The organism is Streptomyces sp. NPDC031340 (genome assembly GCF_055569945.1).
This window is the reverse complement of record NZ_JBVIIE010000018.1, coordinates 56254-113403: the sequence shown is the minus strand read 5'-3', so window position 1 is coordinate 113403 and position 57150 is coordinate 56254. Positions and strand designations below refer to the sequence as shown.

Annotated in this window: 46 protein-coding genes and 3 pseudogenes (2 of these 49 cut by a window edge); 28 read left to right on the top strand and 21 right to left on the bottom strand. The window is 73.3% G+C overall.

Going from position 1 to position 57150, the window contains the following annotated elements; all coding sequences use genetic code 11:
- Positions 1-1012, bottom strand: partial view of a rhamnogalacturonan lyase B N-terminal domain-containing protein gene (locus tag ACZ5GT_RS16640; protein ID WP_469023039.1) — the 5' portion only. 668 nt of this gene lie to the left of the window's left edge; the window shows 1012 of its 1680 coding nt (coding positions 1-1012); the start codon lies at positions 1010-1012; its stop codon lies beyond the left edge, outside the window.
- Between the two features lie 192 nt (positions 1013-1204).
- Here ACZ5GT_RS16640 and ACZ5GT_RS16635 point away from each other — a divergent pair, with 192 nt between their 5' ends.
- The 5 genes from ACZ5GT_RS16635 to ACZ5GT_RS16615 all read left to right on the top strand — a co-directional run bounded on the left by ACZ5GT_RS16635 (position 1205) and on the right by ACZ5GT_RS16615 (position 6397).
- Positions 1205-2251, top strand: a complete 1047-nt coding sequence (locus ACZ5GT_RS16635) for a rhamnogalacturonan acetylesterase (protein WP_469023033.1) — start codon at positions 1205-1207, stop codon at positions 2249-2251.
- Positions 2252-2333: 82 nt separating this feature from the next.
- The gene (locus ACZ5GT_RS16630) at positions 2334-4031 is read left to right on the top strand and encodes a DUF2264 domain-containing protein (protein ID WP_469023027.1); all 1698 of its coding nucleotides are present in this window, start codon (positions 2334-2336) and stop codon (positions 4029-4031) included.
- A 617-nt stretch (positions 4032-4648) separates the two neighbouring features.
- On the top strand, positions 4649-5107 hold the full coding sequence (locus tag ACZ5GT_RS16625) for a hypothetical protein (RefSeq protein WP_469023023.1): 459 nt from the start codon (positions 4649-4651) through the stop codon (positions 5105-5107).
- Positions 5104-5898, top strand: coding sequence for an isocitrate lyase/PEP mutase family protein (locus ACZ5GT_RS16620; protein ID WP_469023020.1), 795 nt, complete (start codon positions 5104-5106; stop codon positions 5896-5898). Before ACZ5GT_RS16625 ends, ACZ5GT_RS16620 begins: the two co-directional genes overlap by 4 nt.
- 73 nt (positions 5899-5971) lie before the next feature.
- A complete protein-coding gene (locus ACZ5GT_RS16615) occupies positions 5972-6397 on the top strand; it encodes an NUDIX hydrolase (protein WP_469023017.1) in 426 nt (141 codons plus the stop codon).
- Here ACZ5GT_RS16615 and ACZ5GT_RS16610 read toward each other — a convergent pair.
- The 4 genes from ACZ5GT_RS16610 to ACZ5GT_RS16595 are packed head-to-tail and all read right to left on the bottom strand — an operon-like array spanning position 6384 to position 9978.
- Positions 6384-7121, bottom strand: coding sequence for a hypothetical protein (locus ACZ5GT_RS16610; RefSeq protein WP_469023218.1), 738 nt, complete (start codon positions 7119-7121; stop codon positions 6384-6386). The two genes, ACZ5GT_RS16615 and ACZ5GT_RS16610, sit on opposite strands and share 14 nt — an antisense overlap.
- Before the next feature lie 46 nt (positions 7122-7167).
- Positions 7168-8544: a hypothetical protein gene (locus ACZ5GT_RS16605; RefSeq protein WP_469023012.1), complete on the bottom strand. Its 1377-nt coding sequence runs from the start codon at positions 8542-8544 to the stop codon at positions 7168-7170.
- A gap of 41 nt (positions 8545-8585) precedes the next feature.
- The gene (locus tag ACZ5GT_RS16600) at positions 8586-9401 is read right to left on the bottom strand and encodes an alpha/beta fold hydrolase (RefSeq protein WP_469023007.1); all 816 of its coding nucleotides are present in this window, start codon (positions 9399-9401) and stop codon (positions 8586-8588) included.
- Positions 9394-9978, bottom strand: coding sequence for a TetR/AcrR family transcriptional regulator (locus ACZ5GT_RS16595; protein WP_469023004.1), 585 nt, complete (start codon positions 9976-9978; stop codon positions 9394-9396). Before ACZ5GT_RS16595 ends, ACZ5GT_RS16600 begins: the two co-directional genes overlap by 8 nt.
- A 178-nt stretch (positions 9979-10156) precedes the next feature.
- Between ACZ5GT_RS16595 and ACZ5GT_RS16590 the strand changes: the two genes are divergently transcribed.
- Complete coding sequence (locus tag ACZ5GT_RS16590) at positions 10157-11143, top strand: alpha/beta fold hydrolase (RefSeq protein ID WP_469023001.1); 987 nt, start codon at positions 10157-10159, stop codon at positions 11141-11143.
- Positions 11144-11214: 71 nt separating this feature from the next.
- Here ACZ5GT_RS16590 and ACZ5GT_RS16585 read toward each other — a convergent pair whose 3' ends face one another.
- From ACZ5GT_RS16585 to ACZ5GT_RS16560, 6 genes are all read right to left on the bottom strand, one after another.
- Positions 11215-14082 carry a glycoside hydrolase family 2 TIM barrel-domain containing protein gene (locus tag ACZ5GT_RS16585; RefSeq protein WP_469022998.1) on the bottom strand — a complete coding sequence of 956 codons (2868 nt, stop codon included), beginning with the start codon at positions 14080-14082 and terminating at the stop codon, positions 11215-11217.
- Between the two features lie 28 nt (positions 14083-14110).
- A complete protein-coding gene (locus tag ACZ5GT_RS16580; protein WP_469022992.1) occupies positions 14111-15028 on the bottom strand; it encodes a carbohydrate ABC transporter permease in 918 nt (305 codons plus the stop codon).
- The gene (locus tag ACZ5GT_RS16575) at positions 15025-15990 is read right to left on the bottom strand and encodes a carbohydrate ABC transporter permease (protein WP_469022988.1); all 966 of its coding nucleotides are present in this window, start codon (positions 15988-15990) and stop codon (positions 15025-15027) included. Before ACZ5GT_RS16575 ends, ACZ5GT_RS16580 begins: the two co-directional genes overlap by 4 nt.
- Before the next feature lie 20 nt (positions 15991-16010).
- Complete coding sequence (locus ACZ5GT_RS16570) at positions 16011-17276, bottom strand: ABC transporter substrate-binding protein (RefSeq protein ID WP_469022984.1); 1266 nt, start codon at positions 17274-17276, stop codon at positions 16011-16013.
- Positions 17277-17485: 209 nt separating this feature from the next.
- Positions 17486-18739, bottom strand: coding sequence for an ROK family transcriptional regulator (locus ACZ5GT_RS16565; RefSeq protein ID WP_469022979.1), 1254 nt, complete (start codon positions 18737-18739; stop codon positions 17486-17488).
- A gap of 661 nt (positions 18740-19400) precedes the next feature.
- Positions 19401-20645, bottom strand: a complete 1245-nt coding sequence (locus tag ACZ5GT_RS16560) for a D-arabinono-1,4-lactone oxidase (protein ID WP_469022973.1) — start codon at positions 20643-20645, stop codon at positions 19401-19403.
- Positions 20646-20741: 96 nt separating this feature from the next.
- Between ACZ5GT_RS16560 and ACZ5GT_RS16555 the strand changes: the two genes are divergently transcribed.
- The 3 genes from ACZ5GT_RS16555 (at position 20742) to ACZ5GT_RS16545 (ending at position 24918) form a co-directional block, all read left to right on the top strand.
- Complete coding sequence (locus tag ACZ5GT_RS16555) at positions 20742-21749, top strand: hydroxyacid dehydrogenase (RefSeq protein ID WP_469022967.1); 1008 nt, start codon at positions 20742-20744, stop codon at positions 21747-21749.
- Positions 21750-21873: 124 nt separating this feature from the next.
- Positions 21874-23241 carry a radical SAM protein gene (locus ACZ5GT_RS16550; protein WP_469022962.1) on the top strand — a complete coding sequence of 456 codons (1368 nt, stop codon included), beginning with the start codon at positions 21874-21876 and terminating at the stop codon, positions 23239-23241.
- A gap of 180 nt (positions 23242-23421) precedes the next feature.
- On the top strand, positions 23422-24918 hold the full coding sequence (locus ACZ5GT_RS16545) for a cellulose binding domain-containing protein (protein ID WP_469022957.1): 1497 nt from the start codon (positions 23422-23424) through the stop codon (positions 24916-24918).
- Positions 24919-24927: 9 nt separating this feature from the next.
- Here ACZ5GT_RS16545 and ACZ5GT_RS16540 read toward each other — a convergent pair.
- Positions 24928-25176 (bottom strand): annotated as a pseudogene (locus ACZ5GT_RS16540) (pectinesterase family protein); the annotation flags it as partial.
- Between the two features lie 220 nt (positions 25177-25396).
- Here ACZ5GT_RS16540 and ACZ5GT_RS16535 point away from each other — a divergent pair.
- Positions 25397-27592 carry a sigma-70 family RNA polymerase sigma factor gene (locus ACZ5GT_RS16535; protein WP_469022951.1) on the top strand — a complete coding sequence of 732 codons (2196 nt, stop codon included), beginning with the start codon at positions 25397-25399 and terminating at the stop codon, positions 27590-27592.
- A 257-nt stretch (positions 27593-27849) separates the two neighbouring features.
- Complete coding sequence (rsgA, locus tag ACZ5GT_RS16530) at positions 27850-28959, top strand: ribosome small subunit-dependent GTPase A (RefSeq protein WP_469022943.1); 1110 nt, start codon at positions 27850-27852, stop codon at positions 28957-28959.
- A 21-nt stretch (positions 28960-28980) separates the two neighbouring features.
- On the opposite strand, the pseudogene ACZ5GT_RS16525 reads toward rsgA, so the two are convergent.
- Positions 28981-29372, bottom strand: a pseudogene (locus ACZ5GT_RS16525) (endonuclease/exonuclease/phosphatase family protein); the annotation flags it as partial.
- A 152-nt stretch (positions 29373-29524) separates the two neighbouring features.
- Here ACZ5GT_RS16525 and ACZ5GT_RS16520 point away from each other — a divergent pair.
- The 4 genes from ACZ5GT_RS16520 to ACZ5GT_RS16505 all read left to right on the top strand — a co-directional run bounded on the left by ACZ5GT_RS16520 (position 29525) and on the right by ACZ5GT_RS16505 (position 35356).
- Positions 29525-30925, top strand: coding sequence for a DNA-3-methyladenine glycosylase 2 family protein (locus ACZ5GT_RS16520; protein WP_469023215.1), 1401 nt, complete (start codon positions 29525-29527; stop codon positions 30923-30925).
- A gap of 841 nt (positions 30926-31766) precedes the next feature.
- The gene (locus ACZ5GT_RS16515; RefSeq protein ID WP_469022936.1) at positions 31767-32717 is read left to right on the top strand and encodes a protein phosphatase 2C domain-containing protein; all 951 of its coding nucleotides are present in this window, start codon (positions 31767-31769) and stop codon (positions 32715-32717) included.
- 63 nt (positions 32718-32780) lie between these two features.
- The gene (locus tag ACZ5GT_RS16510) at positions 32781-34523 is read left to right on the top strand and encodes a pyruvate dehydrogenase (RefSeq protein WP_469022929.1); all 1743 of its coding nucleotides are present in this window, start codon (positions 32781-32783) and stop codon (positions 34521-34523) included.
- 380 nt (positions 34524-34903) lie between these two features.
- Complete coding sequence (locus ACZ5GT_RS16505) at positions 34904-35356, top strand: ATP-binding protein (RefSeq protein WP_469022922.1); 453 nt, start codon at positions 34904-34906, stop codon at positions 35354-35356.
- Between the two features lie 124 nt (positions 35357-35480).
- On the opposite strand, the gene ACZ5GT_RS16500 is transcribed toward ACZ5GT_RS16505, so the two are convergent.
- Both ACZ5GT_RS16500 and ACZ5GT_RS16495 read right to left on the bottom strand, forming a co-directional pair.
- A complete protein-coding gene (locus ACZ5GT_RS16500; protein ID WP_469022919.1) occupies positions 35481-36509 on the bottom strand; it encodes a DUF2637 domain-containing protein in 1029 nt (342 codons plus the stop codon).
- Between the two features lie 301 nt (positions 36510-36810).
- Entirely contained in the window at positions 36811-37656 is an 846-nt protein-coding gene (locus ACZ5GT_RS16495; RefSeq protein WP_469022916.1) for a (2Fe-2S)-binding protein, read from the bottom strand.
- A 157-nt stretch (positions 37657-37813) separates the two neighbouring features.
- Here ACZ5GT_RS16495 and ACZ5GT_RS16490 point away from each other — a divergent pair, with 157 nt between their 5' ends.
- Complete coding sequence (locus ACZ5GT_RS16490; RefSeq protein WP_469022914.1) at positions 37814-38722, top strand: GntR family transcriptional regulator; 909 nt, start codon at positions 37814-37816, stop codon at positions 38720-38722.
- Between the two features lie 143 nt (positions 38723-38865).
- Here the strand turns inward: ACZ5GT_RS16490 and ACZ5GT_RS16485 are convergent, their stop codons facing one another.
- The 3 genes from ACZ5GT_RS16485 to ACZ5GT_RS16475 form a co-directional block, all read right to left on the bottom strand.
- Entirely contained in the window at positions 38866-39369 is a 504-nt protein-coding gene (locus ACZ5GT_RS16485; protein WP_469022909.1) for a DUF2231 domain-containing protein, read from the bottom strand.
- A 94-nt stretch (positions 39370-39463) separates the two neighbouring features.
- The gene (locus ACZ5GT_RS16480) at positions 39464-40237 is read right to left on the bottom strand and encodes a hypothetical protein (RefSeq protein ID WP_469022904.1); all 774 of its coding nucleotides are present in this window, start codon (positions 40235-40237) and stop codon (positions 39464-39466) included.
- Between the two features lie 153 nt (positions 40238-40390).
- On the bottom strand, positions 40391-42184 hold the full coding sequence (locus tag ACZ5GT_RS16475) for a PucR family transcriptional regulator (protein ID WP_469022899.1): 1794 nt from the start codon (positions 42182-42184) through the stop codon (positions 40391-40393).
- Between the two features lie 338 nt (positions 42185-42522).
- Here ACZ5GT_RS16475 and ACZ5GT_RS16470 point away from each other — a divergent pair, with 338 nt between their 5' ends.
- The 4 genes from ACZ5GT_RS16470 to ACZ5GT_RS16455 all read left to right on the top strand — a co-directional run bounded on the left by ACZ5GT_RS16470 (position 42523) and on the right by ACZ5GT_RS16455 (position 47610).
- The gene (locus ACZ5GT_RS16470; RefSeq protein WP_469022895.1) at positions 42523-43413 is read left to right on the top strand and encodes an FAD binding domain-containing protein; all 891 of its coding nucleotides are present in this window, start codon (positions 42523-42525) and stop codon (positions 43411-43413) included.
- On the top strand, positions 43413-43970 hold the full coding sequence (locus ACZ5GT_RS16465) for a (2Fe-2S)-binding protein (RefSeq protein WP_469022889.1): 558 nt from the start codon (positions 43413-43415) through the stop codon (positions 43968-43970). The genes ACZ5GT_RS16470 and ACZ5GT_RS16465 overlap by 1 nt, the downstream gene beginning before the upstream one ends.
- Before the next feature lie 132 nt (positions 43971-44102).
- Entirely contained in the window at positions 44103-46430 is a 2328-nt protein-coding gene (gene pucD / locus ACZ5GT_RS16460) for a xanthine dehydrogenase subunit D (RefSeq protein WP_469023211.1), read from the top strand.
- A gap of 19 nt (positions 46431-46449) precedes the next feature.
- A complete protein-coding gene (locus ACZ5GT_RS16455; RefSeq protein WP_469022884.1) occupies positions 46450-47610 on the top strand; it encodes an XdhC family protein in 1161 nt (386 codons plus the stop codon).
- 149 nt (positions 47611-47759) lie between these two features.
- Here the strand turns inward: ACZ5GT_RS16455 and ACZ5GT_RS16450 are convergent, their stop codons facing one another.
- Positions 47760-48584, bottom strand: a complete 825-nt coding sequence (locus ACZ5GT_RS16450; RefSeq protein ID WP_469022879.1) for a helix-turn-helix transcriptional regulator — start codon at positions 48582-48584, stop codon at positions 47760-47762.
- 98 nt (positions 48585-48682) lie between these two features.
- Between ACZ5GT_RS16450 and ACZ5GT_RS16445 the strand changes: the two genes are divergently transcribed.
- The 3 genes and pseudogenes from ACZ5GT_RS16445 to ACZ5GT_RS16435 all read left to right on the top strand — a co-directional run bounded on the left by ACZ5GT_RS16445 (position 48683) and on the right by ACZ5GT_RS16435 (position 50813).
- Positions 48683-50140 carry an aldehyde dehydrogenase family protein gene (locus ACZ5GT_RS16445; protein WP_469022874.1) on the top strand — a complete coding sequence of 486 codons (1458 nt, stop codon included), beginning with the start codon at positions 48683-48685 and terminating at the stop codon, positions 50138-50140.
- A 29-nt stretch (positions 50141-50169) separates the two neighbouring features.
- Positions 50170-50403 (top strand): annotated as a pseudogene (locus tag ACZ5GT_RS16440) (alpha/beta fold hydrolase); the annotation flags it as partial.
- Positions 50404-50489: 86 nt separating this feature from the next.
- Positions 50490-50813, top strand: a complete 324-nt coding sequence (locus tag ACZ5GT_RS16435) for a putative quinol monooxygenase (RefSeq protein WP_469022869.1) — start codon at positions 50490-50492, stop codon at positions 50811-50813.
- 76 nt (positions 50814-50889) lie between these two features.
- On the opposite strand, the gene ACZ5GT_RS16430 is transcribed toward ACZ5GT_RS16435, so the two are convergent.
- Together ACZ5GT_RS16430 and ACZ5GT_RS16425 are read right to left on the bottom strand one after the other, a co-directional pair.
- Positions 50890-52800: a WD40 repeat domain-containing protein gene (locus tag ACZ5GT_RS16430; protein WP_469022864.1), complete on the bottom strand. Its 1911-nt coding sequence runs from the start codon at positions 52798-52800 to the stop codon at positions 50890-50892.
- Positions 52801-53047: 247 nt separating this feature from the next.
- Positions 53048-53488 (bottom strand): SRPBCC family protein, encoded by a 441-nt coding sequence (locus tag ACZ5GT_RS16425; RefSeq protein WP_469022861.1) that lies wholly within the window; start codon positions 53486-53488, stop codon positions 53048-53050.
- Between the two features lie 276 nt (positions 53489-53764).
- Between ACZ5GT_RS16425 and ACZ5GT_RS16420 the strand changes: the two genes are divergently transcribed.
- The 5 genes from ACZ5GT_RS16420 to ACZ5GT_RS16400 all read left to right on the top strand — a co-directional run.
- Positions 53765-54622, top strand: coding sequence for a carbamoyltransferase C-terminal domain-containing protein (locus tag ACZ5GT_RS16420; protein ID WP_469022858.1), 858 nt, complete (start codon positions 53765-53767; stop codon positions 54620-54622).
- Complete coding sequence (locus tag ACZ5GT_RS16415) at positions 54619-55623, top strand: glycosyltransferase family 2 protein (RefSeq protein WP_469022851.1); 1005 nt, start codon at positions 54619-54621, stop codon at positions 55621-55623. Before ACZ5GT_RS16420 ends, ACZ5GT_RS16415 begins: the two co-directional genes overlap by 4 nt.
- Positions 55624-55721: 98 nt before the next feature.
- Positions 55722-56357, top strand: a complete 636-nt coding sequence (locus ACZ5GT_RS16410) for a D-glycero-alpha-D-manno-heptose-1,7-bisphosphate 7-phosphatase (protein WP_469023207.1) — start codon at positions 55722-55724, stop codon at positions 56355-56357.
- A complete protein-coding gene (locus tag ACZ5GT_RS16405; RefSeq protein WP_351888920.1) occupies positions 56354-56590 on the top strand; it encodes a hypothetical protein in 237 nt (78 codons plus the stop codon). The genes ACZ5GT_RS16410 and ACZ5GT_RS16405 overlap by 4 nt, the downstream gene beginning before the upstream one ends.
- A gap of 495 nt (positions 56591-57085) precedes the next feature.
- Positions 57086-57150, top strand: partial view of an MFS transporter gene (locus tag ACZ5GT_RS16400; RefSeq protein ID WP_469022849.1) — the 5' portion only. 1198 nt of this gene lie beyond the right edge of the window; only the first 65 of its 1263 coding nucleotides appear in the window; its start codon is at positions 57086-57088; its stop codon lies off the right edge, out of view.

Below are 57150 nucleotides of genomic sequence, written 5' to 3'. Positions count from 1 at the left end.
CGATCGAGAAGTATCCGTCCGAGGAACGGGCCGAACCCCAGTACTGGGCGGCCGAGTTGGCGAGCCCGACCGTGTACGGGTACGCCGTGTTCCGGCCGCTGATGCCTACCCCCGCGACCCGGCCGCGCCCGCTCGCGGGCACGTACCCGGAGATGCCGAGCGAGTCGGCCCACGAGGTGTCGATGTTGGCGTGGTACAGCGAGGACGAGGGCGCGCCGCCGTCCGTGAAGGCGATGACGTAGGGGCCCTGGAGGCCGAAGCGCTGGGCCTCCGTCTGGTTCTCGCCGTAGTACAGGATCTCGTACAGGCCGCCGCCGTCCGCGCTCTGGTGGCGCAGCAGCGAGCGGTAGAACGGGCCGCCGGACGCCTTCTCGTGGTTGGAGCGCACGACCCACAGGCCCACGCCGCCCGAACTCCAGCCGATGTAGTCGTAGTCGATGACCCTGAGCTTCGAGTAGTGCTTCGAGCGGGTCTGGCCGTCGGACTTCGCGAACACGTCCGCGGCCTCGATGGTGGTGGGCGCGTAGGTGTAGGAGTCGGGGGCGTCGTTGAGGAACATGCCCGCCTTGACGCGCACGATGTAGCGGGTGGCGGAGACCGAGGCATCCGCCTTGTTCGTCCACAGGTAGACGTTGTTCTCGCCGCTGCGGGCCGCGTAGTAGTGCTTCAGCGTGCCGTACGCGACGGAGATCAGGATCGTCGCACCGGACTGCCTGATCGTCACGGTGGAGGCGCCGAGGCCGGACTCCACGTGCGAGTTCTTGCCGCCGTAGCCCTGGTACTCGGTGCCCTTGTAGACGAGCGAGGTCAGGTCGCCGTTGGTCTTGCTGACCTTGAGGACGAGGCCGGCGCCGGTGTCGACGACGTAGTTCGAGCCGTCGTCGGTGTAGCCGAAGCCCGCGGCGGACGCCGCAGCCGCGAGCGGGCCGGCGAGGGCGGCCGAACCGGCGACGGCCGCGCCGCCGAGTACGAAGGTCCGGCGGCCGACCGCTGTGTTCGCGGTGTCGGACATGGGGGTGCCTCCTTCGGAGCGGTGGGAGTGCGGGTGACTGCGAGGGTGACAGTTGAAACGATTTTGCGAAAGGGCTTTCGCGCGTTGGAAGTTGGCAATGATGTGAATGTTGCCCGAGGTCTAGAAAGCGCTTGCTCCTGGCGGTACCGTCCAGCCGCCAGGCCTTGCCGACCTGCTTCCTAGGAGCCGTCAATGAGACGTTTCAACCTCGCCGTGCTGGCCGCGCTCACCCTGGGCGCCGGGCTGACGGCCGTACCGGCCGCCCAGGCCCACGACGCCGGCCGGCCGCTCGGCATCGAGAACTGCACTGCCACCGCATGCCACTTCGACGTCCCGCCCGGCACCTACGACGTGCGGGTGCTGCTCGGCGGCGACGCCGCGTCGAGCACCGCCGTCAGCGGCGAGACCCGGCGCTCCCTGCTCCCCGAGACGTCCGTCCCGGCCGGTGAGCGGGTGACTCGCAGCTTCACCGTGAACGTCCGCACCCCGGAAGGTGAGCCCACGGGCGCGGAGGGCACCCCCGGCCTCGACCTCACCCTCGGCGGCTCGGCCCCCGCCCTCGCCGGCATCCGCGTCACCCCGGCCGCCCGCGCCCGCCAGATCCTGCTCGTCGGCGACTCCACGGTCTGCGACCAGCCGGGCGAGCCCTACTCCGGCTGGGGTCAGCAGCTGCCCCAGTACCTGCGCCGGGGGCTGTCCGTCGCCAATTACGCGGATTCCGGTGAGAGTACGGTCAGCTACCTGGGGAACCCACAACTGTGGGGTACGGTACAGCCGTTGATCCGCCCCGGCGATCTGGTCCTGATCCAGCTCGCCCACAACGACAAGACGACCGACGAGGCGACCTACCGCGCCAACCTGGAGACGCTGGTGGCGGGCGTGCGGGAGAAGGGCGGTGAACCGGTGCTGGTGACGCCCATCGTGCGGCGCTGGTTCAACTCCGACGGCACCCTGAACAACAACACCGCGCTGCTGGTCAACGGGCTCGGCGTGGACCATCCCGCCGTCATCCGGTCCGTGGCGGCCGCGGAGGGCGTACCGTTGATCGACCTCACGGCAAGGACCAAGGCGCTGGTGGAGTCCCTCGGCGTCGAAGGCTCCAAGGCGATCTACCTCTACAACGAGAAGAAGGACAACACCCACACCTCCGTGCACGGCGCGACCGTGTACGCGGGCCTGGTGCGCGACGAACTCGTCGCCCAGCACCTGGTGCCCGAGCATCTGGTGCGGGTGGACTGAGACCCTGGGGCGTCCCGACCGGAACCGGGGCGCCCCAGGCCCCAACCCCGTTGGAAGAGAGCCGACGCCGAAGAGAGAGTCCATGCACCTGCCGCCCGACGACCGTGCCCTCAGCCCGCACACCGGCTTCACCCGCGCCCACTGGGAGGCCGCCGCCGACGCCCTGCTCGCGGCGGTCGAGCCGTACGCCGCCGAGGGCGGCGCGCTCTACCACCTGCCCGGCGACCGCACGAGCTGGTCCGGGCACCTCTCCGACGGGCTGGAGGGCTACGCCCGCACACTGCTGCTGGCGGCCTTCCGCCGCGACGAGACCGGCCTCCAGCGGTACGCCGACGGACTCGCGGCCGGCGTCGCGGGCGTCTGGCCCCGGATCGAGGACCGCGGGCAGCCGCTCGTCGAGGCCGCCTCCATCGCCCTCGCGCTGCGCCTGACCCGCCCGCTGCTGTGGGACAAGCTGGACGACACGGTGCGGCAGCGGGCGGCGGCCTGGCTGGGCGACGCCCTGACCGCCGAAGCCTGGCCCTGCAACTGGGAGTTGTTCCCGGTCACGGTGGGCGGCTTCCTCGCCGAGATCGGCCACGAGGCGCAGGCGTCCCGCGAGGCCGTCGACCGCGGCCTGGAACGCATCGAGAAGTGGTACGTCGGCGACGGCTGGTACACCGACGGCGACGGCCGCAAGTTCGACTACTACAACGGCTGGGCCATGCACCTCTACCCGGTGCTGCACGCCTGGCTGGCCGGCGACGCCCGGCTGCTGGACCTGTACGGGGGCCGCCTGGAACGCCATCTGGTCGACTACGCACGCCTGTTCGGCGGTGACGGCGCCCCGATGCACCAGGGCCGCTCGCTCACCTACCGGTTCGCCACGACGGCCCCGCTGTGGCTGGGCGCGCTGTGCGGCCGTACGCCACTGGCGCCGGGGGAGACCCGGCGGCTGGCGTCCGGGGCACTGCGGTACTTCCTGGAGCGGGGCGCCGCCGACTCGCGCGGCCTGCTGACCCTGGGCTGGCACGGCCCCGACCCGTCGGTGCTCCAGGGTTACTCGGGGCCGGCGTCCCCGTACTGGGCGAGCAAGGGCTTCCTCGGCCTGCTCCTCCCGCCCGGCCACCAGGTCTGGACGGCCGCCGAGGAGCCGGGCCCGGCCGAGCGCACCGACGCGGTCACGCCCGTCGCGCCGCCCAACTGGCTCCTGCAGTCGACCCGTTCGGACGGCCTGGTGCGCCTGCACAACCACGGCAGCGAGGACGTCCGCTACGACCCGTACTACACGCGCCTCGCCTATTCGACCGCGACCCGCCCCTCGGCGTCGTACGACAACAGCGTCCTCGTCGGCGACGACCCCGCCCGCACCGGCATCGAGCCGCTGGGCGTGGGCGACGGCTGGGCGGCGTCCCGGCACACGGCGGGCGGCGGCGCGCAGGTGACCGCCGTGGTGCTCGCCCGCGGGGCGGTGGAGGTACGCGCCTTCCGGGTGACCGGCGCGAGGCCGGGCACGCCGGTACGGGTGACCGGCTGGACGGCGCCGGAGGGCATGCGCGCCGAACTCGCCCCCGCCGTCGGCCTGTCCGACACGCTCACCGGCACCACCGGCGACGGCCCCACCCTGTTCGTGGCCCTGGCCCGCCTGACCGGAGCCCCGGACCCGCTCCCGCTCCCGGAGACGGTGAGCGTACGGGCCGCAGGTGAGGGCGAGTTGGCGGTCCGGTGGACCGGCGAGGAGACAGACATCCGGATCCGGCTGGACGACAACGGGGTCCACGTCACCACCCCCCAGACCTGAGCCCCGCGAACCCCTCTCCGGAGGCCGGCGCCCGGCCTTCTCCGGCGGCGGGCGCCCGGCCCTATTCCGGCGGCCGAGGCCCGGCCCTGGGGTAGCCGATGCCTGGGTTTTCCGGTGGCTGTGCCCGGCTCCGGCGGCCGGTTCCCGGCCTTCTCCGGCGGCGGGTGCTCGGCCTTATTCCGGCGGCGGAGGCCTGGCCCTGGGGCGGCCGATGGCCGGGTTTTCCGGTGGCTGTGCCCGGCTGCGGTGGCCGGTGCCCGGCCTTCTCCGGCGGCGGGTGCTCGGCCTTATTCCGGCGGCGGAGGTCTGGCCCTGGGGCGGCCGATGGCCGGGTTTTCCGGTGGCTGTGCCCGGCTGCGGTGGCCGGTGCCCGGCGCCTTCCGGTGGGCGGGGCCTGGCCTTCTCCGGTGGCCTGTGCCTGGCCCTCGGGCGGCTGATGCGCAGCTATTTCCGGTGGCGGGTGCTGCCTGGCCTTTTCCGGTGGGCGGGAGCGGGTTCTTCCGGCGGCGGGCGCCCGGCCTTTCCGGAGGTCGGCCCCCGGACCCTTCCGGCGTCCGGCCCCGCCCCGCGCCGACGTTTCGGCCGGGGCCGAAACGGTCGGCGCCTAGCGTGGCGGTATGAGTGACAGCACGCAGGAAACGCCCGCGCAGGCGGTCGTCGGGATGGTCGAGCACGTTCTGGCCCTCGCCGCGACCTGGACGCACTGGGACGGCAGACCGGTACCGGCCGGCGATCGTGTGTACACCCCGCACAAGGCGATCCGCCGGGTCGCCGATCACCTCGTCGACCATCTGGCCGAGATGGAGGCCCGCCTGGCGGGCGAGGAGCCGCAGCCGGACCACTGGCACGCGTCCGCGGTGACCGGCGAGGCGGACCTCGCCCCCTTCACCCGGCAGGACCTCGACGAGGCCCGCAGCCGGCTCACCCGGCTCGCCCGCGTCTGGGCGAACCGCCTCGACGCGCTCAGCGACGACCAGCTCGACCACTCGCCCGGCCAGGGCTGGAGCTTCCGGGAACTCGCCCAGCACCTCGCGGGATCCGTGTACTACGCCGACGCGCTCGGAGACCTGTCGTGACCGCGTTCGCCGACCTGCACCACGCCGACCAGCCGCTGCTGCTGCCCAACGCCTGGGACCACGCCTCGGCCGTCGCGCTGGCCGCCCAAGGCTTCCCGGCCGTCGCGACGACCAGCCTCGGTGTCGCCGCTGCCGCCGGACTGCCCGACGGCGCGTCGGCGACCCGCGACGAGACCCTCCGGCTCGCCCTGGTCCTCGGCAGCGAGCCGTTCCTGCTGTCGGTCGACGCGGAGGGCGGCTTCAGCGACGACCCCGACGAAGTGGGCGAGTTCGCGCGACAGCTGGCGGTCGTCGGCGCCGTCGGCATCAACCTGGAGGACGGCCTCGGGCCCGTCCGACGGCATGCCGCGAAGATCACCGCGGTGAAGGCCGCCGCGCCGGGCCTCTTCGTCAACGCCCGCACCGACACCCACTGGCTCGGCGCGGGGGACGGCACGGACACCCTGCGCCGCACCCTGCGCCGCCTGGACGCCTACCAGGAAGCGGGCGCCGACGGCGTGTTCGTGCCCGGACTGACCGACCCCCGGCGGATCGCCGCCCTGGTGAGTCACCTGGACGTGCCCCTCAACGTCCTCTACTCGCCCGCCGGCCCCGCCCTCCCGCACCTCGCCGACCTCGGTGTGCGCCGCGTCAGCCTCGGCTCCCTGCTCTACCGGCGGGCGCTGGGCGCCGCCCTGGAGGCGGTGGAGGACGTCCGCGCAGGCAGGATCCCGCGGGGCCGGACACCGTCGTACGCGGACCTCGGGCCGGTCGGCCGCCGTGGCGGCGCGACTCACGACGCCGTACCGTGAAGCTTGGTAGAGTCGACGTTTTCGTGGGTATCAGGTCAGTTGGGAATCGTCACCGGCGAGGGACCGAGGAACCATGGACATGGACATCCCCGGCGACAGGCGCCTCGCGGCGGCCGTCGTGATGGACGACCGGGAGCGGGTGCTCCTGGTGCGCCGGAGTGAGAAGGAACGGTTCCTGCCCCGCGTGTGGGGTGTCCCCTGCGGAAAGCTCGAGCCGGGGGAGTGTCCGGAGGACGGTGTCCTGCGGGAGTTGAAGGAGGAGACCGGCCTGCGCGGCGTCGTCGTCCGCAAGGTCGGCGAGTCTTCCTTCCTCAGCGAGTACCGGGGCCACGAGATCAAGAACTGGCAGGACAACTTCCTGGTCAGCCCGCTCCCCGGACGGATCGTGCTGCCCGAGCCGGACCAGGACAGCAGGTGGCTGCACCGCACACAACTGACCGACGTCGACATCGACGAGTACAACCTCGACGTCGTGCTGCAGGCCTTCACGCACTCCTGAGCAGCTCCGCCAGCCCGCTCAGCGCCCGCAGGTAGTCGGCCACATCCATCGGCTCCTTCGCCACCGCGCCCGGATGCGGCCCCGCCGCCGTGAACACGTCGGTGTGGAGCCGCCGCTCCCGCCCCGTCTCCAGGAACAGCGTCACCGTCGGCGCGTCCGTGTCGCACCACGCCCGGTGCAGCGTGCGCGCGGGCAGGGCGTATGTGCTGCCCGCCGCGTACTGCCCCACGTGCGTCAGACGCAGCCTCGCCGGGCCGACCGGCTCCAGCAGCCAGTCCGCCGACCCCTCTCGCAGGGTCTCCCGGTACCGGGTCGCCGCGACACCGCCGTCGCCGCCGGCCTCGTACACCTCCTCGTACAGCTCCATGGCGAGCCGTCCCCGTACGACGCGGGAGGCCAGCGTCGAACGGTGGTTGTGGATGTCCTCCGCGCCGATCGCGCCCGCGCCCGGATGCCACAGATGCGCGCGCAGCATGTGCCGGGAGCCCACGTCGATCAGCAGCAGCTTGTCGAAGCCGAGGACGTGCCGGTAGGACAGCCGGGCGTACCGCACCGGATCCCCCTCGCCGGAGGCGAGTTCGTCGATCAGCTCCAACAGCTGCTCCTCAGCGCCGAGTTCGGCGACGACGAAGCGGGCGGCCGCGGTCGGTCCGGGCTCGGGCGGTGCGCCGTCCAGCGTCGCGGCCATCAGCCGTCGTGCCGCCAGGATCTGCCGTCCGCCCATGCACTCCTCCTCGGACTCCCCGTACGACCGGCCGTCCGCGCCGGGTTCAGTCAAGCGGCTGGTACATCCATACGGCATGGGCGCGCAGCGCGGACAGCCCCTGATAGGTCATCCACATCGGATGCCTCAGGCCGTTGCTCTCGGCGCGCCCCCAGGACCACAGGCCGTCGGCCTGCCCGGCCCACACCGCGGCCGCCGCACCGTCCAGTCGCTCCCGCCACGCCTGCTCCAGCCCGTCGCGGGCCGCGATCTCCCGGGCGCCCGGCGACATCAGGGCGCGCACCAGCCAGGCGGCGGTGAAGTGCCGTACGTTGAGCACCTCGTGGCGCGAGGGATCGTCGGTGCGCGGCCGGCGCACCTCCTCCCGCAGGTTCTTCAGGTCCCGGCAGCGGTGGTGGGCGGTGTCCGGGCAGGCCAGCAGCCAGCGGACGCCGTCCTCCCGGGCGGCTCGCGCCGCCGCGGTCTCGCCCAGCACCCGGGCGGCCCGGCCGAGGGCCACCACGGCCTGCGCGGTGTGCACCGAGGACGGCAGCCCGTACGGCATGTCGAGCCGGTAGCCCCAGCAGCGCAGGTGCTCGCGGCGGGGATCGCTGACGGCGCCGCCGACCAGCGCCTCCCGCAGCCGCGGCAGGATGTCGCAGCGGGGCGCGGCGCGCAGCAGCCCGCGCAGCACGGTCGTCACGACGTGCGTCGAGTCCCGTCCGGCGCGGTCGAGTTCGCGGGTGAACCGGGCCGTGCAGTGCTCCACCTCGGCGGCCAGCCGGGAGCCCGACGCCCCCGCCCGGGCCAGCGCGCCGAGCACCAGCGCGGTGATCTCGGGCCGGGCCTGCGCGCCCTGCGACCGCGCCGACCAGCCGCCGTCCGGCAGCCGCAGCCGCCACAACGTGTCCACCAGGTCGCCGGTGCCGAGCCGGCCGTCGGTGACCCCGAGGTCGAGCATGATGTGCAGGCCGTACGCGGTGCCGAGGGGCGTGGGGCGGGACGGCGGGTTCTCGCCGAGGGCGTGCGGCCAGCCGACGAGCCGCCCGTGGGCCGGGTCGTCGACCACCGACACCTGTTCCACCAAGGCGTCGTGCGCGGCGGCGAACACCTGGGGGAGCGGGCCGGGGACGGGAGACGTCGAGCGGTCCGGGGCGGGCGGCAGGGCCGGGGCGGTGGCCCGGGCGCGGACCAGGGCCGCCGCCAGCCAGGCTGCCGCCGCCGTGCCGACCCCGCTCACGCCGGAGATCAGGTACCGGGCCGCCTCCCCGCCGAGGGAGCCGGGGAGCACGCCGAACAGGAACTGGAACACCGCGTAGCCGGCGACCGCGCAGCTGAGGCTTCCCAGCCAGCCGACGAACCGTGCGGTCTCGTTCGTCCCGGGCGGGCCCGGCGGAGTGCCGCCGGATCCCAAGTGACCGCGTCCCAGCTGCTGTTGCGACAAGGCGCGTCCCTCCCCCGGCGAAGATTCCAGTCTAGGAGACCTCAGGTGGTCCGCGGGACGCCCGGGGCGGCGGGCGGGGGCAGCGTCGCGGCGATCCGCTCGGCGAACGCGACGGGGTGCTGGAGGGCGCCGAGATGACCGCCGGGGAACTCGGCGAACCCGCTGCCGGTCCGCTCGGCGACGAACTCGGCCGTACGGTGCAGCAGTTGGCCCCGGGAGTCGGAACCGGCGGCCAGGGTGAGACGCCCGGCCGCGGCGGCGAGGGCGTCCAGGTCCGGCTCGTGGGCGGTGAACCGGCGCAGGACATGGACGACGAAGAGGGCCATGGGGTCGGTCAACTCCTGCTCCCGGGTGAGGGGTCGTGCCGGCTCGGCGTCGGGCGGCGCCGCTCCGGTCAGCCCGGCCGTCAGCCGGGCGGCGGCGGCCGCGAGCCCGGCGGCCCGGTAGGTGTCGTACACCTCCCGGAACAAGGACAGTCGCCCGTCCCCGTCCGGAAGCACGCCCACGCACGGCGGCTCGTGCGCGATCACGTGGCGCAGCCGGTGCGGATGCCGGGCCAGCAGGTCGAGCGCCGCGACGGCGCCCGAGCTCATGCCGAGGACGTATCCCGGCTCGCCCTCGGTGAGCGTCTCCTCCAGGACCCGGTGCGCCCCGTCGCTCCAGTCCTCGACCCGCTGGTCGGCGACCGGCTGCCCGAGCCGGCCGTGCGCGAGGCCGAGGGGGTCGTAGGTGACGACCGTGAAGCGGCCGGCGAGCGCGTCGGCCAGCGGGCCGAGCCCCATGGGGTGCCCGGCGCCGCCGGGCACGATCAGCAGGACGGGGCCGTGGCCGCGTATGTCGTAGTGGAGTTCAGTCATGGTCCGCGCCCTCTCGTGGCCAGTTCTCCAGCAGTACGTGCAGTGCGTCGACGGCCCTGTCCCACGACCTGCGCACGTCGCGCGGGGCGCCGAAGCCGCCGGAGGCCTCCAGGGCGCAGTAGCCGTGGAAGGTGCTGCGCAGCAGGCGGACGGCGTCGGTGAGGTCGGGCTCCTCCAGCCCGTAGGCGCGGAGCATGCCGTAGGTGATCTCGGCGGTGCGGGCGAGGACCGGGGAGGCGGCGACGAGGGCCTGGTCGATCCGTGTCTGGGTGGCGGCGTAACGGCCCGGCCGCTCCAGGGCGTACGCGCGGTAGGCGCCCGCGAAGGCCGCCAGCGCGTCCTTGCCGGCCCGGCCCGCGACGGCCGCGGCGATCCGGTCCACCATCTCGGCGCCGGCGAAGAACGCCAGGCGGGTGCGCAGGTCCTGGATGTTCCTGACGTGCGAGTACAGGCTGGCGTCCTTGACCCCGAAGTGCCGGGCCAGCGCGGACAGGGTCACGCTCTCGAATCCGGCCTCGTCCGCGAGGTCGGCGGCCGCGGCGACCAGACGGTCGGCGGTCAGTCCAGCGCGGGCCATGGGGCGACCTCCGAAAGTGAACCTAGGGCTCCTAGGTGGAAGGCTAGTACACCCAGGCAGCGCCCCGCCTCCGGGATTTTGCCGAACCGGCAACAGCCCTCGCGGCGGCCCGCGTTCCTGCCGAAGGATCGTCGTGCGCGCCCGACGCGCGCAGCCGGATCGACAGCACGGAGGAGCCATGCCACAGCCCGCCCAGCTCACGGGCCTCACCCATCGTCTGGTCCCCTCGCCCGCCGGCCGGATCCACCTGGTGGAGCAGGGCACCGGACCGCTGGTGCTGCTGGTCCACGGGTTCCCGGAGTCCTGGTACTCCTGGCGCCACCAGTTGCCGGCGCTGGCCGCGGCCGGCTACCGCGCGGTCGCCGTCGACGTCCGCGGCTACGGGCGTTCCTCCAGGCCGGAGGAGGTGACCGCGTACCGGATGCTCGACCTGGTCGAGGACAGCGTCGCCGTGGTGCGGGCGCTCGGCGAGGAGACCGCAGTGATCGTCGGACACGACTGGGGCGCGGGCATCGCCGCGCACTCCGCCCTCCTCAGGCCGGACGTCTTCCACGCGGTCGCACTGCTCAGCGTCCCCTACACGCCGCCCGGCGGCCCCCGGCCCAGCGACGTCTTCGCGGGGATGGGCGGGGACGAGGAGCTCTACGTCTCCTACTTCCAGGAGCCCGGCCGGGCCGAGGCCGAGATCGAACCCGACGTCCGCGGCTGGCTGACCGGCTTCTACGCCGCCTTCTCCGGCGACACCATGCCCGTGCCCGGCGCCCCGGACCCGCACTTCGTCAGCCCCGGCGGCACGCTGCGCGACCGGTTCCCCGCCGGCCGGATGCCCGCCTGGCTCGACGAGCGCGACCTCGACTTCTACGCCGCCGAGTTCGAGCGGACCGGCCTGCGCGGCGCGCTCAACCGCTACCGCAACATGGACCGGGACTGGGAGGACCTCACCGACTTCCACGGCCAGCCCCTCACCCAGCCGTCCCTCTTCATCGGCGGAGCACGGGACGCCTCCACCACCTGGCTGGCCGAGGCGATCGACGCCTACCCCACCACCCTGCCCGGCCTGGTCTCCGCACACATCCTCGACGACTGCGGCCACTGGCTCCAACAGGAACGCCCCGAACAGGTCACCGACCTCCTGACCACCTGGCTGACGACCCTGCGCGCCTGAGCGGCGCGGCACACCGCCGCGGCCGGATGGCTGGGGAGCCGGTCGGACGCGGCGGTGCTGAGGGGGGCAGGTCAGTCGGTCTGTGAGAAGACGAACGAGAACTCCGTCGGCTCGGGGTGCAGGAAGTACTGCGGCAGCGGGCCGGGGCCGCAGGACTGGGAGCCGATGCCGTGCTGGCCGTGGTCGAGGTTGACCCAGACCGTGTCGCCCGGGGTGAGGTCGCTCAGGTGCGTGGCCGCGTCGAGCTGCTCGGTCGTCCAGCGCCGGGCGGTGAAGGAGAACTCCGGGTCGCCGTCGACGCGCAGGCCGCCGAGCTGGGCCCAGCGGACGTCGGCGCGGGCGCCGTTCTCCTGCGGGCGGACGTACGGCGTCTGCAGGGCGTCCACGGTGGACGTCCAACGGCCCAGGCGGGAAGCCGACCTGGTGTCGGGGTACGCCTCGCCGGGGCCGCCGCCGTGCCAGGTCACCGAGTCCGCGTGGGCCAGCCCGAAGCGGATGCCCAGCCGCGGCAGCGGAACCGTCCAGTCGCCGTCGGGGGTCACCGACACCGTCAGCCGCAGCCGGCTGCCGTCGGACGTCCAGCGGTACACGGTGTTCAGGCCCACCTCCCAGGCGGCCGGCGCCACCCGGGTCCGCACGGTGAGCGCGTCGTCGCCCGGCTCCACGGCGTCCAGCCGGTGCCGCATGCGGTGCAGGCCGAACTTGCGCCACAGCAGCCCGAACCGGACGTCGCTCTGCCAGGGGGCGCCGTCGTCGTTGTCGGTGGGCGCCCGCCACACGTCGAGCCGCAGGCCGGTGACCTCGACGTCGCCGACGGACCGCAGCGCGCCGGTGCGGGCGTCGAAGACGGCCGGGCCGAGGGTGACGGTCCGCTCGGCGAGGTCGACGGCGGGGCGGGCGGTGGCCGCGACGGACGGCACCGGGCGGGCGGTCACCGGCAGCTGTCCCCAGGCCACCTCGTGGCCCCGGGGCGCCCACGCGGTGTCGGCGGCCAGCAGCGCCCGCACCGTCCACCGCGTCTCCGCGCCGCCGTCCGGGGTTGCGGGCGGCTCGGGCAGCTTGACCTCGGCCGACTCGCCGGGCGTCAGCGCGGGCACCGGCAGCGGGCCCGACTTCACCGTCTCGCCGTCCACCTGATACGACCACTCGAACGCCAGCGCCGACAGGTCGGCGAAGTCGTGGCGGTTGGTCACCCGTACGGTCCCGTCACCGCCGTCACCCTCGATGCGGACCGGCTCGATCACCTTCTTGTACTCCAGCAGGCCGGGGGAGGGCCGCCGGTCGGGGAACAGCAGCCCGTCGCAGACGAAGTTGCCGTCGTGCAGCTCCTCGCCGAAGTCGCCGCCGTAGGCGAAGCCCAGCTCGGGGTGGGCGATGCCGTGGTCGATCCACTCCCAGACGAAGGCGCCCTGCAGCCGGTCGTGGGACTCGAACAGCTTCTGGTAGTCGGCCAGTCCGCCGGGGCCGTTGCCCATGGCGTGGGCGTACTCGCACAGGATGAAGGGGAGGCCCCGCCGCTTGTGGGTGCCGCCGTCCAGGCCCCGGCCGATGCGCTCGACCTCGTCGTGGGAGGCGTACATCCGCGAGTACACGTCCGTGTCGCGGCAGGTGATGTCGCCCTCGTAGTGCACCAGGCGTGAGGCGTCGCGGCCGCGGATCCACTCCGCCATGGCGGTCAGCCCGCGTCCGGTGCCGGCCTCGTTGCCCAGGGACCAGACGACGACCGACGGGTGGTTCTTGTCGCGCTCGACCATGCGGGCGGCGCGGTCCAGGAGCGCCGGGGTCCAGCGGTCGTCGTCGACCGGGTTGTCGCGCCAGTCCTGCTCGACGAAGCCGTGCGTCTCCAGGTCGCACTCGTCGATCACCCACAGGCCCAGCTCGTCGCACAGGTCCAGGAACGCGGGGTGCGGCGGGTAGTGCGAGGTGCGTACGGCGTTGACGTTGTGCCGCTTCATCAGCAGCACGTCCTCGCGCATCGTCTCCAGGTCGAGCGCGCGGCCCCGCTCCGGATGCCACTCGTGCCGGTTGACGCCCTTGAACAGGACCGCCTTCCCGTTCACCTTGATCAGGCCGTCGTCGAGGGCGACCGTACGGAAGCCGACGCGCAGCGGCACCCGCTCGCCCCCGGTCGCCAGCACCCCGTCGTACAGCCGCGGGACCTCCGCCGACCACGGCTCGACGGGGACCGTCACCGACTCCCCGGTGGCGATGTCGATGTCCAGCTCCGGGACGGTCACCCGGCCGTCGACGCCGGAGTCGACGCGCAGCGTGCCCGCGCCGGTGACGTGGTCGTAGGAGGCGTGCACGAAGAAGTCCGCGGCGGCGCCGGCCGGGCGGTGCAGCAGCGTCACGTCACGGAAGATGCCGGGCAGCCACCACTGGTCCTGGTCCTCCAGGTACGAGCCCGCCGACCACTGGTGGACCCGGACCGCGAGCACGTTGCCGGACCGCTTCAGCAGCCGGCCGACCGCGAACTCGTGCGGCAGCCGGGACCCCTTGAAGTCGCCGATCTCCGTGCCGTTGAGCCAGACGCGGGCACAGGACTCCACGCCGTCGAAGCGCAGCACCGCGTCGCCGTCCGCCGGCCAGTCCGCCGGCAGGTCGAAGACGCGCAGATGGTCCCCGGTCGGGTTCTCGGTAGGCACCCGCGGCGGGTCGACCGGGAAGGGGTAGAGGTGGTTGGTGTAGATGGGGGAGCCGTGTCCCTGGAGCACCCAGTGACCGGGGACGGTGACCTCCGCCCAGTCCCCGGCGTCGTGTCCGGGTACGGCGAAGGAGTCGTCCTCGGCGTCGGCGGTCGGCGACAGACGGAACCGCCAACGGCCGTTCAGGGAGAGGGACGCCGCGTCCGAGGAGGCGTACCAGGCGCGGGGCGGCAGGGTCCCGCTGCCCGGGGAGACGTCCTCTACGTGGTCGGCGGCGGTGGTGCGGAAAGACATCGGTCTCCAGGTCGTGAGTGTGGGAGCGTCAGCCCTTGATGCCGGTCTGGGCGATCCCCTGCACCAGCCAGCGCTGGAGGAAGAGGAAGACGAGCAGCAGGGGCAGGATCGACAGGGCGGTCGCCATGAAGATCAGGTGGTAGTTGACGGTCTGGTTGGTCATGTACGACGACAGCGCGACCTGCACCGTCCAGGCGCTGGGGTCCTGGCCGATGACCAGCGGCCACAGGAACGAGTTCCAGCCGTTGATGAAGGTGATGGTCGCGATCGCGGCGAAGAAGTTCAGCGAGTTGGGCACCACGACGCGCCAGTACGCGCCCCAGTAGCCCAGTCCGTCCACGCGCGCCGCCTCCTCCAGCTCCTTCGGGAACCCCAGGAAGTACTGCCGGAAGAGGAAGCAGGTGAAACCGCTGAACAGGCCCGGGACGATCAGGCCGCGGTAGCTGTCCACCCAGCCGAGGGACGACACCAGCACGAAGCTGGGCACGAAGGTGACGGCGGTCGGCACCATCAGGGTGAACAGGACGCCGTAGAAGACCTTGTTCGCGTGCCGGTAGGGGATGCGGGCCAGGCCGTAGCCGGCCAGCGAGCACACGAACAGGGTGCCGACGGTGTGCAGGACGCCCACGATCATCGAGTTCACCAACGACTGGCCGAAGTCGACCGTCGTGTCGTGGAACGGCTCGGTGATGTTGCCCCACTGGATGTCGGTGGGGAAGAACTTCCAGTTCTCGCCGGTGATCTCCGGGTCGGTGGACAGGGCGTTGCGGATCAGCAGGTAGAAGGGGACGAGGAAGAGCAGCGCGGCGACGCCGGCGGCGACGTAGAGGCCGGTGGAGCTCATCACCGAGCCGCCCAGCGCGGGCCGCCGGGCCCGCCGGGGCTTCCGGGTCCCCGTGGCCCCGGGTGCGCGCGTCCTGCCCGTCTCGGGTGCGGTGGTGGTCACTTGGACTCGTCACCCCTTCCGAAGCCCATGAACTTGCCCTGGAACAGGGTCACGACGCAGATCAGCGCCGTGAGGATCACCGCGCCGGCGCTGCCCTTGCCGTAGTTCTGGTCCTGGCCGAGCGCGGTGTAGTACAGCTCGACGAGCGGGGGACGGCCCCATGTCGTCTTGGCCAGCAGGTTGAAGAACTCGTCGAACGCCTGGTAGGCGGCCACCAGCAGCAGCAGGATCACCGCCGTGGAGGTGGCGCGCAGCTGCGGCAGCGTGATGTGCCGGAAGGTCTGCCAGCCCCGCTTGGCGCCGTCGATGGCGGCGGCCTCGTACAGCTCCTGCGGGATGTTCTGCAGCGCGGCCAGGAACAGGATCATGTAGAAGCCGGACTGCAGCCACAGCCGCGCGGTGACGATGACCAGCCAATACCAGGGCGGGTCGGGGTTGGCGAGCCAGGCGATGTTCTCCACGCCGAACCAGCCCAGGACGGTGTTCGCCAGACCGAAGCGCACCCCGCTGAACAGGGACATCTTCCAGATCAGCGAGGCGGCGACGTAGGAGCACGCCGTCGGCAGGAAGAACACCGAGCGGTAGAACGCCCGCATGAACGTGAGCCGGTTCACCAGCAGCGCCAGGCCCAGCGACAGCGCCCAGGTGGTGGGCACGATGAACGCGGCGAAGACGGTGAAGGTGACGAGGGAGCCGGTGAACCCTCCGCTCGTCAGGATGTCCCGGTAGTTGCCCAGCCCCACGAAGTCGCTGGGCGTGACGGTGAAGCGGGCCTCGAAGAAGCTGAGGTAGACGCTCCAGCCGATGGGGACGTAGACGAAGACGATCAGCCCGATCAGGAACGGGCTCGTGAACAGCCAGAAGTTGAGCGTGCGGTTGCCCCGCCAGGCCCCCCGCGGCCGGGCCTGCCGGGCCCCGGCCGGGGAGGCGCTCGCGGCGCCGCGCGTCGTGGTCGTCGACATGTCGTGGTCCGTCCGGCGGTCTATCCGAACAGCTTCTTCAGCTCGGCGCCGACCGTCTTGTCGCACCTGTCGAGCGCGGCCTCCGGGTCACCGCCCTTGCGGACGCAGTCGGCGAAGAGGTCCTCGGTGGCGGTGATCATGGCCTGGGTCCAGCCGATGTTGTCGAAGTGGCCGTAGTCGTTGAAGAGCTTGACGCCCTCGGCCGGCAGTCCCGACTTCAGCTTGGCGGCGGACCGGGCGAGGGAGGTGCGCGGCGGGATGTGGAAGCCGTACGACAGCGCCCAGTCCTCCTGGTACTTCTTCTGTTCGATCCACAGCCACTTCACGTACTCCTTGGCCGCCTCGACGTTCTTGCCCTTGGCGTTGACGAACATCGACCAGCCGCCGTTGTACACCGACGGCTTGCCCGCGTCGGTGACCTTCGGGAACGGCATGATGCCGAGGTCGTCGCCGAGGGTCTGCTGGAACTGCGGCATGGCCCACATGCCGCAGAACTGGATCGCGCACAGGCCCTGGTTGAGCGCGGAGGGGTCCCAGAAGTCGGCCGGGGCGTCCAGCAGCAGGTGGCCGCTGGTGAACAGCTTGCGCATCTTCTTCAGGCCCTCGACGACGCCGTCCGTGTGGTAGGCGATCTGGTTCTTGTCGTCGAGCGTGTCCGCGCCGGCCGACCAGATCAGCGGGTTGATCACCGCGTGCAGGTCGTTGCCCAGGAAGACGCCCTTGACCTTGCTGGTGGTCAGCTTGGCGGCGGCTTCCAGCAGTTCGTCCAGCGTGGTCGGCGGTTCGATGCCCGCCTTCTCCAGCAGCGACTTGCGGTAGAAGAAGAACTGCGGGTCGTCGATCATCCGGACGCCGTATATCTTGCCGTCCACCGTGTGCGACTGGATGTCGGCCTGGTTGAAGTCGTCCTTCACCGGCTCGATGATGTCGGTCAGGTCCGCCACCTGCCCGCTCCTGACGAGCTGGATCTGCGGGTGGAACTCGAACAGGTCCGGGGCCTGCGCGGTGAGCAGCGAGGCGAACAGCTTGCTCTCGAAGTTCGAGCCGGTGATCCACTGCGTGGTCACGTTCGCGCCGTCGTACGCCTTCGCGTACCGCTTGATCGCCTGCTCCGTCCCCGCCTCGCCGTAGGCGTGGAAGTACTGGACGAGCTGCTTGCCCGAACCGGAGCCGCCGCCCCGCCCGTTGTTGCTGCCGCACGCGGCCAGCGTGCCCGCGGCGGCCATGCCCGCGGCGGCCCTGAAGAGCGATCGGCGGGACCAGTTGCTGTTGCTCGTTGCCGACATGCTGACGTCCTTGTCTCGAGTACGGCTGCGGCTCCACGGCTTCGGTGCGACGCCGGCTCGCAAGACCGGCGCCGGCTCGAAATTGCCGTGCGGTGCGGGACGTTAACCTTCGGCTAACACTTCGGCAAGGGGTTGGACGAAGCCTGCGCGAAACGTTGCGCCCGGTTCGGGATGACGAACGGCCGGGGGGCAGGGTCGGGGCCCCGCCGTCAGGAAGGCGGGGCGGTACGGCTGCGCGCGGAGCCGGCTCCGGCGCGTTTGGCGGCGGTCCGCTGCCCGACCGACTGGAGCGCGCCCTCGAGCGCGAACGTCGCGGCGCCCAGGCACACCGGGTCGGTCGGGATGGGGGACAGGACGATCCGGGTGGCGGCCAGCGGACGCCTGAGCGCGTGCCGGGCGACGGCCTCGCGCACCTCGTCCAGCAGCGGCTCGCCGAGCCGGGCGGCGACCCAGCTGCTGAGCACGACCACCTCGGGGTTGAGCAGGTTGACCAGGTCGGCGATGGCGGCGCCGAGGTAACGGGCGGTGTCCCGGACGACCTTGACCGCCACCGGATCGTTCGCGGCGACCCCGCGGGCCAGCGCGTCGACGGTGGCCGTCTGGTCCTCCGGGTGCAGCAGCGGGCTGCGCGGGCTCAGTTCGCGCAGGTTCAGCATGATGCCGGGGGCGCCGACGTACGTCTCCACGCAGCCGTGGTTGCCGCAGTGGCACAATCGCCCGTCCAGCACGAGCGTGGTGTGCCCCCACTCGCCGGCGCTGTTGCTCACCCCCCGGTGCAGTCCGCCGCCCAGCACCAGGCCGGCGCCGACGCCGGTGCCGAGGTTGACCACCACGGCGTCCCCGCGCCCCCGCGCGGCGCCGAACCACAGCTCGGCGACCGCGCAGGCGCGCAGCGGGTTGTCCAGGTACAGGGGATAGGCGATGTGCTCGGCGAGCAGGTCGAGCAGGGGCACGTCGTGCCAGTCCCAGTTGGCCGCGTACTCGGCGACGCCGGTGTCGCGGTCGACCTGCCCCGGCACGCTCACGCCGACGCCGAGCACCCGCGCGCCCTCCACACCGGCCTGCGCGACCACCGCGCCGACGGCCGCCGCGACATGGGCGACCACCTGCTCGGGGCGGCGCTCGCCGGGGCGCAGGTCCTCGTCGGCGCGGGACAGGACGTTCAGCGCCAGGTCGAACAGCTCGACCCGGACGTACGTCTCCGCGATGTCGACGCCGATCAGCGCGCCGCCGGACGCGTTGACGGCCACCAGGCCGCGGGGGCGGCCGCCGGCCGAGTCCTCGAACCCGACCTCCGTGATCATGCGGAGGTCCAGCAGTTCGCCGACCAGGGTGGCGACGGTGGCGAGGCTGAGCCCGGTGGCCGCCGCCAGTTCCTGCCGGGAAGTGGGGGACTCGGCGATGATCTGGCGCAACACCTCGTAGCGGTTCGCGGTGCGGATGTCACGTGATGTGCGCTTCACCGGATCGGCCCCCCGTCCCTTCGTCCGTGCCGCCGGGCACGTCGACACCGGCGCCCGCAAATCTATGGGCTGCGGGGACTTTCGACAAGGGGTTAGGAAAGGGGCTGAACAAAGTCGGCCTTCCGGCCTGGCGGCCCGGCCTGGCGGCCTTCCGGTCCGGTCGGGCGGCATGGACCGGTGGTCCGGCCCAATGGTCCGGCCCCGGCGGCCTGGATTGGCCTTCCGGACCGGTGGTCCGGCCCGCGCGGCCTGGCCCGGCTCGGTCGGTGCCGGGCCGGGGGACCTCACAGGTTCAGCACATCCTGCACGAAGGCGCTGGTGAACTTGCCGTCGGGGTCGGGGATGGTCGCCAGGTCCCGGAAGTCGGGCAGCCGGTCGGTGGAGCCTGGCCTGGTGGCCCTGACCGGCCTGGCCCGGTGGTCCGGCCTGGCGGCCTGAACCCGATGGTCCGGCCTGGCAGTGCGGCCCGGACCGGTGGCCGGGACCGGTGGCCCGGAACCGTTGGTCCGGCCTGGCGGCTCTGGTGGGCGCGACTCGGGCCGGCGCGACTCCGGCCCGCGCGCCCCGGGACCCGGGACCCGGGACCCGCGCCCCGCGCGACTCGGGTCCGCCCGGCCCGGCCCGGTCGGTGCCGCGCCGGGCCGGGCCGGGCCGCAGGGCCTTACAGGTCCAGCGCATCGCGCACGAAGGCGTTGGCGAACTTGCCGTCGGGGTCGAGGGTGGTCGCCAGGTCCCGGAAGTCGGGCAGCCGGGGGTACCTCGCCCGCAGGGTGGGCGCCGGGACGGTGAACACCTTGCCCCAGTGCGGCCGTGCGTCGAAGGCGTCCAGCGCCTCCTCCACCCGCCGCACGGCCGGCAGCACCGCCGCCGTGTCCGCCACCCAGGTGAAGTGCAGCGCGACCGAGTCACGGCCGTACGCCGGGCTGAGCCACTGCGCGTCGGCGGCCACCGTGCGCACCTCGCACGTCTGCAGGACGGGCGCGACGTGCGCCCGGACGGCGTCGAGCGCGTGCAGCGCGTCGAGGGCGTCCGGCAGCGGCAGCAGGTACTCGGACTGCAGCTCGTCCCCGCTGCTCGGGGTGAACTCGGCCCGGAAGTGCGGCAGTCGTTCGTGCCACGGCCCCGGCACCCCGAACTGCTCGGTGCAGTTGGCCGCGGGCATGCCGGGCACCGGGTGCATCGGCTCGGTGGCGGGCGTGGCCCGGGGGAAGTCGGGCGCGGGCCGGTCGGTGCGCCGCTTCAGCCACACCTGGCGGAACCCGGGCTCCCGCCAGTCGGTGAACAGGCTCACGCTGTACGCCGACCCCGCGACCGCCCCGAAGTCCAGCCCCGCCAGCGGCAGTTCGGTGAAGACGTACTGCTCGACCCGGTACGCCGGCTCCAGGTCGAGGGTGAGGGCGGTGACGACGCCGAGGGCGCCGAGGGAGGTGACGGCGCCGTCGAAGCGGGCGTCGCCGCGGGCGATCCGCACGGTCGAACCGTCCGCCGTGATCAGCTCCACCTCGCGCACCGGCGCCGCCAGCGAGCCGTTGGCGATGCCCGAGCCGTGCGTGCCGGTGGCGACCGACCCGGCCACCGAGATGTGCGGCAGCGACGCCATGTTGGGCAGCGCCAGCCCGTGGGCGTGCACCGTGCGCGCCAGTTCGGCGTACCGGACGCCGCCCGAGACCCGTACCGTACGGGCCGCCCGGTCCACGTCGATCTCGGGCGGCAGCCCGGCGGCCGAGAGCAGGACGCCCCCGTCGCCCGGCTCGGCGATCAGGTTGAACGAGTGCCCGCTGCCGAGCACCCGCACCTTCGGGCTGCCGGCCACCAGGGCCCTGAGCGCGGCCGGTGAGCGTGGTCGGTGCAACTCCCCGACCGTGTAGGTGATGTTGCCCGCCCAGTTGGTGACCTTCTCCGACATCCCTGCCGTCCCTCCCGCGTAGTGCGTCTGCGTTGACCCTCTCATCCGCCGCCGCCTACCGTAGGAAGCGGTTTCCCCACCGGAAGGTCACTTTCCTTGCCCGAGCGTCCGCAGGCCCTGTTCGCCATGACCGCCGCGAACGTTCCCCAGGTCTTCCCCGCCGAGGTGCTGGCGCGGCTGCGGGCGAGCGTCGACATCGACCCCGGCGTGGTGGCCGAGGACTTCACCGCACCGGGCGTCCGCGAGGCACTCGCCCGCGCCGAGATCCTCGTCACCGGGTGGGGCTGCCCCCGGCTGGACGCGGCCGTCCTCGACGCCGCCCCGAGGCTGCGCGCGGTGCTGCACTCGGCCGGCTCGGTCAAGGGGTTCCTGACCCCCGAGGTCTGGCGGCGCGGCATCGCGGTCTCCTCGGCGGCCGAGGCCAACGCCGTGCCGGTCGCCGAGTACACCCTCGCCATGATCCTGCTCGCGGGCAAGGACGTCTTCGCCCGGCGTGAACGCCTGCGCGCCGAGCGCGTCTCGCCGGGCTGGGACCTCGTCCCCGGCATCGGCAACCACGGCCGGCGCGTCGGCGTCGTCGGCGCCTCCCGGACCGGCCGTCGGGTCATCGAGCTGCTGCGCCCCTTCGACCTGCGGGTGAGCCTCACCGACCCCTACGTCGACGAGGCCGGCGCCGCCGCGCTCGGCGTACCGCTGCTGCCGCTCGACGACCTGCTGCGCACCTCGCGGACCGTCACCCTGCACGCCCCCGCCACACCCGAGACGCACCGGATGATCGGCCGCCGCGAGCTGGCCCTGATGCCGGACGGGGCGGTGCTGATCAACACCGCGCGCGGAGCCCTCGTCGACCACGATGCCCTCGCCGACGAACTGCGCACCGGCCGCCTCACCGCGATCCTCGACGTCACCGACCCCGAACCGCTGCCCGCGGCCTCCCCTCTGCTCGACCTGCCGGGCGCCTTCGTCACCCCGCACCTCGCGGGTTCCCAGGGCAACGAGCTGGCCCGCCTCGGCGCGTCGGTGGCCGCGGAGGCCGAGCGCCTGGCGGCGGGCCGGGAACCGGCGCACGCGGTCGACCCGGCGGCGCTGGAGCGGATGGCGTGAGAGACGGGATACTCGCCGGGGTACTCCGCCGGGGCGGTCGCCACGCGGGGGACCCGGCACGGCCGGCCCGGAGGCGGGGGCATACCGTGAGGAGTCGTACGTCCGAGCCATGAGGAGAGTCGGGATGGGCAGCCGTACCGCGCTGGTCGAGGATCTGATGGAGCGGTTCCCGCACGTGCCGCGGGAAGCCGTCTTCAAGGAGGACCTGCTGCGCGGCGGTGTCGCCTTCGACCCGTCCGCGCTCAGCGACAACGAAGGCGGCGAGGTCAAGCCGAAGTCGTACTTCATCTTCTCCTTCGACCACGGCACCCTGCCCGAACTCGGCGAGGCCGCGCTGCGCCGCCCGCCGGAGGAGATCATCCTCACCGGCGGCCCGTACGACCTGCGCCGCACCGTCGTCTCCGTGCGCGTCAACCCGTCCTCGCCGTACCGCGTCGCCGCCGACCAGGAGGGCGTGCTCGGGCTCTACCTCGACGGCAGGCGGATCTCCGACGTGGGCGTGCCGCCCATGCCCGAGTACTACCGGCACACCCTCGCGAGCGGGAAGTCGGTGATGGAGGTCGCCCCCACCATCCAGTGGGGCTACCTGATCTATCTGACCGTCTTCCGCGTCTGCCAGTACTTCGGCGCCAAGGAGGAGTGCCAGTACTGCGACATCAACCACAACTGGCGCCAGCACAAGGCGGCCGGGCGCCCGTACACCGGCGTCAAGGACGTGGAGGAGGTACTGGAGGCGCTGGAGATCATCGACCGCTACGACACCCAGAAGGCCTCCACCGCCTACACGCTCACCGGCGGCGCGATCACCAAGACCGTCGCCGGGCGCGACGAGGCCGACTTCTACGGCCACTACGCCAAGGCCATCGAGGAGCGCTTCCCGGGCCGCTGGATCGGCAAGGTCGTCGCGCAGGCGCTGCCGAAGCCGGACGTGCAGCGGTTCAAGGACTACGGCGTGCAGATCTACCACCCCAACTTCGAGGTGTGGGACCGCCGCCTGTTCGAGCTGTACTGCCCCGGCAAGGAGCGCTACGTCGGCCGCGACGAGTGGCACCGCAGGATCCTCGACTCCGCCGATGTCTTCGGCGCGCGCAACGTCATCCCCAACTTCGTGGCGGGCGTGGAGATGGCCGAGCCCTTCGGCTTCACCACGGTCGACGAGGCCATCGCGTCCACGACCGAGGGCCTGCGCTTCTTCATGTCGCACGGCATCACACCCCGCTTCACCACCTGGTGCCCGGAGCCCACGACCCCGCTCGGCAAGGCCAACCCGCAGGGCGCCCCGCTGGAGTACCACATCCGGCTGCTGGAGGCGTACCGCGCCACCATGGACGACTTCGGCCTGTCCTCCCCGCCCGGATACGGCCCGCCCGGACCCGGCCGTGCCGTCTTCTCCGTCAGCTCCTTCATGGACAGCCTCCCGGCGGACGAACCGGGCGACGGATCGGCCGACGGATCGGCGGGCGCACCGGCGGGCGCACCGGCGGAGGCGTGACCCGCCGCGGCGGACGGCGGGAACCCCTTGACGGGTAACCGCCGTTAACCGGTAACCGGATCCGAAGCAACCGCTTGTCAGTTGTGTCGAAAACGTGAAAGGCTCTTGCTCTGCCCCGAGGTTCCCCCCAACTCCCAGGCCAGTATGGTGAGTTGCCTCGCTTGTGGATGCAGGAGACCCATGCTCGACCTGCCGAACCCGAAGGGCGCCGCCGAGGCCGCGCTCTTCTCGGAGTGCTGGGACGCGGTGCTTTCCTACGCCGATCTGTGCACCTCCGGATCCGCCGCTGCCACGCAGCTGGCCAGGGAGGCGTTCGCACTCGGTATAGGTGAGGCCCGCGCCGCCGAAGCCGGCGCCGCCCGAGGCGTCGGCCGCCGCCCGTCCCGGCTGCCCGCCATCCCGCAGATGCTGACCGCCGTACGCACCACGGCGGCGGCCTGGGAGGCCGCCGGACGAGGCCACGACCTCGACCCCGACCTGCGCCTGTGGCTCAACTCCGACAAGGCCGCCCGCTACAACGGCCCCCCGTTGCAGCGCCCGCTCGCCCTGCGCGGCCTGCGCGACCTCCAGGAGGCGGACGCCACGCTGCTGTGGCTGGCCGAGGTGGAGGCGCTTCCCCGGTCCGTGGTGGCCCGTCGGCTCGGCCTCGACCCGGCCGCCGTCGGCGGTGAACTCGACCAGGTGCGCGGCCTGTTCCGCGACCGCTGCCACCGCAACCACCTCGACACGCCGATGGACGCGAGCTGCCGCAGCTACGCCCGCCTCCTCGACGCCGTCACCCGGTCGCCCGCCGCCGACATCCCCACCGACCTCTCGCGCCACCTCGCCACCTGCGTGGAGTGCGCCGAGGCCGCCGCCTGCCTGCGCCCGCACGGCGGGCAACTGCCCACCGCCCTCGCCGGCGGCGTGATCGGCTGGGGCGGTCTCGCCTACCTGGAGCGCCGCCGCCGTGCCGCCGAGGTGCGCCTGGGCGCCGGGCGGCCGGAACAGGCCGACGGCGAGGACCGGGAACCGCGGTCCGCGGCGCAGCGGGCCCGTCTCGTGCGGCACGGGCTCCTCGCCGCCGCGGTCCTGGTGTCGTTCGTGGCGCTGGCGGTGTCGATGATGCCGTTCGGCGGCGCGGAGGACGACATCGCTTCCGCCTCCGGCGACACGTCCGGCCGTCTGCCGGTCGCGGTCCCGCACTCGTCACTGCCGTCCGGCGCCGGGTCGTCCGCGTCGACCACCGCGCCCACCCTGGCGCCCGCGACCGCGACGTCGACGGGCGGCCACCAGAACCCGGACCCGGAACCCCAGGGCACGTCCTCCTCCACGGCCGACTCCACCGCCGACGGCGGCGGCGCGCGGTCCGGCGGGGACACCACCTGCGAGGTCGCCTACGACCTCGTCAACTCCTGGCCCGACGGCTTCCAGGCCACCGTCTCGGTGACCACCGACGACGCCGTCGACGGCTGGCGCGTGGCCTGGTCCTTCCGGGACGGCCAGCAGGTCGGCCAGATGTGGGACGCGAGCTTCACCCAGAGCGGCTCCCGCGTCACCGCCACCGCCGCCGACTACAACAAGTCCGTCCCCGCCGGGGGGACCCTGACCTTCGGCTTCCTCGCCTCCTGGCAGAGCAAGAACTCCCCGCCGTACCACTTCGAGCTCAACGGACACGCCTGCGCGAAGGCCGGCTGACGTACGGGTTCAGCCGACCGGGTTCCAGCCGTCCGCGCCGGCCAGGTACTTCTGCGGTGTGTACTGCGCGGCCTGAGCGTCGGTCAGCTGCGGGCGGTTGCCGTTGACGCCGGCGCCCGCGCCGGTGTTGCGGTACTCGAAGAAGCGGGCGTTTCGCCACGTGCTGGTGGACATATCCGTCCACGGCTGCGTGGTGGCGATCGTCGCCGACAGTGCGGACTCGCGGTACACGACCTGCGCGTTCTGCCGCCACGGACGGCCGAGCCGGGATGATGTTACCTATGCCACTGGAGTCACTCGCGTGTCGCTGATTGGCCGACACCGTCGCTTTACAGGCACCCTCCTGCGTGCCAGGATCACGGCGCTGCGGAGGAGGCCGGCGACGTCAGGGCGGCCCTTCGGGCGCGGCCCGCACGCACGGCGCCGCCGGTCGAGTGCGCCACCGCGGCGGTGGCGCGGGGCGGAGGAACCCCCTCCTATGGATCACCACTCCTTACGCGGAGCAGACGAGCGCGGAGCAGACGAGCGCGTCCCCGGGGCCGAAGCCGCGGTGAGCGGAGCCGTGCTGCACGACACCGCCTTGATCCGGGCGGCCCGCGCGGGCGACCGAACGGCACTCGAAGCCGTCCTCACCGCCTGCCTGCCGTTGCTCCACCGCATCGTCGGCCGGGCACTCGACGGCCACGCCGACACCGACGATGTGGTGCAGGAGACCATGGTCAGTATCGTGCGGGGGCTGCCCGGGCTGCGCGAACCGGAACGCTTCCGCTCCTGGGCCGTGGCCATCGCCTACCGGCAGATCCAGCAGCATCGGCGGCGCGGCTCCGGCGACCCCCCGCCTCAGCCGGAGATCGAGGAACTGGCCGAGCCGGCCACCGACTTCAGTGAGCGGACCGTCGCCGAGCTGGAGCTGAGCGGACAGCGCCGCGAGGTCGTGCACGCCGTGCGCTGGCTGGAGCCCGACGACCGGCGCCTGCTCGCCCTGTGGTGGGAGGAGACCGCCGGGGTCCTGCAGCGTGCCGAACTCGCCGCCGTCCTGAAGATCTCGCGCGGTCATGTCGCGGTCCGTGTGCAGCGCATGAAGGAGCAGCTGCACACGGCCCGCACCCTCGTAAGGGCGCTCGCCACGGTGCCCCGGTGCCAGGGCCTGGTGGCCGCCGCGCGCGGCTGGGACGGCACCCCGGGCCCGCTGTGGCGCAAGCGGCTGAGCCGGCACGTCCGCGACTGCCCGGCCTGCGGGACCCTGCGCGAGGGCCTGGTGCCACCGGAACGCCTGCTGCCCGGCATCGCCGTACCGGTGATCCCCGCCGCCGTGCTGGGCGGTGTCGGACACCTGCTGGACTCCGCCACCGCGGTGTCCTCCAAGACCGGGATCGCAGCGCTGTTCCACCGGGTCGCCGATGCCGTCCGGACACCCAGGCCCAGGACCGCCCTGGCCGCGGCGGCCGGTGGGGCGGTGCTGCTCGCCGGCGTCGTCCCCCTCGTCCGGCAGGCTCCCGCACCGGGGGGCACCCCGCGCGCCGTACCGAGGACGACGGCCACCGCGTCCGCCGTACCGGGCACGACGGGCACCGCGTCCGCCGTACCGGGCACGACGGCCACCGGCGCCGGAAACGCCGGGACCACGGCCTCCCTCTACGTCGCGCCCGACGGCTCGGACGAGAGCGGCGACGGCACTCTCGCCCACCCCTACGCCAGCCTCGGCAAAGCGGCCGACCTGGTCCGTCCGGGCGGGACCATCGCCCTGCGCGGCGGCACCTACCGGCCGGCCGAACCGGTCACCCTCGACACCGACGGCACCGCCGCGCGTCCCATCGTCCTGACCGCCTACCGGAACGAGCGGCCGGTGCTCGACGTCTCCGCCGTTCCGGACGGGAAGTGGGCGGTCACCCAGCGCGCCGACCACTGGACGGTGCGGAACCTGGAGGTACGCGGCTCCAGCAGCCACGCCTGGGTGTGCGTCGGGTGCGCGCACGACGTCTTCCGCGGACTGACGATGCACCACAACGCCAGGTCCGGGCTGGTGCTGCGGGGCGTCGGCACGGTGGGCAACACCGTCATGGACAGCGACTTCCACCACAACCGGGACGGCGCCGGCGGCGGTTCCGGGCTGGCGCTGGTCTTCGGCTCCGGCTCGGGCAACACCGTCCGGCACTGCCGCACCTGGGAGAACGGCGCCGACGGCATCGACCTGGGCGGTTTCACCAGCCCCGCGCTCCTGGACGGCAACTGGTCCTACCGCAACGGCAACGGCTTCACCTTCGGTGGCGGTCACGGCCGCGCCTCGGTGGCGCACGTCGCGCGCAACAACGTCGCCTGGGACAACGGGGGTTACGGCTTCAACGACGAGGGCAACCCGGGCGTCCTCACCCTGGTGCGCAACAGCGCGTACCGCAACGGCATCGCCGGTTTCCGGATCACCGACGCCGCCGGCGTCCTCACCGGCAACGCCGCCTGGAGCAACCGGCGCGAGGAGGACCTGGGCCCGTCCGTCCGCTCCTCGGGCAACACCTGGGACGGGGCGGCAACGGCCGTCCCGGTGACCGGCCTGCGCTCGACCGACCCACGCACCGCCGAGGGCCCGCGCCGGAAGGACGGCGCCCTGCCCCTCACGGTCTTCCTCGTGCCCCGCGCCCCCGGCACCGCCGTCGGCGCCGTCATGCCGGCCGGGTGAGGCGCGGCCACCGGCTGCTCCGCGGAAAACCGGTGGCGGGTGGTGGTGAGGGGCTGTAGCGTCTGCGCTGTTGGCCGAGTGGTCCGCGTAGTCCGTGTGGTCCGCCCTTGGGGGCGACCGTACGAGCGATGAGGAGGTGTTGACCGATGGCTGTCACTGCGATGGGCGCTGCCCGCATCCAGCTCATCAAGTCCACCTCCGTGGCCGCCGGCTGACAATCACACACCTCGCCGGGGCCACCCTGTGAAGGGTCCCCTTTGACTTCCCGCTCCGCTTCTTCCGCTTCTTCCGTCTTCTCCGCGCTCGCTCCCTACGGCTGGGACGAGGCATGGGCGACCGCGTTCGCCCCGTACGACACCGAAGGACTGCTGCCCGGCCGGGTGATCCGTGTCGACCGAGGCCAGTGCGACGTCGTCACCGCCGACGGCGTGCTGCGGGCCGACACCGCCTTCGTCACCCCGCACGACCCGCTGCGGGTCGTGTGCACCGGAGACTGGGTCGCCGTCGAACCCGCCGGCGACCCGCGCTACGTGCGGACGTACCTGCCGCGCCGCACCGCGTTCGTGCGCTCCACCTCCTCCAAGCGGTCCGAGGGGCAGATCCTCGCCGCCAACGTCGACCACGCGATCGTCGCCGTGTCGCTCGCCGCCGAGCTCGACCTCGGCCGCATCGAACGGTTCCTCGCCCTGGCCTGGGAGTCCGGGGCGCAGCCGCTCGTCGTGCTGACCAAGGCCGACCTGGTGCCCGACCCGGTCACCCGCGCCCACCTCGTGCAGGACGTGGAACTGTCGGCGCCCGGCGTGCCCGTCCTGCCGGTCAGCGCCCTGGACGGGGACGGCCTCGACGTCCTCGTCGCCACCGTCTCCGGCGGCACCTCGGTGCTGCTCGGCCAGTCCGGCGCCGGCAAGTCCACCCTCGCCAACGCGCTCCTCGGCGCCGACGTGATGGAGGTGCAGGCCATCCGGGACGTCGACGGCAAGGGACGGCACACCACCACCACCCGCAACCTGCTCGCGCTGCCCGGCGGCGGCGTCCTCATCGACACCCCGGGCCTGCGGGGCGTCGGGCTCTGGGACGCCGGCGGCGGGGTCGGACAGGTCTTCACCGAGATCGAGGCACTCGCCGAGCGGTGCCGCTTCCACGACTGCGCGCACGAGGCCGAACCGGGCTGCGCGGTGCTCACCGCCGTGGACAGCGGTGAGCTTCCCGCCCGACGGCTGGACAGCTACCGCAAGCTGATGCGGGAGAACCAGTGGATCGTGGCCAAGACCGACGCCCGCGCCCGCGCCGAACTGCGCAAGGAGTGGAAGCGCCGGGGCGCCGAGGGGAGGGCGGCGATGGAGGCGAAGCGGGGACAACGGCGGTGAGACCGCGCCCACCCTCCGCGCTCACCAGCTGATCGCGGCCGCCACCGGCAGATGATCGCTGCCGGTGGCGGGCGAGCGCATCCGCGAGGTGAGGCCGGCGAACGCGCGGTCGTCGGTGGTGCCGTTCAGGTCGCCGAGCAGCACCACCCGCGCGTTCCGCTCGGCGGCGACCGCCTCACCGAGCGCCTGGGACGCCTCCGTCCCGTGTCCCGCTGGGCCGTCGCAAAGCAAAGCCTGCCCGGGGATTCACCCGTACCGATGCCAGGTGGGCCGCATGCACGGCGGCCCCTTGCCCGTGGCCACCGTCGTGCGCAGCGCCCGGTTGTCGGCCGTCCGACGGCGGCCGGCTCGGTCTCCGCCGGCGGTCCGTGGTCCATCCTGATGCCGATCGGCCGGGTGTCCGACAGCGGCAGCCCGAACCGATCGCCCCGCGCCCCGCCGGCGGGATCCGCGTCACCGTGGAGCTGCCCGCCGCCACGGCGGATCCGCGACGGGAGTGCTGAGAACGTGACGTCCGATTTCCGCTGGCCGTGCGGTACCGAAGGCGCCGAGACTGGACACCGTGATGGACGAGGACGCCAGGTACGAAGCGGTCCGCAGCCGGGACGCCCGGTTCGACGGGGAGTTCTTCTTCGCCGTCGAGACCACCGGCATCTACTGCCGGCCCAGCTGCCCGGCGGTGACGCCGAAGCGGCGCAACGTCCGGTTCTTCGCGACGGCCGCCGCCGCGCAGCGCTCGGGGTTCCGGGCCTGCCGCCGGTGCCGGCCGGACGCCGTGCCGGGCTCGGCCGACTGGAACGCCCGCGCGGACGTGGTGGGGCGCGCCATGCGGCTGATCGGCGACGGCGTCGTCGACCGGGAGGGCGTGGCCGGCCTCGCCGCCCGGCTCGGCTACAGCGCCCGGCAGGTGCAGCGGCAGCTCACCGCCGAACTCGGCGCCGGGCCGGTAGCCCTCGCCCGCGCCCAGCGGGCGCACACCGCGCGGGTGCTGCTGCAGACCACCGGCCTGCCGGTCACCGAGATCGCGTTCGCGTCCGGGTTCGCCAGCGTGCGCCAGTTCAACGACACGATCCGCGCCGTGTACGCCTCGACGCCGAGCGGGCTGCGGTCGGCCGCGCCGGACGGCGGCCGGACCGCGCGGCGCTCGGTCGTCCCGGCGGGCGCGATACCGCTGCGGCTCGCCCACCGCGGCCCGTACCGGTCCGGCGCCGTCTTCGACCTGCTGGAGCGCGAGGCCGTGCCCGGTGTCGAGGAAGTGAGCGGGACGCCGGGACGGCGCACGTACCGCCGTACCCTCCGCCTCCCGCACGGCACCGGCATCGCCGCCGTCGACGAACGCGCCGGCGGCCCGGCGTCCGGCTCCGCCGCCCACCCGGGCGGCTGGCTGGACGCCCGCCTGCACCTCACCGACCCCCGCGACCTGACCACCGCCGTGCAGCGGCTGCGCCGGCTGTTCGACCTGGACGCCGACCCGTACGCCGTCGACGAGCGGCTCGGCGCCGACGAACGGCTCGCCCCGCTGGTCGCCGCCCGCCCGGGGCTCAGGTCGCCCGGCGCCGCCGACCCGGAGGAGTTCGCGGTGCGGGAGCTGGTGGGGCGGACGGCGGCCGCAGACCTGGTGCGGCGGTACGGCAAGGCGCTGGACGCGCCCAGCGGCAGCCTCACCCACCTCTTCCCCGAACCGGCCGTCCTCGCGGAGGCCGAGCCGCACGGCGCCCTGGGCGCCCTCGCCGCGGCCCTCGCCGACGGCGTCGTACACCTGGACGCGGGCGCCGACCGCGACGACGCGCAGGCGGCGCTGCTCGCCCTGCCCGGCATGGACGCCCGCACGGTCGCCGCGGTCCGCACCCGAGCCCTGGCCGACCCCGACGTCGCCCCGCCCGGCCTGCGCGTCCCCGACGGCTGGCGCCCCTGGCGGTCGTACGCCGTGCGGCACCTGCGGGCCGCCGGAGCGGCGTCGCCCTGACCGCCCCGCGCGCGGCGGGCCGGCGCCGGGGAGGCGGATTTTCCGATGCCCCGTTTTCACGGGGCCCGTGCGGTGGACAATTGTGGGCATGAGTCAGCAGGGGGGAAGGCCCACCGGTCACGAGGACGACTGGTGGCGGCAGTTGTACGAGGAAACCACCCAGGACACGGGCCCCACGGGCGCGCCCGACTCCCTGGACGACCGGTTCGCCTCGGCGGCGGGCACCGTGGGGGGCGGATCCGGCGTGCGCGACGCGGACATGGACGCGGAAGCGGACGGGGAGAGGGTTCCCCCGCAGTGGTCCGGGGCACCGGAGACGCCCCCGCGACCGGGGACGCCGCCGCGCCCGGGAACGCCCCCGCGGCCGGGGACGCCGCCGCGGCCCGGGGTGCCCCCGAGGCCGGGGACGTCACCGGGCGCCGGCTTCGGGGATCAGCGCGCCGGGTACGGGGACCAGGGCGCCGGGTACGGGGACCAGGGCGCAGGGGTCGGGGATCAGCGCGCCGGGGAGCCCTCGCCCGCCGCGCCGCCCGCACCGGCGGCGTTCCCGCCGCAGCGCGCCACTTCGCCCGGCGCGGGCACCTTCGGCCCCCCTGCCCCCGAGACGGACCCCCGCGCCCCGGAGACGGGACCCCGCGCTCCCGAGACCGGGCCCCCTGCCCCCAAGGGCGGTTTCTTCTCCTCCGGAGAGGCCGGCTCCCCGCGCGGCCCGCGCGGCACCCGTCCGGACACCGACCTTCCCCCGGCACCGTCCTCAGCGGCCCCGCCGGCCCCAGGCGCCCCACCCACCGCCGGGGCCGTCCCGAGCGTCGCCGCCGTCCCTCCGTACCCCGTCGACCACGTGGGTTCCGGCCCGCCCACCTACGACCCCGAGCCGACCGCCCTGCCGGCCGCCGACCCCGACGAGCTGGACGCCCAGGTCCCGGACACCGTGCTGGACGGCGCGCGGTACGGCTCCTGCACCCTGCGCGCGGTCTCGCTGCGCGGCGACTCCGCGCGCTACCGGGGCGAGCCGCGACGCGACGCCCTCCTCACCGCCCGGTTCGGCACCGGAGCCGAGGCCCTGATCCTGGTGGCGATGGCGACCGGCGCCCGCGCCACCCCGGGGGCGCACCGGGCGGCCGCCGAGGCCTGCCGCTGGATCGGCCACGCCGTCGGCCGCAGTCACGCCCGGCTCGCCGAGGACATCCTGGCCGCCCGGCGCGGTGACCTGAAGTCCGGCCTGCACCGGCTCACCGACCGCAGCCTCGGCAAGCTCCGCGCCGGCGCCGCCGAGCAGGGCATCGACCCGGACGAGTACTCGGCCGCCCTGCGTTGTCTGCTGCTGCCCGCCGACCCCGGCTGCCGTGTCCGCGTGTTCTTCGGAGTCGGCGCGGGCGGCCTGTTCCGGCTCCGGGACGGGGAGTGGCAGGACATCGAGCCGCGCGTCGCGGAGGTCAGCGGCGAACCGGTCGTCGGCTTCGGCTCGCCGCCCGCCGAGACGCCCGAGGGCGACCGGCTCACCATGGACCTCGGCATACCCACCCCGCCGAGCCCGTACGAGCCCGCCCCGCAGCCGCCCCGCGAACCCTTCCGCTTCCGCGCCTCCCTCGCCCGCCCCGGCGACACGCTGCTGATGTGCACCGACGGGCTCGCGGAGCCGCTGCGCGGCGAACCCGACCTGTGCCGCTACCTGACGGGCCGGTGGTCCGGGTCCAACCCGCCCGGTCTCGCCGCCTTCCTCGCCGACACGCAGGTCAGGGTCAAGGGCTACGCCGACGACCGTACTGCGGCCGCGGTCTGGGAGGCATGAGGGTCCCGGCTGTGAATTCATGGACGCGGGGATCCTCGGAGACCGAAGGGGCAGGAGAGCACCATGGCCAAGCAGAACGTTGCCGAACAGTTCGTCGACATCCTCGTCCGCGCGGGCGTGCAACGCCTCTACGGAGTCGTCGGAGACAGCCTCAACCCGGTCGTCGACGCGGTGCGCCGCAACGCCGCGATCGACTGGGTGCACGTCCGCCACGAGGAGACCGCCGCCTTCGCCGCCGGAGCGGAGGCCCAGATCACCGGAAAGCTGACCGCCTGCGCCGGATCCTGCGGCCCGGGGAACCTCCACCTCATCAACGGCCTCTACGACGCCCACCGCTCCATGGCCCCGGTCCTCGCCCTCGCCTCGCACATCCCCTCCAGCGAGATCGGCCTGGGCTACTTCCAGGAGACCCACCCCGAGCAGCTGTTCCGCGAGTGCAGCCACTACAGCGAGATGGTCTCCAGCCCCAAGCAGATGCCGCGCCTGCTGCAGACCGCCATCCAGAACGCGGTCGGCCGGTCCGGCGTCAGCGTCGTCACCCTGCCCGGCGACATCGCCGCGGAACCCGCCCCGGACAAGCCCGCCGAGACCGCCCTGGTCACCGCCCGGCCCTCGGTCCGCCCCGGCGACGCCGAGATCGACCGGCTCGTCGACATGATCGACCGGGCCCGCAAGGTCACCCTCTTCTGCGGCAGCGGCACGGCGGGCGCGCACGCCGAGGTCATGGAGTTCGCCGGGAAGATCAAGTCCCCGGTCGGGCACGCGCTGCGCGGCAAGGAGTGGATCCAGTACGACAACCCGTACGACGTCGGCATGAGCGGCCTGCTCGGCTACGGCGCCGCCTACGAGGCCACCCACGAGTGCGACCTGCTGATCCTGCTCGGCACGGACTTCCCGTACAACGCCTTCCTGCCCGACGACGTGCAGATCGCCCAGATCGACGTCCGGCCCGAACACCTCGGCCGGCGCTCGAAGCTGGACCTCGCGGTGTGGGGCGACGTCCGGGAGACGCTGCGCTGCCTGATCCCGCGGATCGAGGAGAAGACCGACCGCCGCTTCCTGGACCGGATGCTGAAGAAGCACGCGGACGCGCTGGAAGGGGTGGTGAAGGCCTACACCCGCAAGGTCGACCGGCACGTGCCCGTCCACCCCGAGTACGTGGCCGCCGTCCTTGACGAAGTGGCCGACCAGGACGCGGTGTTCACCGTGGACACCGGCATGTGCAACGTCTGGGCCGCACGCTACATCTCGCCCAACGGCCGCCGCCGCGTGATCGGTTCCTTCACCCACGGCTCGATGGCGAACGCGCTGCCGATGGCGATCGGGGCCCAGTTCACCGACCGCGGCCGGCAGGTGGTGTCGATGTCGGGGGACGGCGGATTCTCCATGCTGATGGGGGACTTCCTGACCCTGGTGCAGTACGACCTGCCGGTGAAGGTGGTCCTCTTCAACAACTCCTCGCTGGGCATGGTGGAGCTGGAGATGCTGGTAGCCGGGCTGCCCGCCTACGGCACCGCCGCCAAGAACCCCGACTTCGCGGCCGTCGCCCGCGCCTGCGGCGCGTACGGCGTGCGCGTGGAGAAGCCCAAGGAGCTCGCGGGTGCGCTGAAGGACGCTTTCCGGCACAAGGGACCGGCCCTGGTCGACGTCGTCACCGACCCCAACGCGCTGTCCATCCCGCCCAAGATCAGCGCCGAGATGGTGACCGGCTTCGCCCTGTCGGCGTCGAAGATGGTGCTGGACGGGGGTGTCGGCCGCATGGTCCAGATGGCCCGGTCCAACCTCCGCAACATCCCGCGTCCCTGACCCGGCCCGAGGGGCGCCGTCCTCGGCGACGGATTCCGGCCAGTTTCACCGGCCGGGGGAGGTCGCTGGCGCGGGCGCGCGGATCCGGCCGCCGGAGGTCCCGGCGTTCTCCGGCGTCCGCTCCGTCTGCGCAGTCCCCGGGGCGTCCGCCGGCCCGCGCCGGCGGCGGTCTCCCCGGCGGCCCGGAGATCGCCGCTCCCGGCGTCGTTTCCCTGTCCAAAATCCGTGCCCTCGCCCCCGGGTGTCCGGCCGTCAGGCGGCCGGCATGACTGCCAGGTGCCCGATCGGGCATGGATTCCGTGAACGTGTTCGACCAGGAGGGGACCGGAACCGGCACGCGGGCGGGGGACATGAAGAGGCAGGCGCGAGGGGGCGGTCCCATGGCGATCGGGGTTTCCTCGATCGGGACGGCTCAGGAGGCGGCCGACGGCCGCGCGGAAGAGGCGGAGCCGTCCCGGCTCCGGCGCAGACTCGGGCACGCGGACCTGAAGGCGGTCCCCGAGACCCGCAGGGCCCTGCGGGAACTGCTGCGGCAGTGGGGCAGGCCCGGGCGGTCCGACATAGCGGAACTGCTCACCAGCGAACTCGTCACCAACGCACTCGTCCACACCGACCGCGACGCGGTCGTGACGGCCACCGTCGGACCTCGCGGACTGCGGGTGGAGGTACGGGACTTCGCCGCCCGCAGGCCCCGGGTGCGGGTGCCGGGCCGCGAGGAGGGCACGAACGGCCGGGGCCTGGTCCTGGTGCAGTCCCTCGCCGACTCGTGGGGCGTACGGTCGCACGGCGTCGGCAAGTCGGTGTGGTTCGAACTGGCGGCGGAGGCGGCCTGAGCAGTCACCGGGAAGCGGACGCCGCCGGGAGCGGACGGGAACGGGAAGCGGACGGGAACGGGAAGGGGGCGTGACCCGAAGGTCACGCCCCCTTCCCATGAGGCCGTGTTCGGCCGGACCGCTCCTAGCCGAACTGCTGCTCGAGGTCCTTCAGCTTGCGCTCAAGGGAGTCGAGGCGAGGCAGAGCCATTGTGTCGTCCTCCGCGGTGAGGTCGACGGTGAGCGGTTCAGAGCCGGCCTTGCGGACGGGCTGCAGCGAGGGCCGGGCGCGTACGGGCAGGGGTTCCGGCGCCGATAGGGCAGGCTCCGTAGAGGCCGAGGCGGGCTCCAGCGCCTCGACCTGTCGTCCACCCCGGCCCACGAAGCCGCGGTGGCCCCGGCTGATGGCCTTGAGCTGTGCGCGCTCCAGACGGTCGGCCTCACGCCGCCGCAGCCGGTTCTCCTCCTTCTGCCGCTTGTCCTCGCGGACCTCCTCGACGGCCTCGTCGAGGCTGCGCACGCCCTCCAGGAGCATGAGCGACCAGGCCTTGTAGGTCTCGCGGGGGGCGCGCAGCCAGCGGACGATGCGGATCTGCGGCAGCGGACGGGGCACCAGGCCCTGCTCGCGCAGCGCCGCCCGGCGGGTCTGCTTCAGCGCGCGGTCGAAGAGGACGGCGGCCGAGAGGGACATGCCGGAGAAGAACTGCGGGGCGCCGTCGTGGCCGATGCCCCTGGGCGCGTGCACCCAGTTGAACCAGGCAGCGGCGCCGGCGAACGTCCATACGAGTATCCGGGAGCCGAGGGCCGCGTCACCGTGGCTGGCCTCACGCACCGCGAGGACGGAGCAGAACATGGCCGCACCGTCCAGGCCGAACGGCACCAGGTACTCCCAGCCTCCGGAGAGGCCGAGGTTCTGCTCGCCGAAGCCGACCAGTCCGTGGAAGGAGAGCGCGGCGGCCACCGCCGCGCAGCAGAAGAGGAGGACGTAGGAGGCGGTGCCGTAGATGGCCTCCTTGCGCCGGCGGCGCTCCTCGCTGCGCTCCCACGAGTCATCTGCTTTCGCGTGCTCCCCGGACCGCTTGCTGCGCGTGAGCACCGCCACCGCCGCCAGCATGCCCAGGAGCAGTACGGCGCCCGGAAGCAGCCAGTTCAGCGATATGTCGGTCAGTCTCATCAGGGTCCCTTGCATTGGGATAGGGCGTAACGCCCGCCATGGTGGCCCACTCCCGCCGGCCCTCATGGGGTTTCGGGGCAAGATGCCGCCAAGGAAGCGCAAGGGAGTGCCCAGGGCGGCGTTCTGCTCGAACTGCCGCTTGAGGGGCGGGAGTTGAGTTCGAATAAGACTACCCGTACGAGTGGTTCCACGGAAAGTTCCTGCGGTAAGTGAGGAAGTTGTGAATCACCTGTAACCGTGGGGCGGTCCCGTTCGCGGCTGATCTTACGGGACGGTGGGCGCGTTCGTACCCGAGGGTCCCTCAACTCGTTGCGGCGAGCAGTCTGGTGACCCGGTCGGCGTCGCAGGTGCGCGGGCAGGTGGCGCAGGTGTCCTCGGGGCGCACGGTGTAGAACATGCAGCAGCTCGCCCGGTCCCGGGTCGGCAGCGACTCGCCGTCCGGTCCGGTCAGTTCGCGGAACGCCGCCGAGCCGACGTACGGCCGGGTCGCGCCCGGCAGCAGCGCCTCCAGCTCCCGTCGTGCCCGCTCCTGCTCGCCGAACAGATGGGCGACGTACCAGAGGCCCTCCACGATCTCGTCGGTCGCGGTGCCCCACAGGGCCCGGCCGCGCCGCCGCATGCGCGGGCCGAACCCGGCGAGGACGGGCTCCAGGTGCTCGGCCACCGCGGCCCGCACCCGGTCCCGCAGCTCCTCCTCGCCGGCCACCACCCGCGCGCCGGGCAGGGCGGCCGCCGGGTCGCCCGGCAGGCAGGCGAAGCCGGCCGGGCGCACCGCCATGCGGCCCACGGAGAGGCCGGGCGCGGTGCGGTCGTACGAGACGTGCGTCACGGGGAAGCGGGGCACCCTGCGGTGCAGGAACCAGGGGACGGTGATCAGCAGGCAGGCGGGCCAGGCGTACCGGTGCAGACCGAAGCTCGCCAGGACGTCGGGGCGCGCCGGGCGGCCGTAGTCGCGCCGCACCTGGGCGTCGTCCCAGGCCAGGAACGCGTCGAGTTCGGCGCCGCCCGCCGCGAGCGCGGCGGCGGCGACCCATCCGCCGCCGCGGGGGGCCTCTTCGCCGGGGTCCAGCTCCCGGACGGCGAATCCGGGGAAGGCCTCGGTCAGACGGGTGTACGCGTCCGTGAGGGGCGACTGCTGCACGGGCATGCGGGACCACCGATCGGAAAGCGATTGAAAGGTAAGCCTTACCTTACCTGGCGTGGTCGCAATTTGAACTGACGGCCTGTGCGCCTATGGTGCTTGACGGACGAGTAACAACTCGCCGTAATGGCCCCAAGTACCGAAACGTCCGGAGGAGGACCCCGTGAGCCGAAGAGCGCAGGGCTCCGCGGAGACGGGTGTTCCGGGAATCGGTGCCGGCGGGGTCCGGGTGCCGCCGCAGCCGGCGGCCGCGGACATGGGCCGGGACCGGGGTCAGGGCGGGGGCCGGGACCAGAGCCGGGACGGTCGGTCACGGGGTGTCGAGGCCGGTGTCGGGCCCGGTGCCGGTGCGGTGGCCGCCCGGGGCGAGCACACGCACGGTGAGACGCCCCTGCCGCGCTCCCGTCCGGTCGTCCAGCGGGCCTCCGTGCGCGGGCAGATCCTCGACGCGCTGCGCACCGCGCTGGTCACGGGGGAGCTGACGCCCGGCGAGGTCTACTCGGGGCCCGCGCTCGGCGAACGGTTCGGGGTCTCCGCGACGCCCGTGCGAGAGGCGATGCAGCAGCTCGCGGCCGAGGGGGCCGTCGAGGTCGTACCCAACCGCGGGTTCCGGGTGGTCGAGCGGGGGGCCCGGGAACTGGCCGAACTGGCCGAGATACGGGCGCTGATCGAGGCGCCGGTGATGCTGCGGCTGGCGCGTACGGTGCCCGTCGAGCGGTGGGCCGAGCTGCGGCCGCTCGCCGAGGCGACCGTCCGCGCGGCGTCCTCCGGCTGCCGGGCCGCGTACGCCGAGTCCGACCGGGCGTTCCACGGGGCGGTGCTGGCCCTGTCCGGCAACGGGCAGCTCGTCCGAATGGCCGATGACCTGCACCGCCGCGTCCAGTGGCCGCTCGGCGGCACCCCGACGCCCCGCGCCCGTGCCGAACTGCTCGCGGACGCGGCGCAGCACACGGCGCTGCTCGACGCGTTGACCGCCCGCGAGCTGGACGAGGCGGCGGCCCTGGTGAGCAACCACTTCGCCGCGCCGTCCCACTTCGCCCCGCCGTCTCCCACCCCGCCCCGCCGCCCCTGAACGCGCCGTACCCGCCCACGCCGGACGGCCTGGGCGGGTACGGGACTCGAGCGGCTGGTGGGCCCGGACAGGAGGCTTGTGGGCCCGGACAGAACGACGCCGGTCCGACCGGGGGGTGCGGACCGGCGTCGGAGAGGGGGCGGTCAGTCGTCGCCGTCGCCCGAATCGGTCGCGGACTTCGAGAAGCCGCCCGTCCAGGCCGCCTTCGCGCCGGAGTCGCCGATGCGGTAGACGTCGACGACGGCGCCCGCCGCCACCACGACCGACAGCACCAGGGCCGCTATACGCACGATCGTCGCGGAGCGGGGCGCGGTCCCCTCGGCCGGCGTCCGGCGGGTCGTCCACCAGACCACCGCCGCCAGCACGAACAGGCCCACCACCCACGGCAGCAGCCCGTCGCCCAGTTCGGTGTGGCGCCGGATCAGGGCACTGGTGGTGACATGCTCCTCCAGCCACTCACCGGCCTCCGTGGCCAGCGGCACGCTGCCCAGCGTCACCAGGGCCAGCAACGGCAGCACCAGGCCCATGCGGCGAGCGGCCTGCGGCCACACGGCGCCCACCACGAGCGCCAGGGCTGTCAGCGGCACGAGCACGACGACGAGATGGACCAGGAGAACATGTGCGGGCAGGCCGTTGATGGTGCTCATCAGGCGTTCCTCCAAGGGGGGTTCGGGGCGGCGCCAGACTGGCACAGAAACCTCTCAGGTTCCTCTCAGTCCCATCTTTGCCCCGGCATGTGCGTCATGCCGTCGCCGCCGGAGGCGCCAGCTGCCGGGCCAGCCACGTCGGTACACCGCCCAGCAGCCGGTACAGCCGCCGCGCCTCCTCGCGCAGCCGCGAGGCCTCCGGTTCCACCTCCGCGTCCGCCAGCGACGCCAGCGCCGGAGCCGTCCCGACCAGGTAGCCCAGTTCCTCCCGGATGCGCAGCGACTCGGCGAAACCGTGCCGCGCCTCCGCCAGCTCCCCGTCCCGCAGCGCGAGTCCGGCGAGGTGCCGCCAGGTGAACGACAGCAGCAGCGGGTCGGCGTGCGCGGTGGCCCCCGCGTGCGCCCTCCGGTACGCCGCACGGGCGGCCTGCGGTGAGCGGGCGAGGTTCTCGGCGAGCAGTCCGCGCCGGAAGTCCAGCAGCGCCCGCCCCGCGGCCCCCGGAGCGATCAGCGCCGCCGCCCGTCCGAGCGCGGCCCGCGCCTCATCGGCCCGGTCGCGCACTCCGTGCAGCGTCGCCGCGTACGCAAGCTGCCCGCGTTCACAAGCGGCGGCGCCGCGCTCCTCGTCGTCCTGGGCCAGCGCCTCGGCCGTGCGCAGCGCGTCCTCGGCCTCCTCCCACCCCTGCTCGGTGTACAGGCATTTCTCCACCATGAGCGCCGCCCGCTGCAGCGCGGTCGCCGCGGTGTCCGGTCTCAGCAGTGCCGCCGCGTCGGCCCAGCAGGCGCGTGAGCGCAACCGCCATACCGCGGTCTGGAGGGGATCGTCACCAGCGGTCGTTCCGTTACCAGACATGGCGGTATGCGCCACATTGCCCTCCCCGAGCACGCCATCGAGCTGTTGAGTGGTGGCCGCATTCCAGCACCAATGACCATGCCGGGCCAAGGGGCTGGGTGAAGGATTTCACAAAGTCGTGCGACGCCGACGGCACTTGGTGCCATCGGGTTCCTTCCCGCGCCGGCCTCAGCTCATCCGCAGCGCCAGGAAGAAGTCGAGCTTGTCCTCCAGCCGGGACAGGTCGCGGCCCGTCAACTGCTCGATTCGCCCCACCCGGTAGCGCAGCGTGTTGACGTGCAGGTGGAGCCGGGTCGCGCAGCGCGTCCAGGAGCCGTCGCAGTCGAGGAACGCCTCCAGGGTGGGGATCAGCTCCGCGCGGTGGCGGCGGTCGTACTCGCGCAGCGGGTCCAGCAGGCGGGCGGTGAAGGCGCGGCGGACGTCGTCGGGGACGAAGGGGAGCAGCAGGACGTGGGAGGCCAGCTCCTGGTGCCCGGCCGCGCACACCCGGCCCGGCCGGGCCGCCGCCACCCGGCGGGCGTGCCGGGCCTCCTCCAGCGCGCCGCGCAGGCCCTCCGCCGAGTGCACGGCCGCGCTGACGCCGAGCGTGACCCGCCCGTCGTCGTCGAGACCGGCCGACAGCGGCTCGCGTACGGACTCCAGGAGCGCCTCGGCGAGGATCCCGACCTCGGAGCCGTCGTGCTCGGCGGAGACGGCGGGCAGCGCAACGAGGGCGACCGCCTCGTCGCCCGCGTGGGTCACGGCGATGCGGTCGGACGGCTCGACGCCCGTGGACAGCGGGTCGACGAGGATCTCCTCCAGCAGCGCCTGGGCGACCGGGCCGGTCTCGATCTCGCCGGCCGGCCGCCCGCCACCGCCACCGCCCTCGATCGAGGCTGCGGACGCGGACGCGGCACCCGAGCCCGAGCCCGGGGCCCCTTCCGAACCGGCTCCGGCTCCGGAGCCCTGTTGCTCCCGTCGCTCCCACTCCACCCGGGCCACCACGACCTGCCAGTGCGGGGCGGCCCCGAGGCCGGGCAGCAGCACCGGCGCCGCCACCCGCAGGCGGGCGGCGATCTCGGCGGGCACCGCGCCGGTCTGCACCAGCTCCAGCACCTCCTGCGCGAGCCGGCGCCGTACCGTGCGCGCCGCGTCCCGCCGGTCGCGCTCGACCGCGATCAGCTGCGTGACGCCCTGGAGCAGGTCCAGCCGCTCCGGGGGCCAGTCCGCGGCGTCCGCCTCGACGGCCAGCAGCCAGTCCGACAGCACCGTCTCCCGCACGTCGCGCGAGGCGTGCGGGGCGCGGCCGCTGCTGCGCACCGGGAACAGCGAGTACGTCGCCGGGCCGAGCGTCACCCGGTGCGGTCCGCGCCGGCCCGTGCGGGACGCGGCGAGGTGCTCGGCCGCCAGCCGGGCGCAGACGTCCGCGGGCAGCGCGGGGGCCGCCGTCTTCGGACCGGCGACGACCCGGCCGGTGGGGGACAGCACCCAGGCCCGCAGGTCCAGGTCGGAGCCGAGCAGGTCCAGCACCACATCAGGGCCGCCGCCCGCCGGTCCCGAGGTCATCATCCGGCGGTGGCGGTCGACCACGGCCGCGAGGTCCCCGGCACGCTCGCCGGACACCTGCCGCACGACGTGCTCGGTGATCGTCGCGAACGCCACCGACTCGTGCACGGCGAACAGCGGCAGCCGGTGCCGTGCGCACGCCACGACCAGGTCCTCGGGCACGTTCCCCAGTTCGGCCTCGCCGGCCGCCAGCGCCGTCACCCCGGCCTGCACCAGGATCCGCACGAACGGCTCGGAGTCGGCCGCGTCCCGGCGCCACGCCAGGCCGGTGAGCACCAGCTCCCCGCCCGAGAGGTAGCGGCTGGGGTCGCGCAGGTCGGTGGTCATCACGCCGCGCACGGTGCGGTCCAGCTCGTCCTCCCCGCCGAGCAGCCTGAGGCCCAGCGCGTCGGTGTCCAGCAGTGCGCGCAGCCGCATTCTCGTCGCCGCCGATCTTCGTCTCGAAACCCGCGAGGGTTCGTGAGGGGACAGGGAAGGCGGCGCGAGCCGGTGTGCGCGAGCCGCGTGGCCGATGGCCAGGGTTGTTTCCCGCGTTTCCGTGGGAAGACGAAGAGGTTACTGAGGGCCTCCGTTCATACGAATCTACAAGATGACCGCGCTGGCCAGCCAACTCCTTCATGTTTTCCGTGACTGACCCCGCTGGAGTACGGCGCTGTGTACTGACCACACTCCGCGTCAACAGCACATGACGAGCCCAGCCCGCCGCACCGGATCCGGCTCGATCCGTACGCCCCCGAGACGAACAAGAGGCCGTCATGGACTTCCTTCGCCCCGCCAGCTGGGAGGAGGCGCTCGCCGCGAAGGCGGAGCACCCCACCGCCGTGCCGATCGCGGGCGGCACCGACGTGATGGTCGAGATCAACTTCGACCACCGCCGGCCCGAGTACCTGCTCGATCTCAACCGCATCGGCGACCTGTACGAGTGGGAGACCGACGACGAGACGGTCCGGCTCGGCGCCTCCGTCCCCTACACGAAGATCATGGAGAACCTGCGCACCGAACTGCCGGGGCTCGCCCTCGCCGCGCACACGGTGGCCTCCCCGCAGATCCGCAACCGCGGCGGCGTCGGCGGCAACCTCGGCACCGCCTCCCCGGCCGGCGACGCCCACCCCGCCCTGCTGGCGGCCGGCGCTGAGGTCGAGGCGGAGTCGGTGCGCGGCACCCGGCTGATCCCCGTCGACGAGTTCTACACCGGCGTCAAACGCAACGCGCTCGCCCCCGACGAGCTGATCAGGAGCGTGCGCGTCAAGAAGGCCGACGGCCCGCAGCAGTACTCCAAGGTCGGCACCCGCAACGCGATGGTCATCGCCGTCTGCGCCTTCGGCCTCGCGCTGCACCCGCGCACCCGCACCGTCCGCACCGGCATCGGCTCGGCCGCCCCGACCCCCGTCCGGGCGAAGGCCGCCGAGGAGTTCCTGGCAGCCGCCCTGGAGGAGGGCGGCTGCTGGGACAACGGCCGGATCATCACCCCGTCGGTCGCCAAGGAGTTCGCCGGCCTGTGCGCCGCCGCCTGCAACCCGATCGACGACGTCCGGGGCACCGCGGACTACCGGCGCCACGCGGTCGGCGTCATGGCCCGCCGCACGCTGAGCTGGGCCTGGGAGTCGTACCGTGCCACTGCCGCCGGCACGGAGGGAGCAGCCTGATGCGCGTCACCTTCACCGTCAACGGACGCCCGCAGGAGGCCGACGACGTGTGGGAGGGCGAGTCCCTGCTGTACGTGCTGCGCGAGCGGCTCGGCCTGCCCGGCTCGAAGAACGCCTGCGAGCAGGGCGAGTGCGGCTCGTGCACGGTCCGCCTGGACGGCGTTCCGGTGTGCGCCTGCCTGGTCGCCGCCGGCCAGGCCGAGGGCCGCGAGGTCGTCACCGTGGAGGGCCTGGCCGAGTACGCCGGGCGGCGTTCCCGCGGGACGGCCGCCGACGGCACCGGCCCCGAGGAGCCAGGGGACGGCGTCCCCCGGGCGGGAGAGGGCGCCGGGCTCGCCCCCGTCCAGCAGGCGTTCCTCGACGCGGGCGCCGTCCAGTGCGGCTTCTGCACGCCCGGCCTGCTGGTCGCCGCCGACGAGATGCTGGAACGCAACCCGGACCCCACCGACGCGGACATCCGCGAGGCCCTCTCGGGCAACCTGTGCCGGTGCACCGGCTACGAGAAGATCATGGACGCGGTCCGCCTCGCGGCCGCCCGGCAGAGCGAGGGGGCCTGAACCGTGCCCACCCCCACTTCCGGCTCCGTCCGAACGGGAGACGCCCCCACCGGGGCTCTCTCCGGCACCCCCACCGGGGCTCCCAACGGCGCCCCCACCGGACTCACCCAGCAGTCCCGCGCCGCGGGCGGCATCGGGGAGTCCACGCTCCGGCCCGACGGCACCCTGAAGGTCACCGGCGAGTTCGCGTACTCGTCCGACCTGTGGCACGAGGACATGCTGTGGGGCCAGATCCTCCGCTCCACCGTCGCGCACGCCGAGATCGTCTCCATCGACACCGCCGAGGCCCTGGCGACCCCCGGCGTGCACGCCGTCATGACCTACGACGACCTGCCGGCCGAGGTGACCCACTACGGCCTGGAGGTCCGGGACACCCCCGTCCTCGCCCACGGCAAGGTGCGCCACCACGGCGAGCCCGTCGCGATCGTCGCCGCCGACCACCCGGAGACCGCCCGCCGCGCCGCCGCGAAGATCAAGGTCGAGTACCGGGAACTGCCCGTCGTCACCGACGAGGCCTCCGCGACCGCCCCCGACGCGCCCCTCGTCCACGCCGACCGCACCGATCACCACTGTGACCACGTCCCGCACCCGAACATCCTCCACCGCCAGCCCATCGTCCGCGGCGACGCGGCCGCGGCCGCGCGGAAGGCCGATGTGATCGTCACCGGCGACTACCACTTCGGGATGCAGGACCAGGCGTTCCTCGGGCCGGAGTCCGGCCTCGCCGTGCCCGAGGAGGACGGCGGCGTCCACCTCTACATCGCCACCCAGTGGCTCCACTCCGACCGGCGCCAGATCGCCCCGGTGCTCGGCCTGCCCGAGGACAAGGTGCGCATGACGCTGGCCGGCGTCGGCGGCGCCTTCGGCGGCCGTGAGGACCTGTCGATGCAGATCCACGCCTGCCTGCTGGCCCTGCGCACCGGCAGGCCCGTCAAGATCGTCTACAACCGCTTCGAGTCCTTCTTCGGCCACGTCCACCGCCACCCGGCCCGCCTGCACTACGAGCACGGCGCCACCGAGGACGGCAGGCTCACGCACGTGAAGTGCCGGATCGTCCTCGACGGCGGCGCGTACGCCTCCGCCTCCCCGGCCGTCGTCGGCAACGCCGCCTCCCTGGGCGTGGGCCCGTACCGGGTCGACGACGTCGACATCGAGGCCCTCGCCCTCTACACCAACAACCCGCCCTGCGGCGCCATGCGCGGCTTCGGCGCGGTCCAGGCGTGCTTCGCCTACGAGGCCCAGATGGACAAGCTGGCCGCGCGGCTCGGCATGGACCCGGTGGAGCTGCGCCGGCTGAACGCCATGGAGCAGGGCACCCTGATGCCGACCGGGCAACCGGTCGACTCCCCGGCCCCGGTCGCCGAACTGCTGCGCCGCGTCAAGGCGATGCCGATGCCGCCGGAACGCGCCTGGGAGTCCAGCGAGGGCGTCGACGTACGGCAACTGCCCGGCGGCCTGTCCAACACCACGCACGGCGAAGGCGTCGTCCGGGGCGTCGGCTACGCCGTCGGCATCAAGAACGTCGGCTTCTCCGAGGGCTTCGACGACTACTCCACCGCCCGCGTCCGCCTGGAGGCCGTCGCCGGCGAGCCCGTCGCCACCGTCCACACGGCCATGGCGGAGGTCGGCCAGGGCGGCGTCACCGTCCACGCGCAGATCGCCCGCACCGAGCTGGGCGTCGCCCAGGTCACCATCCGCCCGGCCGACACCGGCGTGGGCAGCGCCGGTTCCACGTCCGCGTCGCGGCAGACGTACGTCACCGGCGGCGCCGTGAAGCACGCCTGCGAGCTGGTGCGCGAGAAGGTGCTGGAGATGGGGCGCCGCAGGTTCGGCTCCCACCACCCGGCCTGGGCGACGGCCGAACTGCTGCTCGAAGGCGGCAAGGTGGTCACCGACGCCGGCGAGGTCCTCGCCGGCCTGGCGGACGTCCTCGAGGAGGAGGCCGTGGAGGTGGTGAAGGAGTGGCGGCACCGGCCGACCGAGCCCTTCGACCGGCACACCGGCCAGGGCAACGGCCACGTCCAGTACTCCTTCGCCGCGCACCGCGCCGTCGTCGAGGTCGACACCGAACTCGGGCTGGTGAAGGTGATCGAGCTGGCCTGCGCCCAGGACGTCGGCAAGGCGCTCAACCCGCTGTCCGTCGTCGGCCAGATCCAGGGCGGCACGGCCCAGGGGCTGGGCATCGCCGTCATGGAGGAGATCGTCGTCGACCCGGTGACGGCGAAGGTGCGCAACCCCTCCTTCACGGACTACCTGATCCCCACCATCCTCGACACCCCGGCCATCCCCGTCGACATGCTGGAACTCGCCGACCACCACGCCCCGTACGGGCTGCGCGGCGTCGGCGAGGCGCCCACCCTGTCGTCGACCCCGGCCGTCCTCGCGGCGATCCGCGACGCGACCGGCCTGGAACTGAACCGGACGCCGGTACGGCCCGAGCACCTCACCGGAACCGCGTGAGAGCCGAGGAGTCCGTCAGATGCTGGACATCGCGGAGGAACTGAACCGGTGGGCCGAGCAGGGGCGCGACTTCGCCGTGGCCACCGTGGTGGCGGTCACCGGCAGCGCCCCGCGCACACCGGGCGCCGCCCTCGCGGTGGACGCCGACGGCACCGCGGTCGGCTCGGTCTCCGGCGGCTGCGTGGAGGGCGCGGTGTACGAGCTGTGCCGACAGGCCCTGCGGGACGGCGAGAGCGTGCTGGAGCGCTTCGGCTACAGCGACCAGGACGCCTTCGCCGTCGGCCTGACCTGCGGCGGCGTCATCGATGTCCTCGTCACGCCGGCAAGGTCCGCCGACCCGGCCCGCCCGGTGCTCGTCTCCGCGCTCGCCGACGCGGCGCACGGCCGGGCGGCGGCGCTGGCGCGGGTGGTGTCGGGGCCGGCTGACCTCACCGGCCGCGCCCTGCTGGTCCGCGCCGACGGCACGCACGAGGGCGGCTTCGGCGGGCACCCGGACCTGGACCGCACGGCCGTCGCCGAGGCGTCGGCGTTCCTCGCCGCCGGCCGCACCGGCACCGTGGAGATCGGCGCGCGGGGTTCGCGCTGCGGCACGCCGCTCACGGTCCTGGTCGAGTCCCGCGTTCCGCCACCCCGGATGATCGTCTTCGGCGCGATCGACTTCGCGGCCGCCCTGGTCCGCGTCGGCAAGTTCCTCGGCCACCATGTCACCGTGTGCGACGCGCGGCCGGTCTTCGCGACGCGGGCCCGCTTCCCGGAGGCCGACGAGATCGTCGTCGACTGGCCGCACCGGTACCTGGAGCGGACGCCCGTGGACGCCCGCACGGTGCTGTGCGTGCTGACCCACGACGCCAAGTTCGACGTCCCCCTGCTCCGGCTGGCGCTGCGCCTCCCGGTCGCCTACGTCGGCGCGATGGGCTCCCGCCGCACCCACCTCGACCGCGACACACGGCTGCGGGAAGCCGGCCTCACCGACGCGGAACTGCGCCGCCTGCGCTCACCGATCGGCCTCGACCTGGGCGCCCGCACCCCGGAGGAGACGGCCCTGTCGATAGCGGCGGAGATCGTCGCCGCCCGGCGCGGCGGCACCGGCCGGCCCCTCACCGGAACACCCACCCCGATCCACCATGACGGTCCCGTGCACCCGTCCCCGACCCCGGCTCGGGCCGGGGCTCCGGCCTAGGGTCTGTCGCCAAATGATCTTGTCCGAGCGCGGGAATCGGCCGCTCCAGAGGCGGCCTGACCAGCAAGATTCATCTTGCCTGTGACCTAGACCCGCGGTGGATTTCATACGGGGTTGCAGCCCTGGTGAAGGCTGCGTGATCGGAAAATCTAGACCCACTGCTCAAGGCCCATGGTGGCCGCCAGGTCCAGCTTGCTGCGGGCGTCCGTGTCGGGGCGCGGCAGAAAGACCACGAGGCGCAGGTCTGCGGGCTGGATTGTCAGGACGCTGGACTCGAGGGCGATCTCGCCGACCTGAGGGTGCACGACGATCTTGCGCGCACTCTGGAGGTCGCCCACGGTCGGTTGGGCCCACAACGACAGGAAGCGGGGGAGACGACGCAGCTTCGTGACGAGCGCCGCCAACGAAGGGTCGTACGGATAACGGCTGGTGGTTGCGCGCAGGTCGGAGACGAGAGAGCTTTCGAACGCGTCCCGTTCGGCCTTGGTCAGCCGCAGTCGTCCGGGCCCCGGTCCGAACTGGGACAGCATGAGGTTGCGGCCGTCGTCGTCGGAAGAGCTCGGGTCACCGAAGGTCGCCGCGAAAAGTGGGTTCCAGTGCAGCAACTGCCAGGCAGCGCTGTAGACAGCCAGCGGGTTGACGGCAAGTTGTTCCATCAGCCGGTGCAGGCTCGCCGGGATCAGCTGGGGAATCCGGTCCGGTCCCGCGGCGTGGCCGGCCAGGCGCATGAGGTGTGCTTGTTCGTCGTCGGACAGCTGCAGCACGCGGGCGATGGCTGTGCACACCTGAGGAGAGGGGGTGATGGAGCGACCCTGTTCCAGGCGTTCCACGTACTCGGCGGAGATTCCGGCCAGCATCGCCAGCTCTCCGCGGCGCAGGCCGGCGACGCGGCGGGGGGCGTTGTGAGGGATTCCGGCGGCTTCCGGAGTCAGGCGTTCGCGCCACGCCCGCAGGACTTGCCCGAGTTCGTTCATGATTCCATCTTCGCTCGAACCCGTCTCAGGGTCGTACTGGTGGTACGACGAAGATCTGTGCCTTCCTGCACGCTCGGTGCGATTGCAGGATCGACGTCATGAACACCATTGCGCAGCACTGGATCAACGGACAGTGGACCGGCTCCGGCTCGGTTCTGGAATCGATCAACCCGGCCGACGGCACAGTCGTCGGCTCCTTCTACGACGGTGGCGAGGCAGAGGCTTCGGTCGCCGTGGACGCCGCCGACGCCGCGTTCGCGACCACCGAATGGGCGAGCACTCCCTCGCTTCGGGCGACCGCACTCAGCCGGCTGGCCGACGCCCTCGAGGCCCGGGTATCCGAGGTTGCGGCCATGTTGTCCCGGGAGAACGGCAAGCTGCTGGGCGAGACCACGTGGGAGGTCAGCGGTGCGGTCGGGTGGCTGCGGTACGCGGCGGCGACTGCGCGCACCCAGAGCGCCGGGCGCGCCGCCGAGACGGCGCCCGGCCAGTACACCCACTCGGTGCCCGAGCCACTCGGTGTCGCCGGGATCATTTCTCCCTGGAACTCCCCCATCATGCTGACCGTGCGGGCACTGGGCCCGGCGCTGGCCGCCGGCTGCACCGCCGTGGTCAAACTTCCGGCCCAGACGGCGCTGACCAATGAGCTCTTCGCACAGGTTCTGGCCTCGGTTCCGGAAATCCCGGCGGGCGTGGTCAATGTGTTCACCGAGTCCGGCAACACCGGGGCCCCGTTCCTGGTCACCTCGGACAAGGTCGCCGTGATCAACTACACCGGCAGTACGCCGGTCGGGCGCCAGATCGCGACCGCGGCCGCCACCACGCTCAAGCGGCTCGGTCTGGAACTGGGCGGCAAGGCTCCGATGGTGATCTTCCCCGACGCCGATCTGGACATGGTGATCCCGACCGTGGTGCAGTCGCTGGTGCTGATGAACGGGCAGTTCTGCTGCACCGGCTCCCGCGTACTGGTCCACCGGGACATCGCCGACCAGGTGCGCACTCGGCTCACCAGCGCGCTCGCGCAGGTGCGGCTCGGCTCGGGCGACGACGAGAAGGCCCAGCTCGGCCCGGTGATCGACCGGGCCTCCGCCCAGCGGGTGGACGCGATCGTCGAGGAAGCCGCCTCGTACGGCACGGTACTGCTGCGCGGCGGTGTGGTCACCGACGGTCCGTTGGCCGCCGGTGCGTTCTACCGGCCGAGTCTGATCGAGGTGGACCGGACCGACGTCCGGATCGTGCAGGAAGAAGTCTTCGGTCCGGTTCAGACGTTCGAGATCTTCGACGACGAGGACGACGCCGTGACCAAGGCGAACGCCACCATCTACGGTCTGGCCGCCTCGGTGTTCAGCTCGGACTCGATGAAGGCCCGCCGGATCGCCCGGCGCATCCGCACCGGCACTGTGTGGATCAACACCTGGGGAGCCATCAGCGAGGACTTCGAGGAGGGCGGCGTCAAGGGCAGCGGTTACGGCTACCTGTGCGGCCCGCGAGCGATTGAGGAGTTCCAGGCCCTCAAGGTGTATGTGGAGCAGGATCACACCCAGTCCGCTCACTGATCGGCCTCGCTCCGGCCGAGGAATTCGACGACATGGGCCACTACGCGGCGGATGCCGCGACGGTGGTAGCCCACCTCGACCCGCACGACGTCGTCCACGCGGGCCCCTGTGCCGGCGGCGGAGAGGCCGCCCGGTACGTCGCCGGGCACGGTGCGGGACGGGGCGCCGAGGCTGTCCTCGTCGGGGCCGTCACGCCGCTCATGGCCCAGAGGGAGTCGAGCCCCGGAGGGCTGCCGCTCGAGGTCTTCGACGACCTCCGCAAACGCCGACCTCCTCGACTCCGTCAACCGCTGACACCGGCCTCGTACCGGCAGTCAGCTCTTCAGCACACAGAGAAACAGGGATCAACATGACCGCGACATCGAACGGCTACGTGACCGTCATCTGGGACGCGAAGGCGAAGGCCGGCAGAGAGGCCGACCTCAAAGCGTTCATCACCGCAGCCGTCACCCCCTCCCGCAACGACCCGGGCAATATCGACTACGAGGCCCATGAAGTCGAGGGGCGGCCCGGCTCGTTCGTCATCTACGAACGCTGGGAAACACGCGCCCACCTCGACTCCCACCTCGCCGCGCCCCGGATGCAGCAACTCGTCCCACAGATGCTCGAACTGATCGACGGATCCATCGAGGACGGCATCCGTCTGCTGCGTCCGTTCCGCCCCGCCCACTAGCCAGGCCCCGGCCTCGGTGCGCCAGGTGTTCACGATGACGATCTCACTGCCGCGCCGGGTGACACATGTCGTCTCGTCAGGTCAGGCGCCAGACGCGGACGAACCCCGCGGTGTCCGCCGAGAGCAGAGTGCGTTCGTCGGGGGAGACGAAGAAGAGGTTGACGTCCGCGCCGTGGCCGGGGAAGTCATCGAGGAGCTCGCCGGTCGAACGGGAGGCGGTGACGATCCGCTTGACCCTGTGGTCCCAGCCGACCACGCGGTCGTCGCTGAGCTCCGACTGCCACCGTATGTGGTGCAGTGGGATGCCGAACGTGTGCGTCCTCGGCTCTGCGGACGGGTTGTCCAGGTCGATGACCGTATAGCCGTCCGGGGTCTGGTGCAGCACACGGCCGTCCTCGTGCGGGTCGCGGCGGATGTCCCCCGGCAATTCACGTGTCAGTTCGAGACGCTCGGGGTCGACCAGGAAAGCCCGTTCGGGCCTGGACTCCAGACGGAGCACGAGATGGCGTCCGATCGCCGTGAGGCCGGGCCAGTTGACCGGCGCGGTGCTCAGGTCTATCAAGGTCCGGTCGATCTCGAAGGTGCGGGGTTCGTCCACCTGACGGGTGCGCAGGTCGATCCTCACCAGGGGAAAGCTGTGGTCGTAGTGGTCGCTTCCTTCGATCAGGTAGGCGGTGTCCCCCACGATGCACGGCCTGCCGGCGGGCTCGATGTGCCACACCAGCCGTCCGGTCATGACCTCCCAGGCCCACAGATTCCCGTGGTCGGCATGCCAGACCAGGTCGTCGCGGAAGAAGAGCGGGCGGTTGGAAGTCCCGGAGGGAAAGCCCTCGAGTCGCACACCGTCTGCCGGGACGGGACGGTCGAAGGCAAGCTTGGCGAGCCTGCCCTCGTGCACGATCCAGGGCTCGCCGTCGCGGAGCCCGTGCCCGATGCCCCTGCCCCACTGGTCCACCGCTGTGCACCGCGGCGCCGTCACCCACCCGTCCGCGCCGAGCCGTTCGACCGACCCTGCCGCGGTGTCGCACAGGTGCACGGCACCCTCGCGGTCGCCGAGCGCCACCACGGCCGCCCCACCGGCGACCGCGAGCGCGGTGACGGCGGCGTCCCGGTCGGGCAGGCGCCGGCTCCGCGCTGCTTTGATCACGTTCGGGCCCGACGAGACGAGGGAGGGCGTACGACCGAGACGTTCCAGCGCCTTCTGCCGGGACCTGTCGGCCACCGGCTCGGCATAGAAGACGGGCCGGTCGAGGCCTGCGTCCCAGACCTGTACGGCACGGCCCGTCTGCAGCACCGCCAGATACCTGCGGTCGGGGCAGAAGGCCAGCGGCCCCGCCCATGCACTGTGCAGGCTCCGGACCGGCTCGTTCCTGCCTCCTGCCTGCCGACCGCTCCTGGCCGAGACCCGCCGCAGCCACCAGCCGCGGTTCTCAGCCTCCCAGAGGTGATCGGGCCCGGCGGCGAAGCGCAGGGAGACGTGCCGGACGTCACGGCCCTTCTTGTCCCAGGCATGAAGCTCCGCGCCGCTGATGCCGTCATGGACGCGAACACGGAGTCCGTCCTTCACCACCACCAGGCGCCTGCCCGAAGGGTGGACATCGAAGTCGGTTGTCACCCCCTCCCCGATCGGCATCCAGTGGGCCTCGCCCAGAACGCGGTCGAGCCGCGCGACATGCGAGTCCCCCGCCAGCCAGAGGGCGGCAGGTGTCACAGTGACGAAGTGCACGGGATGCTCCAGCACCCGCTCGGCCTGAAGTCTCATCCCGGCATCCCAGCGGAGCAGACGCCGCGAGGTGATCCCCAGGACGCCGGGGCCATCGCTCACCAGGTCGAGTACGGGATCGTCCGGATCCGTGAGCACGACCTCCGGCGCACTGGGCATTCCGAGGCACCAGTACTCCACCTGGCCGCCGGCCCGGGCGACGACCAGGAAGTCGGCCGCCTCGCTGAAGGCCATCGCGGTGACTTCGGTGCGGGGTGTTTCCATCGTGTGCGCCTTTCCTGCGGCCCGTTCCCGCCGTGCCGACGCCGGGCGATTCGGCGCGGAAGCCCTCCGAGGGCTGGTGTCCGGGTCGTTCCGGCTTCTTACCATCCGGTACTGACAGCGGCCCTCCGTCTACGGCCCAGCAGTGCGAGGCGCTTGCCGTGCGGGCCGTGATCGGGCGACGCGAGGGAACGGCTCGGCTCCGGTGCCGGTGTCGCGACCGCGGGGCGGGTGGTGTCCGGGGCGGGTGTCACGGGCGTCGTAGCAGGCGGTCGGCCGCGCGGCCGAAGACGTAGTGTGACGTGCGGGTGACCACCGGGTCGAGGAGGCCGGGGAGCGGGCGGACGTCCAGTTCCTCGTGCCAGCGCACGCGGCTGTGGCCGCCCGGTCCCGGGCCGACCTCCAGTTCGGCCCACCCCGTCACGACCCGGCCCCGCTTCTCCAGCCGGCACAGGCCCGGCGTGTCCGGTGTCGGCGGGCGCCACACCGTGACCTCCATGGGGTCGTCGAAGGCGAGCGGGCCGATGCCCGAACGGGCCACGAAGACCGTGCCCACGCGGGTCGGCGGCGGGGTCTTCACGGTGACGCGGGTCAGCGGAACCACCTCGCCGTGGCGAGGCCATTCCGTCAGGCGGCGCCAGGCCTCCTCGGGAGGGAGCGGCGCCGTGCGTTCGAGCAGGAAGGTGGCCACGGCACGATCGTAGGGAATCCGGGCTGCTCGACCGGGTATCCCCGGCAGTTCACGGGGGCGCTCGGCGGGGTCCGTGCGCCCCTGCCGAGCGCCCCCGGACGGGCCCTTTCCGAGCTCTTGGAAGGCCCTGGGCGAGGACCAGTGGTCCGCTGGTCACCCAAAGTGAAGTCTGGTGCGGCTTTCATGGCGAGTTGTCTCCAAGTGTTTGAGGCAGCTTCTCCCCGGCACCCGGTGCAACGCCCAGCCGCACTCGCCGCCCGTGACGGAGCCCGCGCCATGCACATTCTTGGCATCAACGCCCTGTTCCACGACCCGGCCGCCGCTGTGGTGGTGGACGGCCGCACCGTGGCCGCCACCGAGGAGGAGCGGTTCAGCCGCCGCAAGCACGGCAAGCGCCCGCTGCCCTTCTCCGCCTGGGAGCTGCCCGAACTGTCCGCGCGCTGGTGCCTGCAGCAGGCGGGCCTGCGGCCGGAGGAACTCGACGCCGTCGCCTACTCCTTCGACCCCAAGCTGGCCCGCCCGGCCCGCGACATGGGATTGGACGACCCCTTCGATCCGCTGCGGCTGGAGTACGCCCGCCGCGCCCCCGAGCTCCTCGCCGAGACGGTCGCCGAGGAACTCGCCCGGGACTGCATCGTCGCCTGGTTCCAGGGCCGCAGCGAGTACGGACCGCGCGCGCTCGGCCACCGCTCCCTGCTCGCCCACCCGGGCCGCGCCGAGAACCTGGAACGGCTCAACCACGTCAAGGGCCGGGAGGAGTTCCGCCCGGTCGCGCCCATGGTCGCCGCCGACCGCGCCCACGAGCTGTTCCGCGGGCCGCTGCCCAGCCCGTACATGCTGTTCGTGCACGACGTCGCCGCCGAATGGCGCGACCGCGTCCCCGCCGTCGTGCACGTCGACGGCACCGCCCGCATCCAGACCGTCGACGAGCGCGACGAACCCTCGGTGGCGCGGATGCTCGCCGCCTTCGAGCGGCGCACCGGACTGCCGGTCGTGGTCAACACCAGCCTCAACACCGCCGGCCGGCCCATGGTCGACGACCCGCGTGACGTCCTGGAGTGCTTCGGCTCGGCGCCCGTGGACCTGCTCGCCGTCGGACCGTACGCGGTGCGCCGGGGGAGGGCGTTCGGATGACCGCCTACGCCGTCGTGATCCCCACCCTGGTGCGGGACACCCTCGCCGACTGCCTCGCGGCCCTCGCCGCCGCGACCGGGCCCCCGCCCGAGCAGATCCTCGTCGTCGACGACCGGCCCGGACCCGCGCCCGACCCCGCCGCGCTGGCGCACCCCCTGAGCGTTCTGGGCCACCTGCGGGAGCGCACCGTCGTGCTGCACAGCGGCGGCCGCGGCCCGGCCGCCGCCCGCAACACCGGCCTGCGCGGGGTGACCGCGCCCTGGGTCGCCTTCCTCGACGACGACGTCCAGGTCGGCCCGCACTGGTGCGCCCAGCTCACCGAGGACCTCGCCGAGGCCTCCCCGGACACCGCCGGGGTGCAGGGCGTCATCGCCGTACCGCTGCCCGGCGAGCGCCGCCCCACCGACTGGGAACGGGGCACCGCGGGACTCGCGCAGGCTCGGTGGATCACCGCCGACATGGCCTACCGAACCGACGCGCTGAAGTACGTCGGCGGCTTCGACGAGCGCTTCCGGCGCGCCTTCCGCGAGGACGCCGACCTCGCGCTGCGCGTCCTCGACGCCGGCTGGCGCATCCGGCAGGGCCGCCGCACGACGCGCCACCCGGTGCGCCCCGCCTCCCGCTGGGTCTCGCTGCGCGCCCAGCGCGGCAACGCCGACGACGTGCTCATGCGCCGCCTGCACGGCCCCGACTGGTGGGAGAGGGCGTCCGCCCCGCGCGGCAGGCTGCGCTCCCACCTCGCCGTCACCGCCGCCGGTCTCGCCGCGTGCCTCCTGGCCGCCGCCGGGTACCGGCGGCCGGCCGTGGCCTGCGCGGCCGGCTGGGCCGTCGGCACCGGCGAGTTCGCGTGGTCGCGCATCGCCCCCGGGCCGCGCACCCGTGAGGAGGTCGTCACCATGCTCGCGACCAGCGCGTTGATCCCGCCCGCCGCCACCTGGCACTGGCTCGGCGGGCTGTGGCGGCACCGCGGTGCCCCGGCCTGGCCGGAGGTGGCCTCATGACCCAGGAGACGACCCCGGACCCCGACCTGACGTCCGGCACGAGCCCGGAACCCGACCTGACTTCCGGCATGAGCCCGGACCCCGGACTGACCTCCGCCATGAGCCCGGATCCCGACGCGTCTCCCGCCGTGACCCGCGACGGGCCGTCCGCCGTGCGGACCGTCCTCTTCGACCGCGACGGCACCCTCGTCGAGGACGTCCCCTGCAACGCCGACCCGGACCGGGTGCGCCCCGTCGCCGGTGCCCGCGAGGCGCTCCGCCTGCTGCGCGACCACGGCATCCGCACCGGCGTCGTCACCAACCAGTCCGGCGTCGCGCGCGGCCTGCTCACCGCCGCCGACGTCCGCCGCGTCAACCGGCGCGTGGACGACCTCCTCGGCCCGTTCGACGTGTTCGCGGTGTGCCCGCACGGCCCCGACGACGGCTGCCACTGCCGCAAACCGGAGCCCGGCATGGTGCTGTGGGCCTGCGGACGGCTGTGCACGCCACCCCAGCGCTGCGTCGTCGTCGGCGACATCGAGGCCGACGTGCAGGCCGCTCGCCGGGCGGGAGCCCACGGCATCCTCGTGCCGAACGCGCGCACCCGCCCCGAGGAGACGGCCCGCGCCGACCACGTGGCGCCGGACCTGACCACCGCCGTGCGGGCGGTGCTGGCCGGCCCGCCGCGGGGGCGCGTGATCGCCGACGAACGCCCGATCGCGAACGCCTTCGACACGAGCCGGAGGACGCGATGAAGGCACCGGTCACCCGACTCGACAGCTTCGGCGACGTCCTGCTCGCCGGACCCGTCCCCGGCGACCTGCTGCTGCCCCGTCCGCACGCCCCGTCCCCCGTGCCGGGCGCCGTCGTCGTACACCCGAGCGCGAGGGCGCCGTCGCAATGCCGGCCCGTCGAGCGGTGCGCGGCCGTCGCGCGCACCCTGCGCACGGCAGGTCACCGGGGCGTTGTCACCGGGGGGCCGGGCTAGACGAACTGGTGGCCCGGGTCGCCGAGTTCGCCGGTCTGCCCGGCGCCCTACCTGTTCGCCGCCGTGCCCCGCCCTCCGACGACTGTCCGCCCTGGTCGCCGAGGCCGGCGCCGTGGTCAGTACCGCACGCCGCACGAGTGCCCGCGACGGACTCCGTGACGCGTGAGACCAGACAGGGAATGATCCGCGCGTCCGGGGGAGGGGAGGACCGACCGCCGGCGGACCGCCCTGGCGCCCCGGGCGGACCGCCCCGACCGTGCGGTCCGCCCCCCGGCCCCGGCCACCCCGGCGCCCCGGCCGGGACGACCGGGTCCGTGCCCCGGGACCGTCCGCCCGGGGGCAGGGACCATAGGCCCCTGCCCCATCACACGGCCGTACCCGGACAGTTGCTGGGGGCGGACCGCACGGCCGTGGCCCGTCTCCCGCCCGATGAGGCCGCCACGACCGCGAGAACCGTGAGAAACCGTGAGAACCGCGAGAACAAGGACGGACACGATGGCCCAGTCGTCGACAGTGCAGAACGGCAGCCCGGCGCCGGGCGCGCCGGTGCCCGGCCGGGC

Bases quoted from the DNA above. Each gene is read 5' to 3' on its own strand.
- ACZ5GT_RS16635 (WP_469023033.1), top strand. From the start codon at position 1,205: ATGAGACGTTTCAACCTCGCCGTGCTGGCCGCGCTCACCCTGGGCGCC.
- ACZ5GT_RS16630 (WP_469023027.1), top strand. From the start codon at position 2,334: ATGCACCTGCCGCCCGACGACCGTGCCCTCAGCCCGCACACCGGCTTC.
- ACZ5GT_RS16625 (WP_469023023.1), top strand. From the start codon at position 4,649: ATGAGTGACAGCACGCAGGAAACGCCCGCGCAGGCGGTCGTCGGGATG.
- ACZ5GT_RS16615 (WP_469023017.1), top strand. From the start codon at position 5,972: ATGGACATGGACATCCCCGGCGACAGGCGCCTCGCGGCGGCCGTCGTG.
- ACZ5GT_RS16610 (WP_469023218.1), bottom strand. From the start codon at position 7,121: ATGGGCGGACGGCAGATCCTGGCGGCACGACGGCTGATGGCCGCGACG.
- ACZ5GT_RS16600 (WP_469023007.1), bottom strand. From the start codon at position 9,401: ATGACTGAACTCCACTACGACATACGCGGCCACGGCCCCGTCCTGCTG.
- ACZ5GT_RS16595 (WP_469023004.1), bottom strand. From the start codon at position 9,978: ATGGCCCGCGCTGGACTGACCGCCGACCGTCTGGTCGCCGCGGCCGCC.
- ACZ5GT_RS16590 (WP_469023001.1), top strand. From the start codon at position 10,157: ATGCCACAGCCCGCCCAGCTCACGGGCCTCACCCATCGTCTGGTCCCC.
- ACZ5GT_RS16585 (WP_469022998.1), bottom strand. From the start codon at position 14,082: ATGTCTTTCCGCACCACCGCCGCCGACCACGTAGAGGACGTCTCCCCG.
- ACZ5GT_RS16575 (WP_469022988.1), bottom strand. From the start codon at position 15,990: ATGTCGACGACCACGACGCGCGGCGCCGCGAGCGCCTCCCCGGCCGGG.
- ACZ5GT_RS16570 (WP_469022984.1), bottom strand. From the start codon at position 17,276: ATGTCGGCAACGAGCAACAGCAACTGGTCCCGCCGATCGCTCTTCAGG.
- ACZ5GT_RS16560 (WP_469022973.1), bottom strand. From the start codon at position 20,645: ATGTCGGAGAAGGTCACCAACTGGGCGGGCAACATCACCTACACGGTC.
- ACZ5GT_RS16550 (WP_469022962.1), top strand. From the start codon at position 21,874: ATGGGCAGCCGTACCGCGCTGGTCGAGGATCTGATGGAGCGGTTCCCG.
- ACZ5GT_RS16545 (WP_469022957.1), top strand. From the start codon at position 23,422: ATGCTCGACCTGCCGAACCCGAAGGGCGCCGCCGAGGCCGCGCTCTTC.
- ACZ5GT_RS16535 (WP_469022951.1), top strand. From the start codon at position 25,397: ATGGATCACCACTCCTTACGCGGAGCAGACGAGCGCGGAGCAGACGAG.
- ACZ5GT_RS16520 (WP_469023215.1), top strand. From the start codon at position 29,525: ATGGACGAGGACGCCAGGTACGAAGCGGTCCGCAGCCGGGACGCCCGG.
- ACZ5GT_RS16510 (WP_469022929.1), top strand. From the start codon at position 32,781: ATGGCCAAGCAGAACGTTGCCGAACAGTTCGTCGACATCCTCGTCCGC.
- ACZ5GT_RS16505 (WP_469022922.1), top strand. From the start codon at position 34,904: ATGGCGATCGGGGTTTCCTCGATCGGGACGGCTCAGGAGGCGGCCGAC.
- ACZ5GT_RS16500 (WP_469022919.1), bottom strand. From the start codon at position 36,509: ATGAGACTGACCGACATATCGCTGAACTGGCTGCTTCCGGGCGCCGTA.
- ACZ5GT_RS16495 (WP_469022916.1), bottom strand. From the start codon at position 37,656: ATGCCCGTGCAGCAGTCGCCCCTCACGGACGCGTACACCCGTCTGACC.
- ACZ5GT_RS16485 (WP_469022909.1), bottom strand. From the start codon at position 39,369: ATGAGCACCATCAACGGCCTGCCCGCACATGTTCTCCTGGTCCATCTC.
- ACZ5GT_RS16475 (WP_469022899.1), bottom strand. From the start codon at position 42,184: ATGCGGCTGCGCGCACTGCTGGACACCGACGCGCTGGGCCTCAGGCTG.
- ACZ5GT_RS16470 (WP_469022895.1), top strand. From the start codon at position 42,523: ATGGACTTCCTTCGCCCCGCCAGCTGGGAGGAGGCGCTCGCCGCGAAG.
- ACZ5GT_RS16465 (WP_469022889.1), top strand. From the start codon at position 43,413: ATGCGCGTCACCTTCACCGTCAACGGACGCCCGCAGGAGGCCGACGAC.
- ACZ5GT_RS16455 (WP_469022884.1), top strand. From the start codon at position 46,450: ATGCTGGACATCGCGGAGGAACTGAACCGGTGGGCCGAGCAGGGGCGC.
- ACZ5GT_RS16450 (WP_469022879.1), bottom strand. From the start codon at position 48,584: ATGAACGAACTCGGGCAAGTCCTGCGGGCGTGGCGCGAACGCCTGACT.
- ACZ5GT_RS16445 (WP_469022874.1), top strand. From the start codon at position 48,683: ATGAACACCATTGCGCAGCACTGGATCAACGGACAGTGGACCGGCTCC.
- ACZ5GT_RS16435 (WP_469022869.1), top strand. From the start codon at position 50,490: ATGACCGCGACATCGAACGGCTACGTGACCGTCATCTGGGACGCGAAG.
- ACZ5GT_RS16430 (WP_469022864.1), bottom strand. From the start codon at position 52,800: ATGGAAACACCCCGCACCGAAGTCACCGCGATGGCCTTCAGCGAGGCG.
- ACZ5GT_RS16420 (WP_469022858.1), top strand. From the start codon at position 53,765: ATGCACATTCTTGGCATCAACGCCCTGTTCCACGACCCGGCCGCCGCT.
- ACZ5GT_RS16415 (WP_469022851.1), top strand. From the start codon at position 54,619: ATGACCGCCTACGCCGTCGTGATCCCCACCCTGGTGCGGGACACCCTC.
- ACZ5GT_RS16410 (WP_469023207.1), top strand. From the start codon at position 55,722: ATGAGCCCGGATCCCGACGCGTCTCCCGCCGTGACCCGCGACGGGCCG.
- ACZ5GT_RS16405 (WP_351888920.1), top strand. From the start codon at position 56,354: ATGAAGGCACCGGTCACCCGACTCGACAGCTTCGGCGACGTCCTGCTC.